This is a genomic window from Arcicella aquatica (assembly GCF_034928825.1).
Lineage (GTDB): Bacteria > Bacteroidota > Bacteroidia > Cytophagales > Spirosomataceae > Arcicella > Arcicella aquatica.
The window spans coordinates 115344-173014 of record NZ_JAYFUL010000008.1 but is presented as its reverse complement, the minus strand read 5'-3'; the positions used below and the strand labels follow the sequence as shown (position 1 = coordinate 173014).

Sequence of the window (57671 nt, the reverse complement as noted above, 5' to 3'; positions counted from 1 at the left end):
ATTCCACAACTATCAGCCCGCAATACTAGCATAGCGTTTATCGAAAAAGAAAACACTTCTGACCAACCCATGAGTGTGATGATGGCTGATGGCTCGGAGATAGTACTAGCAAAAAATGCGAAGATTCGTTACCCCAAAGTTTTTGAAGCAGATAAGCGAGAAGTGTTTTTGGTAGGAGAAGCCTTTTTTGAAGTAACAAAAAACCCAAAAAGACCATTTTTGATTTACACCAAAAAATTAATTACCAAAGTACTGGGTACAAGTTTTACCATTAAAGCAAATCCCGAAACAGAAGAGGAAAGAGTAGTCGTAAAAACAGGGAGAGTCTCGGTGGTTTCGCAGTTAGAATCTAATACAATTGAAAAAGGTGTTCATTTTTCAGAAGCAAACGGCATTGTGGTTACCCCCAATCAAGAAGCCATTTACTCATCATCCACCGCCAAATTGATGAAGAAAATAGTTACTACACCAACTATACTTACTACGACCTTACAAAAACAAGAATTTATCTACAAGAATGCCTCGTTGGCCAAAGTATTTACAGATTTAGAAAAGGCATATGGCATTAAAATAATTTATGATGAAAACCTTTTTGAAGAATGCACCATCAACGGAAATCTATCAGACGAAACCATGTTTGATAAACTCAACAGCATTGCCAAAATTACAGGAATAGATTACCAAGTAGTTGACGCACAAATAATTGTATCTGGAAAAGGTTGTGAATGATTGTTTAGTGACAAATAATTGATATTGAATTTGCTTAGAAATTTTAAAGGTTTTACAACTAAAAATTTTTCTATTATTCATGCGTCAGCATTTAATGAATTTATACTGTTTGAGCGATAGCGAGTTTATAAATTCTTGACTTTCTTTTGTTACTTTTCTTGTGTCAAGACAAGAAAAGTAAGGACTTTGAGAGAAGATAATTTATTTTTCCCTTGATGGTTGACCTTGCCAAAATTCAATATAAGTGACTTTGAAATAAAAAGATTTGTTTCCCTCATTAATATAAATTAAGAAATATTATCAATACTCTAACTCAAAAAATATCTCAATTATGAAAAAAAACAGTACCAATTCCTCCTGAGAAAAAGAAAAGCCGATAAATGTTCTCAGCATTTATCGACTTGATACCATTCCCTTTTAGACGCGAATCAAGCACTTCCTTAGGAAGAAGTGTTAGGGAATATTTTTGCCAATTTTTCCAAAACAACAAAAACAGTACAATTTATGAAAAAAAATCTATTAACGTTAGCAACGTTGCTATCCATTATGAAAATTTCAGCTGGACAGATATTAATTGCTATTGTCTTCACTACGTTATCGTATGCTAGTGAAGTAAGCGGACAAGATATACTGCAACAAAAGATAACAGTGCGTATCGAAGAAAAAGGATTGTCGGAAGCACTTTCAGCGTTAGAAAATGCTGCGAAAATCAACTTTTTCTATAGCCCAAAGAATATTAGTGCTAAACGAAAAATTAGTATTGTGGCTAAGAACCGTGAATTAAGAGATGTCTTAAAAGAACTATTTACGCCACTAAGCATCAGTTATGAGATTCAGGGCGAACGTATTCTGTTGAAGAAGAGTAATGTCAGCATCGAAAAAAACGACCAAAGTCTTGAACCTCAATTGGAGCTTCAAGAACAAAACATAACGGGAACCGTAACCGATGAAAAAGGAGAGCCTTTAGTGGGAGTAAGCATTACGATAAAAGGAACAACCAGAGGAGGAGTAACGGATGAAAAAGGTAAATTTAATATCAGCGTCCCCGACAATAATAGTATTCTGGTTTTCTCATTTATTGGGTATAAAAAAAGAGAAGTATTAGTAGGGAAGACTTCCGATATGAAAGTACAATTGGTTATTGATCAACTTAATTTGGATGAAGTTGTGGTAGTGGGATATGGTACTCAGAAAAAAGTAAATTTAACAGGCTCTGTCTCGACAGTTTCTGCAAAGGAAATTGCGGATAGACCCATCACGCAGTCATCACAAGCTTTAGCAGGTTTAGCCACAGGGGTTTCGGTGTCGCAGGGTTCTGGGCAGCCCGGTAATAATGGTGCTAGCATTACTATTAGAGGGATAGGGTCGTATGGTGCAGGTGGTGGTCCTTTAATTTTAGTAGATGGTTTAGCAACTTCTATTAATGATGTTGACCCCAACAATATTAAGAGTGTTTCGGTTTTGAAAGACGCCGCTTCGGCAGCAATGTATGGTAGTAGAGCCGCCAACGGAGTAATATTGATTGAAACAAAACGAGGAGAAAATGGAAAAATGCAGGTTAGTTACAATAGCTATGCTGGCTGGCAAAAACCTACTCAACTTCCTGACTTTGTTGAATCGTGGGAGTTTGCCAAACTTAGAAATGAAGCAAATGTGAATGCTGGTGCTGGTTTGTCTTACACAGATGCTGAAATAGAAAAATTTAGAAATGGGTCAGATCCAGACAATTATCCGAATGTGCCTCATCTTAAAAATCTACTAACTTCTGGTAATGGCTTTCAGACCAACCATAATATGAGTTTTATGGGTGGCAATGATAAAACACGTTATTTATTGTCGCTAGGGTATCTTCAACAAGATGGTATAGTAGCTAAAAATGGCTATTCAAAGTATAATTTCCTATTAAATACCGATAGTAAAATTAAAGATAACCTTACGTTAAAGGTAAGCCTATCAGGATATACTTCTGAAAATCATTCGCCTAGACACTATGAAGGAGGAATGAACCACATGATTAATTTTGCTGTGCGTGAAGCACCTATTTTTGCAGGAAAAAAATCTGATGGAACCTATGGGTATCAAGACAATTACAGTCCAGAGGCTTGGATGTCTAGTGAATCTTTTTACAAAGGTACCAACAAATATTTTTTAGGTAGCACCGAAATTGCGTGGGAGTTATTCAAAGGTTTTACGTTGAGTGGAAAGGTTGGGTATAACTATTGGAGTTACTATAATAAAGATTATGCCTCAGATTTTGTATTTAATGCTTTCAAGACGGTTGGTCCTAATAATTTAAGTATATCAACAGGCCAAGGGCAACAATTAACCCTTCAATCGCTTGCTACATATACCAAGCAAATCAACAAGCATTCCTTTACAATATTAGGTGGAGTATCTGAGGAACAATATGACGACCTAGGGATGTCGGCTTATCGGAAAGATTTTCCAACCAATACCTTGTATGAACTAAATGCAGGTTCGGCTACAGGGATGAGTAATTCAGGTTCAGCCTCAGCTTGGTCAATGCGTTCTTTTTTCAGTAGGGTTAATTATATCTATAACGACCGATATTTATTTGAAGCAAATATTCGCTCAGATGCTACCTCACGTTTTCCCGAAAAGGGTAGATGGGGATATTTTCCTTCATTTTCGGCAGGCTGGATAATTTCTGAAGAAGATTTTTTGAAAAATGTACTTTGGATAGACAACCTAAAGGTAAGAGCAAGTTGGGGTAAATTAGGTAATCAGAATGTAGGTACATACCCATATCAAAATATTGTTTCTTTAGGACAGAACTATTCTATTGGAGGCGTATTGGCTTCTGGTGCTGCCAGTAGCAGGCTTAGCAATGCAGATATTACTTGGGAAACCACCACTACCACTGATATTGGAATAGATGCAAGTTTATGGAAAGGCAAGCTAGATTTTACCTTTGGAGTCTTCAAAAAACAAACTTCGGGTGTGCTTTATAGCATAGCAAGTTCAGCTACTTTAGGGCTTGGTACATCTCCTGTAAACATTGGTGGGGTAGAGAATACAGGTTTTGAGGCAAGTCTAAATTACCGAACAACCATTGGTAAATTTAAACTAGGGGTATCGCCAAATTTTACGATTGTTAATAATAAAGTGACTGAATTAGCCAATGGTCTCCAGCAAAATATTAGTGCCAATCTATTTGTAGGACAGCCACTAGGAGTAACTTATGGTTATATAGCCGATGGGTTATTTAAAGATGCTAATGATGTGGCTACTTATCCAAAACAGCCCTATTCAGCAGAGCCTGGTTTTATAAGATTTAAAGATATTAGTGGCCCAGACGGTGTGCCTGATGGCAAGGTAGATGCTACTTACGATAGAACTTTTATAGGCAATACCGTTCCTAAATATAATTTTGGACTTACCCTTACTGCCAATTATAAAGGATTTGATTTGTCAGTATTAATTCAAGGACTTGCAGGATGGAAAAAGCAGATGAATAACTATCAGGCGTTTGCTTTCTTTAACGGTGGACAAATACAGAGATGGCAAGTAGAAAATCGTTGGACTACAGAAAACCCCGATCCAAATGCGCTGTATCCAAAGTTAACAAGCCTAAACGAGGGTAGTGGTATTATTCAATCATCTACTTACTGGAACAGAGATGCAAGTTTTGCAAGACTCAAAAACCTACAAGTAGGCTATAGTTTCAGTAATAAATTGATAGAACAAATGAAGATAAGTAGGCTCAGAATATATTTTAGTGGACAAAACCTCCTTTCAATTAATTCATATTACCAAGGTTGGGACCCTGAAATGGCACAAAACGGTGGATTTTATCCGCTCACAAGTGTTTATACCTTTGGTGTAAATGTATCATTCTAAATTATTCTGACATATTTTTTACTAAACAATTGAAAGACATGAAATTCAATCATATATATACAACATTGCCCCCTTTCAAAATAGGATTGCTCTTTTTACTTTTCTTTTCCATTTCGGCTTGTAAAAATGATTATTTTGATAAACAGCCACTTGATTCAATTTCAGATGGAACTTTCTGGAAAACAGAAAAAGATGCTAATTTGGCATTAGTCGGATGTTACAACATTGGGGCAGGGTGGTCTGGTGAGGATTTTTGGAATGCTCGTGCGGTGCTTTACCTTGATTTTATGGCTGGGTTAGGTTCTGAAAAAGAGCTAATTCCAGATCATGTTACCGATGGTACATTGAATGCTTCGTACTGGGTAACAAGCAGTATTTGGTCTAATACATATAGTAAAATTGCTAAATGTAATAATTTTTTAGACCACATAGACGCAATCCCTTTTGATCAAACCAAGAAAAATATAATAAAATCAGAAGTACGTACTTTAAGGGCATATTCTTTATTCAATCTGGCATTGTACTTTGGCGACATCCCTTTGCCTAAACATTTACTGACGGTAACCGAAGCTAATTCAATAACCAGAACTGCTAAAGCCGAAGTATGGACATTTGTTGAAAATGAATTAAAGGAAAGTGCTTCGATGTTGCCAGCTACTCGTCCTAGTAGCGAAATGGGGCGTATTACCGCGGGTGCTGCTTTGGCGATTCTGGGTAGAGTACAAATGGCTGAAAAGAAATGGAGTGATGCAGCGGCAACGTATAAAAAAATCTTGGATAGCGGCGTTTATTCGATAGAACAGGGTGGTTTTAAAAAGTTGTTTATTCAAACAGGAGAGAGTAGTAATGAGATAATTTTGGCATCACAGTATCATGAGGATACTTATTCACACGTAATGTTGCAATATCTTTATCCAGAAAGTTATGGAGGATGGCACCAGTTTTCTCCTTATAACGAATTAGTACAATCTTATGAATGCATTGATGGTAAAACCGTTGAGGAATCTCCCTTGTATAATCCGAATGCCCCATACGATAATCGTGACCCTAGGCTCGATCAAACAATAATGATATCCGACCGTACCGTATTTAAAGGGGTTAAGTATGTTTCAAGACCAGAATCTAATTCGCCTGATAGAATGAGTAGATACAACTGGAGTGGCTATTGTATTAATAAATACATGGATTCTACGTTTGCAGGAAACCTGATGAACTATGGCGGTAACTTTACTTTGATTCGCTACGCAGAGGTACTTTTAAGCTATCTTGAATCAAAGTTGGAAGCGGGAGAGGCTATTAATCAAACATTATTAGATGCCACAATCAATAAGGTTAGGGGTAGAGCTACTGTCAATATGCCTCCAGTAACTGTTACAGACGCTAATTTATTAAGAACAATCATAAGAAGAGAACGCAAAGTAGAATTGGCATTTGAGGGTATTCATTATTATGATATACTCAGATGGGGTACTGCTGCAACGGAGCTGAACCGACAGTTTACAGGGATGAAACTTACCAATTCACCAGCTACTTATAAGGATTACCCCGTAGATGCTCAGGGCTTTTTATTGTATCAAAAGAGGGCTTTTATCGCTGGGAAAAATGAATTATGGCCAATTCCTCAATCTGAAAGAGACATTAATAAAGCCTTAACTCAAAATCCGGGATATTGATATTGCTTGAGGTTATATCCTTAAAATGTCTTAGCAAATGAAAAATTAATTTTTCATTTGCTAAGACATTTTAAAAAATAAAAAATGCTCTATTGAGCTACAACAAACCATGAAAAATATATTTGTAATGCTTGTTTTCTTCATGATGCCTGCTTGTGTGTATGCACAAGAGAAGAATCCATTTCCAACAATTTCAAAGCCAAAGCCAGTTGATAGTGAGACTTTAGGAGATTGGAAAACATTTCCAGAAATGAAGTTAAATATTCCTATTACAAAAGGACCTTTTGAACCAACATGGGAATCGATTGAAAAAAACTACCCGGGTACTCCTCAGTGGCTTCGTGATGCCAAGTTTGGTATTTGGGTTCACTTTGGTCCACAATCAGCAGGAGAAAGTGGTGACTGGTATGCACGTAATTTGTATAAATCGGAAAAAAAGGCTTATACTAATCATATAAAAAAATATGGACACCCATCAGAGGTTGGATATAAAGAAGTATTGCGTGACTGGAATCCCACCAAACTTAACCCATCGCAACTCACTAAAATATACAGAGATGCTGGTGCAAAATATCTTATGATTCAGGGGGTGCATCATGACAATTATGATTTATGGAATTCAAAATATCAGCCTTGGAATTCAGTAAATATCGGCCCTAAGCGTGATTTAATAGCGGAATGGGCAAAGGCTTGTAAATCAGATGGAATGCGTTTTGGTGTAACCTTCCACCATGAATATACATGGTGGTGGTGGCAAACAGCCTTTGGTAGTGACAAAGAAGGGGAGAAAAAAGGTATTCCTTATGACGGACACCTTAGTCTTGCCGATGGAAAAGGGAAATGGTGGGAAGGTTATGACCCTAGAATGCTTTATGGTATCGACCTCCGAGAATATAAAGGGGTAGAACAAAATGCACATACAGAATGGTCGCCACCTCCAGCTGGTATTTTTTCAAACCATCTTGATTATGCTAAATGGTACACAACTAATTGGGCTCTGCGAATGATGGATGTTGTAGCGCATTATGACCCAGATTTTATCTATACTGATGGTACAGTGCAAGGCCCTTTTACTGGGAATGGAACAGGAACAGGGATAAAAGCTGATGCTATGCAACACGTAATTGCTGATTTCTACAACCGTACATTACAGAAAAGAGGAATAGTTAATACTTTCAGTATCGTAAAATTTCGCCATAATACCAATGGTACAGTGAACACAGAAGAATTTGGTGTTCCTGAAAAAATTAATACTGCTCAACCTTGGATTGCTGAAGCTCCAGTAGGTGACTGGTTTTACGCTCCTGGCTTTACTTACGATTCAGGAATGATGATTAGATACATAATCGAAGCCATAGCACGGGATGGTAATGCCGCCCTTTGTATATCTATATTGCCTGATGGTTCTTTAGACGAAGGTAGCTTGAAAATGTTAAAAGAAGTAGGTAATTGGATGCGTAGAAATGGTGCTGCTGTTTATGGTAGCAAGGCTTGGAGTATTCCTGGTGAAGGAGAAATCATCAATAATAAGTTGAAAATGTTGCCAGGTGGTGCATTAAATAAAAGACACGCTGAATTTAAGTTTAATGAAACGGATTTTAGGTTTACGGTTGGGAAAGACAAAGCACTTTATGCTTTTTGTATGACAGTACCAGCTCCTAATACTACCATAAAAATAAAATCTTTGGGTTCTAATTCTGGTAATTATTCTCAAGGTATAAAAAAAGTTTCCTTGCTTGGTTACAAAGGAAAACTGGACTGGAAACAAGAACCTGATGGATTAACGATTACCTGTCCTTCAAAGATGCCTTATGAAACATCTGTAGTTTTTAAAGTTGAATGACATTTAGTATATAAAACCCCAATAAACTAGGATAGTCATGCCATGAGTAAAGTTTATGGCGTGTTTTAAAAAAACAAAGAGGTCAAAAGTTAGCTTTTGACCTCTTTGTTTTTACAGCCATCGAACGTCAACTACTTGAAAGTTATGACTATACATTTTATATAATTAACTTGTGGTTTCAATCATTTTTTTCAAACAGTTTTCATGTGGTTTTCTGTATCATTGATAAGATTTTTTTTGGTAAAGTTTGATACAATACTCATCTTGTTAGATGAAATTAGCATAAGGTAAAATGTAATAGGGAAATGACGGAATTATTTGCTTTGTTTGAAATCTTGAATTTAAAATTTGAATAGCATTTGAGGTGTGATAATTAATTGTTAGTTTAGATAGTGGAAATACATACTCTAGCAATTTACATAGATAGGAATAGACTTTCGCATATTAGTGAGTTATGCCCAATACTAAAACCAACAATGGTAACAACAAAAAGATAAATAATAAATGCACGAATTAGAATCATTAAAGAACATATTCAAGGACAGAATTTTTAAAATTCCAGACTACCAACGTGGTTATGCTTGGACTGAAAGACAATTAAAAGATTTTTGGGAAGATGTTGTTAATCTTCCGCCAGACAGATTTCACTATACAGGACTTTTATCTCTAAAAAAAGTCGATAAAAGTGTTTGGAATAATTGGAATGATGAAAGGTGGCTACTCGAAGACAGAGGCTACAAACCATTCCACGTTGTTGACGGGCAACAAAGACTAACAACATTTGTAATTTTCATTCAAGCCATTTCAGAATTATTAAAAACGATACCCGAAAATAAAGACGAAGAAATATACCTTGGGTCTTTTAGCCTAAAAGCAATCAAAGAAGAATATTTAGTGGTTCAAAGACCCCCTCAATTTATTATTAGCACATATAAATTTAGTTACGAAGTTGATAATCCAAGTTTCCAATTTTTGAAATATAGAATTTTCAATGAACTAAATAGTGGAACGATTCAAGAGACTTTTTACACTTTGAACCTTGAAAATGCCAAACGCTTTTTTACTGAGAATCTCAAAAATTATTATGAGAAATATGGGATAATAGAAATTGAAACCCTATTTAAAAAAATCACCCAAAACTTAATGTTCAATGTTTATGAAATCAGTGATGATTTTGATGTTTTCGTGGCATTCGAGACAATGAACAATAGAGGGAAAAAGCTTTCCAATCTTGAACTTCTTAAAAACAGACTTATTTATCTAACTACGCTTTATGATGAGAAAGAATTAAAAAAAGATGAACGTTTTTGCCTACGTGAAAAGATAAATGATTCTTGGAAAGAGGTTTATTATCAGCTTGGAAGGAACAAACAAAATCCTTTAAATGATGATGATTTTCTTGTGGCACACTGGATTATGTATTTTCAATATACAAGGGAAAAAGGGGATGATTACATTCGTTTTCTTTTAGAACAAAAATTTACATCACAGAATATTTATGCGAAAACAGAAGTAATTGTAAGCACGTTGCAAGAATTTCAAGAAGTTAGAGAAGAAGAAAAAGAAAATGATCAAGAGGATATTGAAGAAAATGGTAATGAGGAAAAAGTTGTACTTCGTTCTAAACTTTCGCCAAAAGAAATCGAAGATTATGTAAATAGCTTGAAAGCTGCGGCTGTTCATTGGTACAACACGCATAATCCAGTGAATAATCCAGATTTGACAAGTGCTGAAAGTTTATGGATAGACCGATTGAACCGAATTGGTATTATTTATTTCCGACCACTTGTGACTGTTTCGTTTTTGTCTAAAGATGTTGACTCAAAACAAAGGATTAAACTATTTAAGGCAATAGAAAGATTTATTTTTATAACATTTCGATTAAGTAGAGCTTTCTCTTCCTATCGCAATAGTGAATTTTATAAAGCAGCAAGACAGTTTAGGAATAATGAATTAAGTGTTGATGACATTATAAATAAACTTCAAGCTAATATGGATAGATGGTTATTCTATACTCCTGAAAACTCTTCTGAAATATATTTTAACTATGGTCATTTTCAAAAGTATTTAGAAAAGCAATTCAAAAATGGAGGAGGCTACTATTATTGGAATGGTTTGAAGTATTTTCTATACGAGTATGAAATGGAAAAAGTCAGACAGAGAGGTAGTCAAAAGATTGACTGGAAATTATTTGTAAAAGGGGAAAAAGACAAAATTTCAATAGAACATATTTTTCCTCAAACGCCCGACAACCAATGCTGGAAAGATTCATTTAAAGGATATAAAAAATCAGAAATAAACATATTCCAAGGAACATTAGGGAATCTACTTCCTCTATCACAAAGTATTAATTCAAGTTTACAAAATGACTGTTTCTTAGATAAAAAAAATCCAAGGTACAACGAACGTAAAGAAAAAATTAGACAAGGTTATTCTGACGGGTCACATTCAGAAATCGAAGTTTCAACTTATGAAGATTGGCACCCTGATGCTATCTTAGAACGAGGAATAAATCTAATTGAATTTATGGAGAAGAGATGGAATATAAAATTCGAAAATGACCATGCGAAAACGGAAATACTATTTTTAGAGTTTATGGTGTCAGACGAAGGTGAAACTGAAACCGAAAATACAAATGAATGACCAGAAGTATTGGTCATAACAGGTGTTTGGCTCAATGGCGGGTGACGTGCTTCTATGACAGTTTAGAGGTAGATTCAAGTGCATTTTTTCGATTGAACATTAGTGCTATAAATTCGCCACTTTCTTTGCTGTTATAAGCCTTTTTCGACTTGAAACGCTCAATAAAATACAAACCCTGCCTTCAAATCCGCAATTTTTCCCTTAATGATTTTTCCAAACCATACAAATCTTTCCAGAAAGCAAGTTGCAAATCTGTAACTTGCTTTTTTAGTATTAACAATCCAAAAATATATGATAAAGTTTAGCCATATTCTTGCTGTACTCTTGTTGTCGAATCAATTATTATTGGCACAGTCGAATGATGATATTTCTTCTTTGAATCTCATTCAAAAAGGGGCTGTGTTAGTGCAAGTTTCCAAACAATTTACTTTTACCGAAGGCCCAGCAGTCGATAAAAAAGGTAATATCTATTTTACCGACCAGCCAAATGATAAAATTTGGAAGTATAGCACTGATGGTAAATTGACCCTTTTTATGGAAAAGTCGGGGCGTTCTAATGGCTTGTATTTCGATAAAAAAGGTAACATTATCTCCTGTGCCGACGAGCATAACGAGCTATGGGCTATTAATTTAAAAGGAGAGAAAACCGTATTGTTAGATAATATCAAAGGACATCAAGCTAATGGTCCGAATGATTTATGGATTGACGGCAAAGGCGGTATTTATTTTACTGACCCTTATTATCAACGTGACTACTGGGAAAGAAAAAAGCCAGATATAGAAGGGCAAAAAGTATATTATTTACCGAAAGGAGCTAGTCAACCTGTAGAAGTAGATGCTGATTTAAAAAGACCCAATGGTATTGTTGGCACGCCCGACGGAAAGTATTTATATGTAGCTGATATTGGTGATAGCAAAACCTACAGATACGAAATACAAGCGGATGGAACATTGGCAAATAGACAACTTTTTGCCCCGATGGGCTCAGATGGTATGACCTTAGATAACCAAGAGAATTTATATTTGACGGGCAAAGGCGTTACCATTTATAATCCTCAAGGCGTAAAATTGGTTAATATTCCAGTGCCGTCTAATTGGGTCGGCAATATTTGTTTTGGAGGCAAAGACCGCAAAATATTATTTATTACCGCCTCAGAATCGGTTTATACCTTACAAATGGAAGTGAAAGGAGTAGAATAGTATTTTTCATCAAATATTCCTTATGTCATTAAAATAATGTGTTGACTATCAAGGGCTAATTATCAAGATTGATGAAAACTATAAAAATTGTATTACTACTATTAAGTAGCCAAATAATCTATGCACAAGCTGATAAAACGCTTTTGTTTAGTGCTGGACAAAATATTTATGTTTCCCCAAAAGGCAATGATACAAACGCAGGAACAAAAGCGAAACCAGTTGCCAGTTTTGCCAAAGCTCAAACCTTAGCACGTAAAACACAAGCTGGTAAACCAGTCAATGTGATTTTTATGGATGGTATTTACTATTTGCCCGAAACAGTTCATTTTACTGCCGATGATAGCAAAAGCCTGACATCACCCATTAAATATACAGCCGAGCATGAAGGTAAAGCCATCATAAGTGGAGGTTTGTTACTAAAACTAAATTGGAAACCTTGGCAAAAGGGAATTTATAAAGCACAAGTGCCTAATAATGTAGCAATCGACCAGTTGTATATCAACGGAGTTCGTCAAAGAATGGCACGTTTTCCAAACGCTGTTGCGGGTAAAAATGTATTTGATACTTGGGAGTTAGACCATAACGCCAAAGCAGATGTAGCCACTAATCCTTTTATATTGAGCCGTACTCAAAACTGGGTAAATCCAGAAGGTGGTTATATTCATGCCATGCACAGTGCTTTATGGGGTGATATGCACTGGGTGATACAAGGGAAGAACCCCGATGGAACACTCAAATACGAAGGTGGTTGGCAGAATAATCGCCCTTCAGCAATGCACCCACTTTATCGAATGGTCGAGAATGTTTTTGAGGAATTGGATGTGGAGGGCGAATGGTTTTATAATAAAAATGAACATAGTCTTTATTATATGCCACCATCAACAACAGATTTAAAAACTGCAAAAGTAGAGGTGGTTCGGCTAAGGCATTTGATTGAATTTAATGGTTCTAAAGAAAAACCTGTAAGCGGAATAAGCCTTGAAGGATTTGTATTTCGCCATGCGGCTCGGACTTTTATGGATAACAAAGAACCACTCTTGCGTTCAGACTGGACGGTGTATCGCGGAGGAGCCGTAGTTTTCAATGGTGCAGAAGACTGTGCTATTAAAGATTGTGAGTTTGACCAAGTAGGAGGGAACACCATTTTTGTGAATAATTATAATCGTAGAATTACCATTAAAGGTTGTTATATTCATCATAGTGGTGCCAACGGAATTGCGTTTGTGGGTGACCCCGCTACCGTAAGAAGCCCTTTGTTTAGATATGGGAATCAAGATTTTAAGCATCTGGATAAAACACCAGGGCCAAAAGGCGATAATTTCCCAGAAGATTGTTTAGTAGAAGACTGTTTGATTACGATGACAGGGCGTGATGAAAAACAGACTGCACCAGTGCATATTGCTATTTCGCACAAAATCAGAGTAAATCATTGTTCCATTTATGATGTACCTCGTGCTGGAATCAATATCAACGAAGGTACTTTTGGTGGGAATATCATTGAGCATTGTGATATTTTTAATACCGTCTTAGAAACAGGCGACCACGGAAGTTTTAACTCGTGGGGACGTGACCGCTTTTGGACACCAGAAATCAACGAAACTGTAGCAGAAGTTGCCAAAGAACCAACTTTGCCTTTTTGGGATATACTAGAGCCCAATATTTTAAGAAATAGTCGTTGGCGATGTGACCACGGTTGGGATATTGACCTTGACGATGGTTCTACTAGCTACAGAATTTATAATAATTTGTTGTTGAGAGGCGGACTAAAAATGCGTGAAGGCTATGATAGAATTGCTACCAACAATATCATTATCAACAATAGTTTACATCCGCACGTTTGGTATCAAAACAGTGGGGATGTATTTAAAAACAATATTGTGTTTATGGCGTATAGGCCTGCCGTTATGAACAAATCTATTGCACAGAATGGCAAATGGGGGAAAGAACTAGACTATAACTTTTTTGTATCTAATCAAGAAAACATGAAGCGGTATGCTCAGAACGGTTGTGATGAACATTCTTTAAATGGGGATGCCATGTTTGTTAACCCTGAAAAAGGTGATTTTAGGGTGAAAGATACTTCACCAGCTTTGAAAATAGGATTTGTAAATTTTCCATTAGATAATTTTGGAGTAACCAAACCTTCTTTGAAAGCCATTGCCAAAACGCCTGTAATACCAACTATTAATATTAATACTGAGTTTATTCATGCACAGCCAAACAGTGCTTTTACTTGGATGGGTACAAGTTTAAAAGAACCCCAAGGTGACGAATTATCAGCTTATGGACTGGGTTTTGATGAAATAGGAGTAGCCTTACTTGATTTTACGGACGATGCCTTAGCAACAAAATTAGGATTCAACAAAGGAGACCTCATTCAAACAATCAATGGTGTTAAAATCAGTAATATTCAAAGCCTGAAAGAGTACGTAAGTAGTGATAAAGCTAAGCTGAATCTACAAGAATTTGTAATTATCCGTAACCAAGCCAAGCAGAAACTCAATATCAATCAAGCTATTTTTGGCGTATTGATTATGCAGAAATAGCGTAAATGTTCTTTGTTTTGCACCTCCCTTTTAGCTTTAATAATAAACGATTACTTTAGCCATGAAAAGGTAGATTTCAACAACACAAAAACACAGCAAAGCCTTGAAAATAAAAGCCGATATACCCGTTTTTAATCAAAGTAGCGAAGCTATTGGAGGTATTTATATTGCAAAATTGTCTGTAGAAGATGTTGATTATCATGAGGATAAAAGAGGAGTCCATCGAGACGATTTCTTTATTTTTTTTGTAATCACAAGTGGCTCTGTAATGATGCAATGCGATACCGTTAATATTGAAATAGAGTCTCCAAGTGTGCTTTTGATGAAGCCTTTTCAGATTCATGCTGTCCAGCAAGTATCAGCAGGTTCCTCAGGATATTTTATCAGTATTGCTCCCTTTTTAATTCCCAATCTTTGTTCAGAAATCTTTCAAAATTTGAAGATTTCTGAACAAGTAAAAAAAATAGAGGAAGTTCTACAAGAAGACCTGATGGCGAACATTGCTTTATTGAAAAGTGTTTTTACCAAAAATCAGTTATACAATACACAAATTATCAATGGACTTTTTAATGCGTTGGTGTATCAATTCTCAAATTTATTTCAATCATCAGAAATACCTACACCAGAACGTAAAAATCAATCGTCATTGATTACGACCAATTTCAAAAAGTTAATTGCTAAAAACAACTTTTTAGAAAGCCCTTCTTTTTTTGCCAAAGAGCTAAACATTAGCACTACACACCTGAACGACTGTGTGAGTTTAACCACAGGGAAATCTGTTACTTATTGGCTACAAAATGCAATGCTTTTAGAAGCACAAAGGCTTTTGTATTATACCGAAAACGAAGTGAAGGAAATTGCCTATCATTTAGGCTTTAAAGACCATTCCTATTTTTCAAGGCTATTCAAAAAAATAAGTAACGAAACTCCTTTGGGATTTCGGAATAAATTCCGTGAATAGTCCTATCATCTCCATGGCATATTCAACCATTTATGGCTGTTTTTGTATCAATTTTGTGAGAGAATTAATACAAGAAAAATATGCCGTCGATACCCAAAATAATAGGCGACTTTATGGAATTAACGTTTAGCAGTAAAATCTGCAAAGTAAACGTTGTTTCAACTGTCATGCCAAGTCCCAACGTAAAAATCATTACGTTTAAGGGAGACTTTCCCCAAGTGAAATTCAAAATTGGACAAGCCATCTTCATTAGAATAGATGAAACCAATTACCGCAATTACACCCCCAGCAAATGGGATAGTGACTTAGGAATATTTGAAGTGATTTTCCATCTTCACAGTAATGGTCCGGGAAGCCATTTTATTGAAAACATAAAAGTAGGCGACCACGTAACCGTTGGTTTGCCAAGAGGCTTCAATATTTATAAACAGGAAGCAAAATATCAATTCTTTTTTGGCGATGAATCTTGCATTAGCGTGTTTAAAAGTATCAAAGACGAAATTAATCATAGTGAAAACAATTATCTAGGTATTTTAGAACTAGACAATACATCATTAGAAGTGCCAAAATCATTAGGATTGATGGTGGATACCGTCCCCAAATCAGTCAACAGAGCTGAGTTTGCTATTGAGACTTTAAACAAATTGGACGACAAAATTTGGCAATTATGGCAGAACGGATTTTTTTATTTGATGGGCAATGCCAAGTCAATTCAAAATTTTAGGAAAGCACTAAAAGACAAAGGTGTATCTAGTAAAAACATTTATACACAACCATATTGGGCAGATGGGAAGGTGGGGCTTTGATAGTTGAATTGTGAGGGATGAGTTTTTTACCCTTGCTTGATGCAGTGAAAAAATAATTCAAGCAAGGGGTTAGTTGAATTATTTTTTTCTTTGTTTTTTGCAAATCCTCCTTTGATTTTCGCAAGTACTTTTTGTTAATAAAGTATAATCTTTGTGTTATAGTTACAATCAAACAAAAAGCAATAAATATGAAAATCATTAGCGGAATCTTGATAGCCATTACAGTGTTTTTAAATGCCAAACATGCATGGTCTGCTCTTACGATGAGCATGAAACCCGAAGAAACTAAAATGCTCTCTGACATCGGTTTAAGCCAAGGCTTTGTTTTTCCGATAGGAATAGTATCATTAGCAATATGTTTGTTGGTATTGTTTCCCCAAACCTATTTTGCAGGTAATTTACTGAATGCAGTAACCATTTTGCTAATTATGGCTATGGCATTAAATACCAATAATATAAAAACGGCTTTAATCGAAATTCCCTTTTATTAATGCCCTTGATAATGATTTGGCTGGGGCATCCTTTGAAAAAGTAAACACGAGTCATCCCGAATTTTCTTTTAAAATATTGAGTTTTTAAAGATTTCAAAATTCGGGATGACTCATGATTGCAAAACTTAATTTTATTAATAATCACTCCTTGGTCTCCTCGCTTCCCAACGCCCATCAGTTTTTCTTGTTTCAATCTGTTCTTCTAAATATTCTATAAGCTCTTCTTCTGTTTCCTTTTCTAGCAAAGCTTCTAACGCTTGTATATTATAAGGTTCTGGCTGTGCACCAATAGCATAAATGCACTTGCGAATAAAGGGGTGTTTTAAACAAGTATCATATCTATAAAATTCAGGTAAATCATTCATTATATGCAAAATTGTATCAATATTTTTAGGATTATCATAGAAATAAACTTGAAACATTCCAACCATATCATCATGACCATTATGCCATTTCTCTTTTAAAAAAATGGTGTTTAATTCTTCAAATTCATTTTTACTCATGGAATGAGGTAAAAGCCAATAAATAATAGAAAATAAATCAATATGCTCAACATCATCTTTTAGTGAAAATAAGATTTGTTTAAATTCCTCAAAAGAGACTTTAAAATGTATTTTGTTGTATATTTCTTCACGATTAGAAAGAGAATTGTTTACTAAAATTTCTAAATCTTTATCAGTAAGTATTATCATTATTTCTAATAGTTCAAATTTGAATAGTACGCCGAGTCCGCAACTTAACAAACTTATAAAATGCGTTGCATTTTTGCAATGTAACATTGCAGTTCACCTTGACGTAGTGAAATACTAAGCCAAGCAAAAGTCTGTTAATACCCCTTCCTTTCTATTAGCTGGTGACTTAAGTCACCAGCTAATAGAAAGGAAGGGGCTTATTAAAAAAAGAGTAGCAAAAATAAAAAGTAACAACCCCTAATACGCCAAGAGAGGTAGATGGATTTTGAGTCCCATCTTCCTACATCCCTTTTAATTATTAAAAATAAATTATTACTTTAGATATTAGAAGATTAGTTTCAGTAACACACTAAGTGTTAAGAGTAATCACAGAAATTACTTTTATGCTGACAAAATCAATTAAATCACTAATTAATAATAAAGTAATACAATGGGTTATCTCCTTTTAATATTCCCAATTGCTTATTTGATAATTACAATCTTAATGTGTAAACAAGAAAGTGAAAATAGGAAAATAAACTTTTTCGTTGCCTTACTAATATGTTTGGTCATAACGCCAATCATGGGATACTTTATCATTTCCAATTTTGCATTACTTAATCCAAGAGGCTGTAAATGGTGTAATAATAGCCAAAATGAAGCAGAATATTGTGGGGTTTGTAAAAAAAATAGTACTGGATTGATACTCGGAAGTTAGTTTTAACCTTCGATTGATGTTTACTAAATAGCATATTTCAATGGTTTTGCATTTTCTATATATTGAGAGTTTTCACAGTATGAAAAGCTCTTCAATACAATCAATTAACGATGAACATTTCTGACTTGTTAAACACAATAAATTCAACCGCTAAATTTAAAGTTGATAAAAAGAAAGGTATTAGCATTAAAGAATTACATGAAATTGAAAAAACGCTTGGTATAAAACTGCCAGATGATTTGGTTGAGTTTTATACTTTCTCAAACGGGTTGGAAGGTGACGATTTGATTTTCAATATAATACCAATCAATGAAGTTGAAAAAGATAACGACAACGTAGGTGAATATTTGTTTTTTGCAGAATATTTGATTTATTCAGAAACCTGTGGACTTGAAATAGACCTATACGACAAGAATAAGTATAAATTTTTTTATTTGACTTATGAACAGGAAGACTATAATAAGCCCCAAAGGAATTATATAGGTGACTCAATAATAGATTTTATTACATTATATAGCAATGAAGGTACATTCGGTATTTTTCGTGGCTAATATGATAACTGCGATATGAATAATGATTGCCAATTACCTGAGAACATAAAACCTTGGTGGAAATTCTGGTGACCATTAATTGTTATTAAACATGAGTCATCTCGAATTTTAAAATCATAAAAAAGCGGTCGAAAAACTAATTTCGACCGCTTTTTTATGATTGATGAACAACGAATTCCTACTGTTTGAGCGGTAGCGAGTCGGTTCGCCGATGCGATTAGGAATTCTTGATTTTCTTTTGCGGTCCGCCGCGCGGTTACTTTTCTTTCATCAAGGAAAGAAAAGTAAGGACTAGACAATAATAAATAGAAAACCTCTCAAATTGTCTCCAAAGTGCAAAAATTTAGGGAAAATTCGGGATGACTCATGATTTGCCTCTATTTCTTTGAAGAATAAAGTTTTTGTTGCTACCTACTAAAACTTCAACGTAACATTTCCTGTAAATTTAGCAGGAGCTTGTGGGGTTAGGCGTACTGACCAAGCTTGTTCGCTTGTTAAGTTATCAACCTTAAAGCCTATACGGAATTTGCTGTGGTCATAAAAAACAGTAGTATCAAACATGGTATAAGAAGGTATGATAACTTTTGCTTTTTGTGTATTGGTTTGGAAAGACGAACTACCAGCGTTACCACCAAAACCAAGACCCAAACCTTTTAAGTTTCCTTTAGAAAGACGGTAGCTAACCCAGAAGTTAAGTGTTCTTGGCGGGCCAGATAAAGCAGGACGTAATCCTTGAACAGTTTCATCTGCATTGGTATATTTACTATCGTTGTAAGCATAACCAGCTACGACGTTGAACCCTGTGAAAGGAGTAGCAGTAAGTTCAATTTCTACCCCTTTGCTCTGTTGTGTACCATTCTGAATTGAATAATTGGCATCTTTGGGATCTGTTCTCAACACATCTTTTACCTGAATATCATAGTAACTAATGGTACCTACTAATTTATGATTTAGTACATCTGCTTTAACACCATATTCAAGTTGATTAGCCTGTTCTGGTTTAAATGAATTTCCTTGTGCATCCGAGCCATTTCTGTTGAAAAAGCCATTCATGTAGTTACCAAATAAAGAAACTCTATCTTTTACCAATTGATACACTAAGCCTAATTTAGGTGAAAGCGTCGTTTGGTTATAAGTACCAGTCGTTATGGCCGTATTGATGTTATAAACACCTTGATTGAAATAACGATCTACTCTTAAACTAAGCATTGCCATTAATCTGTCGTTAACATTGAATACGTCAGATGCATATATCGCGTAAGTATTGTCACCATTGTTTTCTGCACGTAAAGTTCCTGTAGATGCCAAGCCGTCTATGGTTTGTTTGGTAATTTTATAAGTAGTTCCTGGATTAATAAAATTGATAGTGGGTCCGTTGATAGTAAGTCTATCGAACGAGTTTGAGTTATTGTAATAATCTAACCCTACAACTAATCTATTACGGAATTTACCAATTTGGAAATCGCCAATAAAGTTTTGCTGAATATCATTTGCAATAAAAGCAGTATAGCCTCTGATAACGGATGCTCTCAATGTTGTATCTGTACGACCATTCAATGCTGAGATATAGCCATTGATAGACGAGCGTGCACGAGAAATAATCGTTTGTGAAGTCCATTTGTCCGAAATCTTATAGTTGAATTGGGCAAATATATTCATCATTTCTGTTTGATAGGTAAGATCGTTTGCTCCAAATAAACGATTGTAAGGAAACTTCATATCAACAATCGATTGCGTTTTGTTACTTCCCGTAAAAGGGTTAAAACGTACAACAGATGTTGCTTCTGCTTTACCAAACTCTACATCAACTAACAAAGAAAGTCTATCAGTAATCTGATAGGAGAAACTAGGAGCTAGGCTCAAAGAATTGGTAAAGCCCATATCTTGAAAACTTTTATCAAAAGTTGTAGCACCGTTCAAACGGAATAGCACCGTTTTATCAGCATTAACAGGCGTGTTGATGTCAAATACTAAACGGTTATAATTCCAGCTTCCGCCAAAATACCCTACTTCACCCCCAAAACCATTGAAAGGTTTTTTGGTAACACGGTTGTATAGCCCACCATAACTACTAGATACACTAGTACCGAATAGCGTAGCAGATGGCCCTTTGATAGCCTCTACACGTTCGATATTGGCAGGGTCTATAGATGAAAATGCTTGTCCAGCTACACCATTTCGGGCATTGGGTTCTGTTTCAAAGCCTCTAGAGCGAAAGGTTACTCTACCTTGGTTAGCTAACATCGGAATACCCGCCCCAGGCACATTTTTGCCTATGCTTCCTAAGTCAACAGCCATTTGTTCTTGAATCAGTGCTTTAGGTACTGTATTATATACCTGTGGGTTCTCTAGGTTTTTAAGGGGTAACCTAGCTATATATACGCTTTCTTTGTGCGAAAACTTGTTGGCACTTCCCACTACGGTTACTTCCTGCAAAGCATGAATGTTCTCTTCAGTAAGTTGGTAGTTCAACGTAGCGGTTTCACCAGCTTTTACTTGTATAGCAATGTTTTTTTCTGCTAAGCCAAGCATCTGAATCGTTACAGTATAATTGCCTGATGCGACATTAGCAAACTGATACTGTCCGTCAACATTGGTGAGTGTCGCCTTGTTCAACTGTTTGATAGAGACAGAAACTAGCTCTAATGGAATACTATCTACAGATATAATGCGACCTGCTACACTCCCAGTATTCTGGGCAAAAGTACCTGTTAATGATGCCAAAAACAGGGCAAAAAGTAATAAATATTTCATGCTGATTAATTGTTAAGGATACGATTGTGATGCGTTTTTCATGGTTGAAAAACCTTAAAAAAATAAAAGAAACCTCATCTGTAGCAACGACTTTTCTAGCCTCTGAAAAAGTTGCTACCTTTTCAGAGGAAAGTTTTTATCACTCGATGAAATTTACTTCTCTGAACGAGAAGCTTGGGGGTGGTTGCCGTTTGGGTAAAACTAAAAACAACCTATATTCTATGAAGTAATAACTTCTTTCATAGTTTTCTTAGTAATTGATGTTTTCTTTTTTACTCCATAGCCATTTCTACCCCACCAAATCAAGAAACCCGTTACGGGTAAACTTGTAGCAATTAGGCAGGCTATGAAATAGAGTATTTTAGAAAAAGTACCAAACAATTCGCCTGTGTGGATAAGCTTGGCGGAGGATACAATTTTTTCACCAAGGCTTTTATCGGCATACCGACTCAGGACAATTACCTTACCCGAATATTGGTCTAAGGTCACACGGTCTATACCCGCAGAAGTCAAGAAACCCGATTTGTATTTCAAAACATTTACAGTCCCTACAGAATCTTTGGGCAATGTAATGCGGGTGGTGCCTTGATAGGGATAAATGGCGTTTATGTTATCAACGATTTTCTCAAACGCCAGAGGTTTAGTTTGGTCATTTATATAAACAGACTGTTCAGAAGTTTCTTTTGGACTAGGTTTTTTGCCAGTCAATGTTTGGGCAAAGGCATTTTTGTACCATGTAAAGGCAAAGTAAGGCCCCGTCAAAGCCATTATCGTAACAAAAATAAAGGCATAGAAGCCTAAGGCTTTGTGCATATCAAAATTTATGCGCTTGAATTTAGCATCTGTTTTAATCTTGAATCCCTGTTTCCAAGCACTAAATTTTCCCCAGTTTTTTATTTTAGTGGGTGCCCACAACATTAGTCCAGTAATTTGTAGAAAAATCATCATGATACATGCCACACCTGTTATTACTCCTCCAATATCATGGTTTTCTATCAATAACCATCTATGCAGTTTTAAAGCCGTAGCGAAAAATTCAGCAGTAGGCGTTTGGGCATCGCCTTGAATTACACCCGTATATGGATTTACCAGATAGCTCTTTGTTTTTTCCTGTTTAGGAGCTACTTTCTCATTTTCAGCTTTATCTTTAGAAGTCTTTGCTACTTTTTTATCGTCATTGGCTTTCTCTGCTTTTTTGTCTTTTTTGGGTAAGACAGTAAAAGTCCATGCTTCATCAGCATTTTGAGGAACCTGAATAAGGGTTACTTTCCCATTTTTCTCCTTGGCAACGGCTTTCGCTAATTGATTGGCAGGGAGCATTTTTGCCCCTGCTTGTAACTGAATCTTGAATTTGTCTTTATCTACCCATTGCGTAATATCTTTTTGGAAAACATATAGTGTACCCGTCAAACACATGATTAACAACACAATTGCGCTAGGTAGACCAAGCCACAAGTGAATATCATAAATGAATTTCCGAAAAGTATATTGTTGTTTCATGGTTAGTTTTTTATATAAATACGCGCTACAAACAGCGTTTTGTTTATGCTGATGGAATATTGATAACATTGCTATTTACACCAAGCATTCTTCATTTTCTTTAATCCAATCTTTTAAAATGAATATTTATTTAGATTTATTATAAATAATAAACAAAGCTAGTTTTAAAAATACTAAAAGTCAATAATTACTTTGTAATTAGTCTAAATAACTCCCTAAACCTGTAAAATTTAATATTGTGGAAAACACAGTTGAATAAAATTAAGAGCTTAGGCTATTTATTTAAAAACTGTCGTAAAAGTTTTATACCATTTAAGCGTCAGCATTTAGCGAAATTCCACTGTTTGAGCGGAGCGAGACGGGTCGCCGTTGCGATTGGAATTTCTTGACTTTCTTTTGCGGTTCGCCATACGGTTACTTTTCTTGTGTCTGACGGGCACGCCTAGTGAAGAAAAGTAAGGTTTTGCGAAAGGTAATATTGTTTTTTGGGTATAAACAAAATATAATTGCAACTTCTGTCCATTAAATATTACGAAAATATGCTACTTAAGAGGATACCCTACAGACCCTCCAATATTCTTTCATAAAATCCAGTATAAAAATTATGTTGTATTCTTTATAACAGTAAATCTAATTTTATAATAAAACAATGAGACAAAAGTTTTTAAGTATTTTATTTATTATCAGTATTTTATCTTTTTCGTCATTTGCTCAAAAAGAAAAATGGACTAATTTGTTTGATGGTAAAACCTTGAAAGGTTTCAAGCAATTAGGAGGAAAAGCTAAATACAGTGTAAGAAATGGAGAGATTGTAGGCACTACCGTAAAGGATACGCCTAATTCATTTCTATGTACCGAAAGCGATTACGGCGATTTTATTTTAGAACTAGAGCTTAAAGTAGCTGACGGTATGAATTCTGGTATTCAATTCAGAAGTTTGTCTAGCCCAGATTATCAAAATGGTAGAGTACACGGCTATCAAGCAGAGGTTGACCCTTCAGAGCGTGCGTGGTCTGGTGGAATTTATGATGAAGGTCGCCGTGACTGGTTGTATATTCCAAACATCAATCCAGAAGGTAAGAAAGCCTTTAAATTACATGGGCAGTGGAATAAATACCGCATCGAAGCCATCGGGAATGTAATTCGTACTTGGGTAAACGATGTACCAGTTTCAAACTTGGTAGATGACATGACCGCAAAAGGCTTTATCGCCTTGCAAGTGCATGCTATTTATGGAGACATGAAAGAAGGCATGGAAATAAGCTGGAAGAACATCAAAATCCAGACTGAAAATTTAAAGCCTCGCCCGACGGATAATACGCCAGTGATTAATTTAACGTTAAATACGTTATCTGAACAAGAAAAAGCACAAGGCGTAAAATTATTATTCAACGGTAAGGATTTCACAGGTTGGAGAGGTGTTCACCAAGAAAAAATGCCTGATATTCACTGGAAAGTAATTGATGGAACAATCAATGTGAGTCCGTCTGATGGCTCTGAAACAGGTAACGATATTGTAAGTACCGAACAGTACGGGGCATTTGAATTAACTTTTGAATTTAAATTGACAGAAGGTGCGAACTCTGGCGTGAAATACTTTGTAAACGAAGCGTTTGATTCTAATGGTAAATCTGGAATCGGGTTAGAATATCAAGTATTAGATGATGAAAAACATCCAGATGCAAAAATGGGATCGGTAGGTAACCGAACTATGAGTAGCTTGTATGATTTAATACCTTCGTATAAATTAGATAAGCGTTTCCAACGTAAAATTGGCGAATGGAACCAAGCTAGGGTAATCGTATATCCAAACAACATTGTACAACACTGGTTAAATGGTTTCAAAGTGGTAGAATATGAACGTAATAGTAATATTTTCAAGGCTTTGGTAGCAAGAAGTAAATACGAGAAATACAATGGCTTTGGTGCTGGAGAAAAAGGAAACATCCTTATTCAAGACCACGGCAATAATGTATCATTTAAGAATATTAAGATTAAAACATTGTGATTTTTTGTGATTAGTGATTGGTAATTGGTGATTAGTGTTTTTTTTTGACTAATGATTGGTAAATAGTGATTAGAATTTTAAGTCTTATAAAATCTAATCCCTATTAACTAATTACTAATCACTCATTGAACTTCAAATCACTATTTACCAATCACTAATCACCAATTACTTAATAAAACAAATAAACTATGGAAAGAAGAGAATTTATCCAAAAAACAACCTTTGCTTCCTTGGGAGCATTAACATTTAGTGCAAAATCATACGCTAAAATTATCGGTGCAAACGACCGTGTAAGAGTAGGTTGTGTAGGTTTTTCTGACCGTCACAGAGCTTCTCATGTAGGACCTTTCAAGGCTTTACAAAAAGAAATGAACTTTGAAATGACGGCTCTTTCTGATTTGTGGAACCGTCGTAGAGAAGAAGGTAAGGCTTTCTTAGATAAACAATTGGGTAGCGACGTAAAGGTATTCAGAAACAATGAAGAGCTTTATGATTCTAAAATGGTGGATGCAGTATTTATCTCAACTGCCGATTTTCAACATGCTTTGCACACGGTAGAAGCTGTAAAAGCTGGTTGTGATACTTATACCGAAAAACCATTGGCTGAAACCATGGAAGATGCACGTGCGGTATTAAAAGCAGTGAAATCGTCTAAGCAAATTGTTCAGATTGGTTCCCAACGTAGAAGTGGTGAAAACTACTTTGCCGCTGAAGATTTTATCAAATCAGGTAAATTTGGCCCGATTGTGATGGTAGAATTGATGTGGAATGTAAACCAACCAGAACGTTGGAGAAGACCAGAATTAGTTAAAAACTTAAAAGAAACAGATGTAGATTGGAAACGTTATTTAATGAACCGTCCTTTCGAAGCATTTGACCCACGTAAATATTTAGAGTACCGTTTATTCTGGCCATATTCTTCTGGAATTCCAGGACAATGGATGAGTCACCAAATTGATACAGTACACTGGTTTACAGGTTTACCACACCCAAGAAGTGTAGTAGCCAACGGTGGTATCTATCAGTGGAAAGATGGTCGTTCGAATGCAGATACGCTAACAGTAGTATTTGATTACGGCCCATTAGATGACCCTAAATCAGGCTTCCAAGTACAGTTTACTTCACGTTTCTCTAACTCAGCAGGTGAGACGAAAGAATTATATTACTCAAACGGTGGTATGATTAACTTGGATACTAACGAAATTTCATCAACAGGAGGCTTAACAGAAGGTCATGCCAAAACAATGGGCTTGAAAGCTAACCTATTGGCACCAATGAAGCTTGAAGGACAAAAAGTAGCTTCAGATGCAAACACTGGTGGCGACCCGTTGACGTTTGCCCACATTAAAAACTGGATGGAATGTGTACGTTCACGTAAGCAAAGCCATGCACCAATTGAAGCAGGGTATTCACACTCAATCGCAACAATCATGTCGAACGCTGCTTACAGAACAGGCTTGAAAGTTACTTTTGATGAGAAAACACAAGAAGTATTAGCAGGAGGAAAAGTATTCAAATACTAGTCGATAATACATCATTAATAAAACAAAAATTGCCCATCAAGCCTTTGGTTTTGGTGGGCAATTTTTGTTGATTAGTCGTTAGATTAAATTAATCAGCGATTAAGTAAAATTACCCAATTGTGTTATATTATATTATAAATTGTACGTTATTTTAACAATATATGCCCACTTCTAAATTACAGCGGGTATAATTAGATTTCAATTTTAAAGAAGGTGTCATTCAGACATTACCTTGTTATTAGTTATGACAATGAAAGAGCCTTGAATTATTTTGGTCGAATATTTGCTCATAATTTGTTATAAAACCACATAAAAACATCATTATGTTATGAATGAGTATGAATTAAATAGATTACAAGAAGTAAATGCGTACTTACAACTTGATTTTGACGCCATACCAGAACTTCAACAAATTACAGATTTAGCTTCGCGATTATGCGAAATACCTATTTCGCTTATCACCCTACTTGGGGAGAATGTTAACTGGATAAAAGTATCATCAGGGGTAAATGAAAGACAAGCACCTCGCGAAACGTCGTTTTGTCAGTATGCCATACAGCAAGATGAGATACTAATTATCAATGATGCCACCAAGGATAATCGATTTGATGGTAATCCATTAGTCCATACTGCACCCAATTTGTGCTTTTATGCAGGTGCTCCTTTGGTCATGAGTAGTGGTCACAAGCTAGGGACTTTATGTTTATTTGACGTAAGGCCTAACGATTTGACAGAATTGCAACGATTGACGCTAGAAGTGCTGTCGAAGCAGGTAGTTTGTTTATTGGAATTAAAGCTGAGTCAAAAGAGACTGCTACAAAAAAATCAGGAGATAGAAGAAAAGAATATCTCTATGAGACAAATTGCCCAATTACAATCTCATGAAGTTCGCCATCCGCTTACATCAATTATGGGGTTGGTTAATTTAATTAAAGACGGTTTGTATGAAGTAGATGAAGAATGGATAAAGATGATGCTGGATGCAACCAGTATTTTGGATAATAAAATCCATTCGATAGTGAATGAATCAATGGGCAATAAGGATTTCAAAATCATGCAATTAAACAAAGCCATTGAAGAGATTGAAGATTACGCCATTCTGCTATTAGATGTAAAAGGAAATATTGAAAACTGGAATATAGGAGCTCAAAAAATTAAAGGCTATACGTCCGCCGAGATTGTTGGCAAAAACTTTAGGAACTTTTACTCGGCGACTGATAGGGAAAATAAACTACCGGAAACATTATTAGCAGAGGCACGACTTAACAAAGTGGCTAGAAATGCAGGTTGGCGGATAAAAAAAGATGGTTCGCAATTTTGGGCAAGCGTCATTATCACCAGTATTCACAATGAGATTGGCGACGTGATAGGATATATTAAAATAACCCGCGACCTAACGGATATTAGAGAGGTACAAAACTCGCTCAATATATCAGAAGAACGAAATAGAAGAATGATTGATGAAATAGAAGACTATGCAATTATATTATTAGATGATAAAGGAATTATTGAAAGATGGAATAAAGGTGCACAGCGTATAAAAGGATATACTGCCCAAGAAATAATAGGTAAAAGTTTTAATGTTTTTTATAGTGAAGAAGATATTAAAAAGGGATTTCCTAATTCATTCCTTGAGCAATCTAGAAAACATGGTAGAGCTTATCATGAAGGGTGGAGGCTTAGAAAAGATAAGACAAACTTCTGGAGTTCTGTAGTACTGACGGCGATACACAATAATGAGAACGAAGTGATAGGGTATGTAAAAGTAACGAAGGATTTGAAAGATAAATAGAGGATAATGTTCTCTGAAGAACATCATATCATTGGTAGTCGCTTCAGTAGCAATTCAGTTAAGCTTCAATTTTTATCCTTAGTGAGCAAAGTCCCTCCCTAAGGATAAAAATTGAAATAGGGTTTTGTGATCATTTTACCCCAAATGTAGCTAAGGCAATAGCAGTCGCCGATATTTAGCCGCTATGAAACTATTTGAATTAAAATATTTCTTTAGAAACAATTTGTGAATCATTACCTAACTGTTTGTTATTAGCGATAAACAAATTGTAAAGGTTCATTGAAAAGCTTAGAATATGAGGAGCAAATATCAATAATTGTTCTTGTTCAGATTGTTCTTCATTTTCGCCCAAAGACACTCGCAATATCTCCCCAAGGCAAATCGGAATCATGATAAGAACCAACACATTAAAGACAATCAACAAAATGTTCACTGTAAATGTACTAACTCTAGGAGAAAGTATTTTATTTATTTTTTGCATGAAAAAATAAATAGACACTGCAAGTACACTATGGATTAATAATATTGTATTCATGTTCGCTGATTGTTTTGTTATATTAATTTAAAAGTTAAAAACTTCTTTTAATTTGAGATACGTAATTATTGGGGAAAAGGTTGTTTGTGAATTTAATTTTTTTTAATAAATCTTTTTTGAGATGGCAAGTGGAGTATCTTAATGCAGTGGTATTTGGAAGTGTTGTCGAATGACATTTCAAACATAATCTTAATTCAAAATATTTCCAAGTGATAGAGGGGTATATTTATTAAACGGTATTTTTACTAAAGGGAAAACCTTAAAATTACACTTATTGCATAACTGATATTATATTCTTTATTTTCAAGCTAACTTATTTGTAATACCATGAGAAAGCCTTCTTTAATGTCTAAAGAGTTTCAATGTTTTTTCCTAATAAAGTGTGTTTGAATTAAATTGCCCAAAAAGATTTGAGAAGATTGTACGTCAAAAGATAAGGGTTGAGGTAAGTCACCAAAAAGGGGGAAACCTCCACCAAGTAAGATAGGAAAAGTTGTAATAATCATTTCATCTATCAAATCTTCTTTTAGGAATTGCTGAATAGTTTTTCCGCCATCTATATATAATCGAGTATATCCTTTTTGGTGTATCTGCGAAAGAATATCTGTCAATGTTCCTTTTACGAGAAATGCTTTCTGATGATGGCTTTCAGGAATTTTAGCAATGGTATTACTCAATACAAAAACAGGTTTGTTATAAGGCCATTCACAATCAAAACCGCAAACAGTCTCAAAGGTTACTCTACCCATTACGAGGGCATCAATACGGTTGAAAAAAGCATAATAACCCATATCATCACCATCAGGATTGGCTATGGAATCTAGCCAAGCAATACCACCATTTTTGTCGGCAATGTATCCATCAAGACTTTGAGCAATATATACAGCGTTTTGTGTGTTCATGGAGTTGAAATATTAAAGTCGTTGTTTGAAAATTAGCTATTAAATAAATCTTTCCTATTAACATTTACACTAATTAAAGATAAAAGTTTGTCCAATCGTAAGGGGAGGGATTAGTTAATTTGTAAATAGTTTTATCTCTTTCGTTCAGCCCTAAATAATACTTACTAAATTGAAATAAGTATTCCTCTCCAAGCCCCATTCGCCAAAAACAATCTTTGTCATTAATATTAGGAAATTTTATCCAAGGTGCTTGCATAGCATTTTCAAGAGGTTTGAAATGCCCAAATTCTTTTAAAAAGTCTCTTGTCTCCATCAATACAAAACCAAGTAGATTTTGACCACGCCAAGTATAAATATTTTCAATGTCATTGTTATCTTGCGATAATCCAACTCCCCATATTGTATCGACTGGACTCGCTTCTACTAAAATTCTACTTCCTGTTTGCAACAAAAAATCAGTGATAAGAGGATGCTGATTAAACTTATGAATATTTCCAAGTTTTACAATATCGAATTTTTTATCATTCCAAATTTGTTCGTCATATCCCATTACTTGTCTCCCCAGCTCTTTAGCTTCTCCTGGTTTGTCGCAAAGAATTATTTTATCAAAATTGTTTTTATCACCAAACAGCAATGCTTTATGAGCCATCATCCAATGTTCTGATGTTTTATAAGTAACATCGTTAACGGTGAAAGGGCAGCGAAACCATTGACTAAAACAGAATTTTCCAACAGTCTCATTGTATTTATTAGTATGTCCCCAGAAGTATATAAATTTCAAAATGTCACCATTTTCAAATTTATCAGTTAACCAATTGATGTTGTAGCGAATCATTGTGTTGTGCTTAATGTAGATTCATTTAAAGATAGTATGACTGATAGATATCATTTATTTTCAAAGTTGCTTACGAATCATGCCAGTCGTGCAGACAATACCTACATTGCTTTGCTTTAGGTGTTCGTGCGAGTAAACCACAATTGGGACATCTATTAAAAAATATTTTACCTTCATGTGCTGATAATATCTTTTTTGCAGTATTTTCTTCAAAGTTATCATAGCCATCTTTTAATAAATCTAATACATCCTTGTATTCAGTAAGCCACCCATATTTTTGGTACATTTCAGCTATTGTTGAATTTTTGTTTTCTTCAAGTTTTATGTTAGAACTGTAATGTTGCCAAGCAAGTTTTTCTTTGTCTTTTAAAAGGTGGAAATAATGGTCTATAATATATTTAACTGTTTGTTTGTCCATGATGAGTGTTAATATAAATATGTTGTTTTGTGTTTTCTAGCATTAGAGGTAGGGCAGTAGTAATAAATTTGATTGTTTTATTCAAAGCTTAAAGGTTTAAAACCGCTTGTAGATTATAATGATCTAAAACAACTTTCTGGATTCTTTTATGAATCCACCATGCACCTATCGGTAGAATAAATACCATAAGAAAAGTCATAATTGATTTAATATTTACTTTCTTATTTTGTTCCAATCTTAATAAATAAATTGTTAATATAACAGCTAAATAAATGTAGCATATCAAATTAAAATAACCAAAAAGAACTAGGTTAAACCCAATTCCCCTACGTAAGCTTGAAGTAATCACTAACCATATTAATGCAAAATTATATGATAGCTTAATTTTAATATTTTTGTCTGAAATAGAAGATAAATGTTTAAATGCGAAATAGAACCAACTTAAAAGAAACATTGTCCAAATCCAAAATGCCAATCCACTATTTTTAAATTGTTTGGGTAAAATCATGTCAGTCCATACCGTGAAAAATAGAAGAAAAACTACTGTTTTATTGCTGATTTGTAAAAAGAATTTCATTTATCAAATTGTTTAGTTTTACACATAGAAGAGATATTGCATGTGCAAGTAAATAAAAAATACGAAGGATTAAAATGTTTATAGACAGACAAGAAGCTTCCTTAAAATTGTTTGATTCCCAAGGAGTCGTATTTTGAGTAGGAATTATTTGGCGTAATCGCTATTAAGTTTGTTTTGTAGTCTGAGACTACAATTTATTTATTGTTCAAAGCTCTAAGGCTTGGAACAGCGAGGGGCTAATGATGTCAAAAATCATTAGCCATTATGAAGATGCTTAAAAAATCACCTAAGTGTTTGGCTCTTTCTCGCATTAATTGTGGAGAACCTCTTCTCCACATAAATCACAAAAGCAATTCCAAGCGTATAGGCAATTAAGTCAATCCATTCAAACGAAGTTCCTATAACAGTTCTGGCAAATTTTGAATGTCCTAAACCCATTTTGGTGACAATATCAAAGTATTGCAAAATCTCTAGGGTAAAAGAAAAAACTAAAACTGCTATGGCTGTTTTAAAAACAGGAGTATCCAGAAAGGACTTTACAAAACAATAAATTAGTATGACAACTAAAAAGTCGCCAAAATAAGGGCGAATGAATTGATCATGAGCAAACATGGCAATAAGCACTTCTACTATAAATAACAAAGATGCTACGATAAAATAATTCCAATTGAATTTCAGGATACTGCTCATAGGTAAGGTTTTGACGGTTTATAACTTGGCGAAGTATAGCTAGAGTTTGCCAGTCAATACTTAAACATTATTTTTAGCGATAGTTTTTTATTTTTTCTCCTATATAATTTATTGCTTTATTATAGGTTTCTATTCCGTGTCCAACATTTTCAAATACGATATATTCTTTTAAGTTACGAATATGTTTTTGAGCATTTTCAATTGATTTTTCAAAAGGGAATAATAAATCCTTATTTCCTTCAAGTAAATATGTTTCAACACTAACTTCTGCTAATTGTTTATCCATATAATAAGGTTTCTGGGTATTATCCTTGTATCGACTTATTGCAAAAACCTCATAATCTACTAACATTTTTTCAGATTGTTGAGATAATTTATGATTTGGTTTAGCAAAAACGGCTTTGTCTAAAAACTTTAAAACATTTGCTGGTATAGGCCTTAAAATTGGTAAAATATTGAAATACAGATTTTTTAAAGTCAGTGAAAAAGGTTGAAGACAGCCCGGATTAAGTAAAAAAACAGCTTTAATCATTTCAGGTTTTACAATAGCAAGTTTCATACAAATTAACCCTCCAAATGAAGCACCTGCGATAAACGCTTTTTCTATTTTCAACTTTTCTAAAACTTCGGCAGCCCATATCCCATATCCTAATGATTTAATATCAGGAGTATCTCCATCACTTAAATTTGGTAACCCATTTGTTTCAACTAGATAGATTCTTATTTTAAGGTTTAAATTATCTAAACCTTTGTCAAAATCCCAAATTAATGAAGTAGTTCTGGCTCCGGGAAAGATAACAAGGGTTTCGATATGTTCTTCTTTAGTGTTTAAACCATAAACTTGAGTTTTACCAATACTAGTTTTAACTTCAAATTTTTCATAAACTCTTTGGTTATTTACTTCTAATTCTTTAACCCAATTTTCAAAGTAATCTTTATCTTTTTGTTCATCTTTGAAAGATGATTTTGCTTTTATTTTCATTAAATTTTTTAAGGCAAAATTACCGCTAACTCACTAATATGCCAAAGCCTTGTCGTACTTTATAATATTAATTATTTTAAACTTCTGAATACGAATCCAGCGTCAAGCGAAGCGTCACTTGTACCCATAACCGTTTCAGTTTTAAACTAAAACAACATGTTTTCGATGCCCAAAAATAGTTCTTTCCTTTTAGCCTCAGTTACAAATTGAGGTGATTTTTGGTACAAGTGATGGTTTGGTTGAGAATTGCACTAGTGGGGGATAAAATATGTTCCTCTTGGATTATTTATTTTATAGACATAACCTATATTATATTGCTTTACTTGCTTGTAGTCTGAGACTGCATTTTATTTTTTGTTCCAAGTTGTTAAACTTGGAACAGCGAGGGATTTATTTGTATTTTTTCAGTCTGAGACTGCATTTTATTTATTGTTCTAAGTTTAGGAATTTGGAACCAATAGGGAATTTTTCATCTTTCAATTAACGACAATATGTATTTTTTGTAATCATCTGTTCCCCATACTAAATTTGGTTTATCAACATCTAAAATACTACATAAGATTTTTTCGAGTTCCCATGTCTTATTACTCCAAAAATCCTTGTCAAATAACACATTAATGTCATTAGTTTTCATTGCATCTACAACTGTGCTGTTCCAAGTCTAGAGACTTGGAACGCTCAATAAAAAGCAGTCTCTGACTGCGAAACACGTGTTTCAAACAAAATCAATCTCTAATAATCCTTTTCTATTAGTCATATAGTCTTTTGCAGATGAAAGTAAATACTCCCACGGTTCTTCTACTAAGCCAGCTTTTACAGGATTGTTATGAATATACTCTAATTTGCTTTCCATAAATTTTGTTGAAAAAATCTCTTCAGGATGATTGTCTTGTCTCCAGAATTGGAAATATGTATTGTTTGGATTACGCTCCCCCGCACTTTTAAATAACCATAACATCCAGCCTTTTCTGCTTTCTATTTCTCGTTCATCTTGAATGGCTTCTAAGATTTTATTGGAAGTGAATTTTTTAAGGTCTCGTAAAATATCGGATAAAGTAGGTTGTGGACGTAGTGTTGAAGCAATCAAATGAACATGGTTAGACATGATACACCAAGCATGAACCCGTAAGCCTTTTTCTTTTTGGCAATACTTTATACTTTCTAAAACAATATCAACATAACGTTTTCTGGTAAAAGCATCAACCCATTGAACAGTGGCAAAGGTGATAAAATATGTTCCTCTAGGATTATTTATTTTATAGGCAAAACCCATTATTGTATTGTTTTGTAGAACTGTATTTTATTTTGCTTGCAGTCTGAGACTGCATTTTATCTTTTGTTCCAAGTTTTTAAACTTGGAACAGCGTGTAGTACAAATATCGAGCCTATATTCATCAGTAGCGTTAGCTGATATTTTTGTTTGTCTCTGCATGTTGCATTTCAAGTTTTAAAGCCTGTTTTTCTTTCCAACGATAATAAAGTCTCAGACCTAAATGATATAATTCCGTCCCACCCCAAATTAGTAGTCGGATTAAGTTGTAGAGAACAACAATTGAAATATAAACAAAAAAAAATGTCGCCATTACTGCCAAAACAACTAAAGCACCAGCACCTTTGTTTTTTCCACCGCCCCAACCACTTCTAAAAGTCAAGCCTGGAATTCCACTTTTTATTGAAAATCCCTTTGAGCCAATAGAGCCATATTTGGATCGATAACTACTTGAAAGTCCCGAACCGCTTATGTTCAGTCCCAAACCTTTGTTAGTTCCTATTCTTTTATGATAGCGAAAGCCCATTTTATTTAGGTTTTGTTGCTTAAATATAAATATAATCTGTAAAAAACTGATTTGGTTAATATTTTCAGTCTCTTGCCAACGAATTACGTTGTTCAAATTTTTGAAAGAAAGTTTACTTGCTGTCATACATTTACAGGTGTAAGTATTAAGCAAAGCTACTTTGCTGTTACAAGCTGCTAGTCTTAAAACGGTATATGAAAAGCAGTCTCAGACTACTCAATAACTTTCAAACCCCAATCTACCAATTCCCCAAGTTACATAAAAACATCCACCCCAATAATTACACTAAACTTATTATACGGTAAGTTTTCTTGGTAAAAGACAAATTTCGGTTTATTCAACCACCCCAATCTCCCTCACATCATAAAACACCATTTTCCCCTTAGCCAATCCAACATTCACCATTTCGTCTGCACCTGTGGATGTTCCTCCAATTCTTAATACTGCATCACAATGACTAATTAGCTTAATAGCAATAGGATGAAATATTTTATTAAATATGGCGTCGCCTACTTCTTTTGAACCTGCTGCTTCAATTAAGGGTAGGGCAAACCATTCGCCTAATACTGGAATATGTCCCATTCGGTACAATTCCAAGGCGATGTCGGTCATGGCTTTTACGTTGGCTTCTATCAAAGCTGGGTTGTCATTCGTACCTGAGCGATATGGCCCTGCTACTAGTATCATCATTGGTTGGTTATTTGGCATTACAGTATGTTTTTAAGTCTGATATATTGCAAAAGCATTATCGTCTTGGCATCTTTTATTTCACCAGTTGTTATCATGTTCAGAGCTTTTTCAAAAGATAACTCTAATACCTCAATGTTTTCGTGTTCGCCCTCTACACCGCCACCTTCGCTTACTTGCTGACTTTTGTCGTATTCGGCTACAAAGAAATAGAGTATCTCCGTCACCGAACCAGGCGACATATAGGCTTCATAAATCTTTTTTACCTCGGTAATTCTAAAGCCCGTTTCCTCTTCGGTTTCTCGTTTGATACAATCTTCTGCATTGTCTTCGTCCAACAAACCTGCACAAGCTTCAATCAACATCCCTGTCGGGTTTCCGTTATGATAGGTCGGCATTCTGAATTGTTCGGTCAATATCACCGTTTTGTTGGCTATGTTGTATAATAAAATCACTGCCCCATTACCACGGTCGTAGGCTTCTCTTGACTGTGTTATCCACGAACCGTCTTTTTGTTCAATATCAAAAGTTATTTTGCGTAATGTGTACCAATTGTCTGAAAGTACCTCGGTTTTCTTAATTTTGATGCTTGGAATCATTTTATGATTATATTTGATAATTATTGATTATTTTTGAACAAATTAATCATGTTTTTATGAGTTTTCAAAATAGAAAGCAGATAATTCTAAAAATTTTAGAAGAAAGGGGAGAGGCGGAGGTAAAAGATTTTGCCCAAGCTTTAGATATTTCAGAGATTACTATCCGTAGAGATTTGCAACAAATGGCTACCGATGGCTTGTTGTTTCGTACACATGGCGGAGCAATGAAGCTTGCTTTGGCACAAATGCCTTTTACTTTTGCCAACAAAACAGCGGTAAATGCCAAGGAGAAAGATAAGATTTGCCAGCTAGCCGCACAGCAGATTAAAGATGGTGATATTATTTTGATGGACTGTGGCAGTACTGTTTTTAGGATGTGCCAGTTTATTAAAAACAAGCGGATTAAAGTCATTACTAATTCGTTGCCTGTGGTCTATGAATTGATGGGTAGCCAAGTATCAATCAATCTGATTGGAGGAGAAATCGACCAAGAACGGCAAGCGGTGCACGGCAGAATTGCGGAAGAACATATTGCTCGCTATAAAGTTGATAAAGCCTTTTTAGGTGTTGATGGTATCTCACCAGAAAACGGACTAAGTGCCTTTGGAGAAGATGAGGCCAGCATTACTTTAGCGATGGCAAATGCTTCAGCCAAGAAATATTTTCTTTGTGATGCTTCAAAACTGGGAAAGGATAAGTACTTAACGTTCGCTCCGATTACTTTGGTGGATGTGTTGATTACGAATGCGAATATTGAAGATGTGGTAGTATACAGGGATAAGGGAATAGATGTTTTAATTTGAAAACTGGCTAATTTGAAAATTTGAAGATTTGGAAATTTGAAAATATTAGAATAGTCAATTTTGAATTTCAATCATCAAATCAAAAGCTTGAATCATTTTCAAATCTTCAAATTCTCAAATCAAGAAGTTTAATCATTTTCAAATCTTCAAATCACCAAATTTTCAAATTAATTGGAAGATACATACAAAACAATAAAAAGTCCCTCGGAAGGGCTTTTCAAGGATAAGGGCAGTAAGTTTTTGGCTTTTGCTTATCACATAGAACAAGAGGCTGAAGTAAAAGCCTTGATAGAACCACTCCGCAAAGAACATTTCAAGGCGGTGCATTTTTGCTATGCCTTTCGCTTGGGGTTAGATAAAACTAATTTCAGGGTAAACGATGATGGCGAGCCTTCGGGTTCGGCTGGTCGCCCGATATTGAATGTGCTTTTGTCTAAAGATATTACCAATATTCTGGTAGTAGTAGTCCGCTATTGGGGCGGTACATTATTGGGTGTTCCGGGGTTAATCAATGCTTATAAATCAGCTACAGAAGAAGCCCTTTTGGTAGCTGACGTAGTTGAGAAGACAGTTAATGAAGTCTACCAAGTGCAATTTGAATATATCCAAATGAACGATGTAATGAAGGTGGTGAAGGATTTTGATTTGAAAATCAAGAATCAAGTCTTTGATAACCAGTGTACAATAGAAATTGATTTCAGAAAATCGTTAGCCAACCAGATTCTAGGGAAATTAGAAAAGATAGATAACATTTCAGTAGAATATTTACGAACCGTGTGATTTTTAGTAGGATACAGCACTAAGCAATTGCGTTTTACAATTTTTCTATTAATTTTGATATTAAATCTATTTAAAAGATAGATTATATAGTGTTTATTGCTTAGAACCTTTATCAGTCAATCTAAATTCCATGAAAAAAAATAGTATAATCCTATCCGTGATATTGTTATCTGGACTCGTTTCTGCCTTTAGGCTTGATTCCCCTTATGAAAGTGAAATAAAAAGCTGGCAACAAAAACGCATTGAAGGCTTGAAAAGTGAGAATGGTTGGCTAAATCTGGCAGGCTTAATTTGGCTTGAGGAAGGTGAAAATACCATTGGTGGTGATGCTAAAAACAAAATAGTTTTTCCATCAGACCATAGCGATGCTAATTTGGGCAAAATTATTTTGAAAGACGGTAAAGTAACCTTTGAAGCTTATAATAATACTTCGGTTTATAATGGAGAACAACCTGTAAATCAAACAATTTTGTTTCCATACGAAGGCAGACCTGTAGTGCTTAAACACAAGTCTCTGCGTTGGTTTGTTATCAAAAGAGGTGAACAATATGCTATTCGTTTGCGCGACTTAGAAAGTCCGATTTTGAAAGAATTTAAAGGAATTAATACCTTTCCAATCAGTGAAAACTGGCGCATAAAAGCCAAATTTGTACCTACTCAAGGCAAAAAGTTGAAGATTACAGATATTACGGGACGTACCTATGAACAAGATTCACCAGGCAAATTAGTGTTTACTGTAGATGGTAAAGAGTATTCATTAGATGCAACTAGCTCGGGCAATGATTTGAGTTTGGTCTTTGGCGACTTAACCAACCAGCATGACAGCTATGGTGGAGGTAGATTTCTGGAAGTGCCTAAGCCAGATGCTGACGGATTCACCTATGTAGATTTCAATAAAGCTTATAACCCGCCATGTGCATTTACGCCTTACGCTACTTGTCCGTTGCCAACACCAGATAATAAATTGAAGGTGGCAATTTTAGCAGGCGAAAAACGATATGGTAATCACTAAGAGAATAAACATTTTTTGTTTACACAATGAAAAGCTAGCAAACGAATCTTCTAAATAGTATCCATAGTATGGTATATTGCTTACCTTTGTATTGAAATAAAATAATAAACAATGGATATTTATGTAGGAAGCATCCCTTTCAAGTGGAAGGATGCAAGACTGAAAGAGATTTTTGAAGTATATGGCGAAGTAACTTCTGCTAAAATTGTGATTGATAAAATTACGCGTCAGAACAAAGGTTTTGCTTTTGTGCAAATGCCAAACGATGCTGAAGCTCAATTAGCGATTGAATCATTGAATGGTGCTGAAATAGACGAAAGAAAAATTGTAGTGAACGAATCTATTCCAAACAATGCTGGAAGTTTAGATAAAGACAAAAAGAAAAAACCTTTTGTAAAACCTGAAAATAAGGAGTGGAAACCTTTTAGAGGGAATAATAAGGGGAGGAGAGATTAGGGTGATTTAGCTTTGAACTGTAAGCTGTAGGCAATATGCTTTAGGCTTATGATAATGGAAACATGAGTCATCCCGAATTTAAAAATCATAAAAAAGCGGTCGAAATTAGTTTTTCGACCGCTTTTTTATGATTGATGGGCAAGGAATTCCTACTGTTTGAGCGGAGCGAGTCGGTTCGCCGATGCGATTAGGAATTCTTGATTTTCTTTTGCGGTCCGCCGCGCGGTTACTTTTCTTTCATCAAGGAAAGAAAAGTAAGGACTAGACGATAATTAATTAGAAAACCTCACAAATTGTCTCCAAAACGCACAATTTTAGGAAAAATTCGGGATGACTCATGTTTTTAATAAATTAATCTAGCCTTGTCAGGTTTAATAACCTTTATATCGAAAGGAGTAAAATCACGAGTATTCAGAGTAAGTAAATGAGAGCAATTATGTGTACTTGCTAAAGTATATTGCATAGCATCTTCAATATCCTTTACTTCTTGGTTCTTTTTTATTTCGTTTACAGCTTTTGTAATTAATGTTCCATTCAATGGAACGATAGTATGATTTTTTTGAAGGTATTCTATTTCAGCAACCTGAATTGATTTTGGTACTTTCGTTTTATCCATCAAAGAGATAACTTTCATTAATGCAAAATCGGCTATAATTGTTTTGATGTATCTTCTGTTACGAATAATAGTTATGGCATTATTACAATCTCTTCTATTGTTTAATTCTTTCTTTGAAGTTGACAATCCGAATTGAGCGTATCGATGTAGAAAATCATTAAAAAGAATATTGGTGTCGATAATTACTTTAGTTTTGAAAACCTTCATTTGCTTAATAAGAAATTTCTAAATTTTTTCTTTTGGTCTTCTTTTAACAAATCTTTATTAGCCCTGATGAATTGAGTAACTGCGTTATCAATAACGTCGTCATACGTTAAGTTAGATTCTTTCAGTAAAATCTCAAATAGCTCTTTTTTAGTAGGCTCAAGTTTAGCCTTTATATTGATAGTTTTTTCAGCTGTCATTTTTATAAATATCTATTGTTCAATACCTAAACAAATATAATCAACTAAATATTATCTAGTTAGTGTTAATTGTACTAATTGTTTAAAACAATACTACTTACTATTCCCCTTCACCTCCGCAAAACTAATTTCTTTCAAAATCTCTCCATTTTCAAAAACAGTTTCTAAAATATCCTCACCGCTTTCTTCTTGTTTTTTGGTGTGGTAAGTACCGTTTTCAAATACTAATTTCAATCTGCCTTTTTTGCTTAATTTACCGTGGTCGGTGATAGGGTCTTTAAAAACCTCTTGTTCTGTGCCATTGATAGTAGCAGAACTACATTTAAAAGCAAATTTTTGAGTATCACGATTTACCTTTTGTAGCAAAGCTCCGCCCATCCCAAAAGCCACATTGTCGGCACTCCAACCATGATTTTTTAAATGTGCTAAAATCTCTCCAATACTTTCATAATTTACCCCATCGCCCTGTATTATTCTGATGTTTGGATGCAATACTTTATATCCCTTTGAATTAAGGCTAAAACCAATTTTCTCACCTAAAATCTCCGCTACTTTCAGTACTATCTCTTTCGGTTCACCACTATCAGGACGAACTACTAAAGTACCTTTTCTAGCTAGAATGTCATCTTTTAGTACTTCTCCCCATAATTTTTCACAGGCATGATATATATCATAACTATCACTTACTACCGCCACCAAGCCTTCTGGATATTGTTCTAACATGTTTCGATAGGCATCTACTTCTTGGTCTTTTCCCCAACTAGTTATTGTACTATGTTCTGCCGCTGGAATACTGAATCCAAACATATCGTCTTCGTTTCCATAATAAGCTTGGATAAAAGTCAATGCTGTAACAGTATCAGTTCCCATAAAATTTATCAAATGGGCTGCTCCGCCGATACTTGCACTATCTACACTGCTTACGCCCCTAAAGCCAAAATCATGTAATTTAAAATCAATCGTAGTAGGGTCGCCTGTTTCTTCAAGGTATGTCGTTATTACTTTTTTTACTTCTCTACTGATGGTAGCTACGGTGCTTGGATACCATAATTGAAGCAAAAGCGTTTCTAAGAAATTAGTCAACCAAAAGCAATTTGGGTCGGTGTTTTCTACCGTCATCATTACGTTGTGGGTCGGGATAACCTTTCCTTCGGGTACGGCTTTTATCCTGATGGGTAAGCGTCCACCATGATTGTGCAAAATATATTCCCAACCCGCTTTGTTGAATAAAGAAGCATTCCCAAAATGCGCTTCGTACAATTTGGCAGCACGGTCTATTTTATGTTGAGTAACAACTTGTCCTGCTAAATATTCTTTTAATAAATACTGTAAACCGAAAAAAGTAATTTCCTCAAATTTACCTCCACGGCTTTCAAAGTAGCTATAAATTTGAGTGGTGCCTTCGGGATATTGTTTGTAATGACTTACTTTGTAACTATCGGTTAATAAAATAATATTGTTTTCCATCATAAAATCGTGAATGCTTAAATATCATGCAATATGTTAAAATATTACGAAATCTATTCTTCTCAAATGAATATCTTGTAAATTGCAACATAAATATCCTTTATCAGTTGGTAAATATCTCAAATATTTAAAAAAGTAGATTTATTATCTAATCAAGAGTATGTTTAAATAATAAAAGTATCTGGAATTGAGTGGTTTATAATTTTAGTGTGTAAACCTTTTCGAAATTCCGCTGTTTGAGCGAAGCGAGTTTCGGAATTTCTTGAATTTCTTTTGTTACTTTTCTTGTTTCAAGACAAGAAAAGTAAGCTAATGAGAATAGGTTTTATTATTTATAATCAAGCCCAATAATTGTTTAAACATATTGTAAACTAAATAATGCTAACAGATAGACGTTAATATTTCCCTAAAAAACAATGATGAAAATTTCCACCAATTCAAAAAAAGACGTTTATATCCATGCTGCCATCATAACCTTGTTATTAATGGTTTTATTTTTTGGTTTTTTCTTCGTGTATTTGCCTTGGAGCACCAATCACGGCGATGCTATTACTGTTCCTAATTTAAAAGGGTTGACAATGGAGGAGGCAGAAAACCTTTTGGATGAAAGAAATCTTGATTTTGAAGTAACTGACAGTACTTTTACGGCGGGTGTAAAGCCTCTAACTGTACTTTCGCAATATCCTTTGGAAAACTCAAAAGTAAAACAAGGACGAAAAATTTATTTGACTATCAATACCGAAACAGCACCCATGATTAAGCTGCCCAAGCTTACAGAAATGTCTGTCAGGAGTGCCGAACAACAATTATTGGTATCGGGTTTGTTAAAGCCTGATTTAGAATATCAGAACGATAGTCGCCAAAATGAAGTATTAGAAGTGAAGTTCGGAGGTACGAAAATCGATGCTGGTTCGTTAATTGCAAAAGGCTCAAAAGTTACGTTGGTAGTAGGCAATGGAACTGATTCAGTAGAAATGGATGTGCCATGTGTAGTAGGACAATTGTATGACGAAGCTCAGATTGTTATCAAAGGCTCTGGCTTACAGATTGGTACTGTTATTTATGACCCTACCTCTACAGAACCAGCAGGAACGATTATCAAACAAAATCCTGAATGCGAAAATGGTAACAAAGTGCATTCTGGAGACATGGTAGACCTTTGGGTAGCTGGTAATCCACCGAATTGATATTTTACTTTTAAACGATTTCATGAAAAAAATATCTTCTGATTTACATCAATCAAAAAATATAGTGTTGTGTGGTTTCACGCAACACTTCTTTATTTTTCTACTCTTATTGCTTACTCATCAAATTTCAAATGCTCAGTTTTTTACGGTTCCAGCTAAACAAAACGTAGCAGAAGGTTTCCCTCAAAGTCGGGCTAGAATTACGGCTTTAACACTTCCGTTTTTTGATGATTTTTCGACGGCAAAAAATGGACAAGCTATACCCTCACTTTGGCAAACAGGCGGAGGCGTTTTTGTGAATAATACCTTAGCGGTCAATCAGCCAACGGTAAATGTTGCTACTTTTGATGGACTTCAAGCGAATGGTTTTCCTTATGATTTTACCAATCAACTTACACAGGGAGCTACCGATACGCTTACATCCTTACCCATCAATTTGTCAATCAATACTCCCTCAGATTCCCTGTATTTCAGTTTCTTTTGGCAAGGTAAAGGACTAGGCGAACAACCAGATTTGTCAGATTCTTTAACGTTACAATTCTTAACAAACGGCAACACATGGAATACCGTTTGGGTACAAAAAGGCGTAAACCTCCCTGCTAATTTTAGTCAGGTAATATTACCCATTCGTGCTAGCTTGTATTTTCATGGTAATTTTCAATTTCGCTTTCAAAGTTTTGGTCGAAAATCGGGACAGTTTGATGTGTGGCATTTAGACTATGTATGCTTGGCCAAGAAAAGCGATAACTCTATTAATGGCTATATATTAGGAAATATTCTGAATAATCAGACCAATAAATTTGAAAGGGTTTCTTACCTAAAAGACATTGCCTGTAGTGATAATATCGAGCCAGTTTTGAAACGATATAGAGCCATGCCAATGGTTCAGTTTTTGGCAGGAAATCCATCACCCGCCGCCGAAATTAATGACACTACAGGTGTAAAAGTGAACAATTTGTATAGCAATAACAACGACGTAAATATCTATTACTCAGTAAGAAATCTCAATTTAAGTGCAGGCAGTGATACCTTACAGAAAGACCAACGAGTAGGGCGAGATGCCTTAACTGCGGGAGCTTCAAAAGTATTCAAATTCAAAAATAACTTTGCCAGTAAAGTGTCTGGAGATAAGGCATATTTGAATATGAAATTCTTTTTGGGAACACAAGATGCTAGTAATATCTCTTTTAGAAATAGCATTCTTACCCAAAACGACACAATTTCAACTACTGTAGCACTAGATAATTATTATGCTTATGATGATGGTACAGCCGAAGCAGGAGCGTATTTGAAAAAAGGCTTTGGTAGAGTAGCGATACAGTTTGTAAACAATAAAGCAGATGTCGTGAAGGCTATTCGTATTAATCTTCAACCGTCGCTCACTAGTATTGCGGGGAATGCTATTACATTGCAAGTAATGGGCAATGACAAAGGTAAGCCAGGGCAAATCCTGAGAGGGCTTTATACAAAAGTACAGTACTCAGATATTCAGAATGGATTTATAGAATATGCGATTGACCCTGTGGCGGTTACGGATACTTTTTATGTTGGTTACCTTCAATTAACAGATGATGAACCGATTATTGTAGGCTTAGATAAAAACTCAACACAGTTTACCAACAAACACTTTTTTAGTATCAGTACCTCTTGGTCGAACGTGGCTAATGCCGATACAAGTATTTATAAAGCTATCAGAGGAAGCATGATGATTCGTCCTGTCATGGGAGGGAAGCCTTTGGATGTTGTGTTAGGAAATGAGCAAGAAATTCAAGATAAGAACTTGGTGGTTTCGCCCAACCCTAGTCCTGATGTAATTCATTGGAACGACTCTTCTTTAAAAAATGTTGAAATTTTAGATCTTTTTGGGAGAAGTATTTTACAAGAAAATGTTGATAGTCAATCGATTAATTTACAGCATCTAAATTCTGGAATGTATCTTTTGCGACTTTCAAATGAACGTAATACATTTGTTAGAAAAATATGGATAAGTCATTAAAATTAACAATAAATAAAATCTCACTATAATGGATATTACGGTAGAAGAACTTAAAGAAAAAATTGACAAAGGCGAAACATTCAATTTCCTTGATGTAAGAAATGAATATGAATATGAGGAACAGAATTTAGGTGCTAAATTGATTCCCTTAAACGAATTACCTGACCGTTTGGATGAGATTGAAGCTTGGAAAAACGAAGAAATAATTGTTCATTGTCGTTCAGGTGCTCGTTCTGGTCAAGCAAAAGCGTTTTTAACAGCAAATGGTTATACCAATGTTAGAAATGTATTAGGTGGTATTTTAGCTTGGAATCAGTTAGATTAATCTTTTGTTCCGATTAAAAGCATTTTTCGGGTGGTCTGTCGGAAGGCAGACCACTTTTATTTAACATGAATTCATCCAGTATTTCGGCTACCGAGTTTAAAGAGCGTTTGGCAAATCTTACTATTTTAGACATCCGAACACCCTATGAAATTGAAGATTTTGATGTTGGAGGTTTACAAATTCCTTTAGATGAATTATTGCTTTCTGTAGCGAGCATAGCACATTTAAAAGATAAAGAAATTATAATTGTTTGTTATTCAGGCTTACAAAGTGAAATAGCCAGAAAAATCTTAGCCAAAAAAGGCTTTCAGCACATGAGAAATCTTGAAGGAGGCTTAGAAGCCTATTTAAGTTTATAAAAAAGACTTTAACCAGATTGAAATTTTAATATTAAGCTGGCGTAAGCATTTTCCGAAATTCCGCTGTTTGAGCGGAGCGAGTTTCGGAATTTCTTGATTTTCTTTTGTTACTTTTCTTGTATCAAGACAAGAAAAGTAAGGTCTTGGAATTAGAGAATATTATTTTTGTAATTAAAACTAATTCAATTCCAATCATAATCTGCTTGATTTTCACGGCATTTTAATCAAACAGAAGGGAATCTTTCGATATAAAAGCAGTATTTTTGAAAATAATTTTATTTTAAAATCAACATATTCAAATGTTATTAACATACATTGACTGGCATACTTCACCAGAAATTTTTGAGATTTTCGGCTTTCCAATTCGTTGGTACGGACTAATGTTTGCAATGGCTTTTTTAGCAGGCTACCAAGTATTGAGTTATATCTTTAAAAAAGAAGGTAGACCAGTAGAAGAAGCCGATGAACTATTGCTTTATGCGATGATTGCTACTGTTGTTGGGGCTAGAATGGGGCATTATTTCTTTTATGAATATCCAGTTTTATTAAAAGACCCAGTTCATTTTTTTATTAGTATGATTACGCCACCTTATGCAGGATTGGCCTCGCATGGTGCGGTAATCGGTATGTTGATTGCCTTTTATTTGTACTCAAAAAAGAGAAATATTCCTTATTTATACGTTACAGACAGAGTAGTGCCAACGGCAGCTTTAGGGGGAGCTTTTATTCGCTTTGGTAATTTAATGAATTCGGAAATTGTAGGAAAACAAACGGATGTACCTTGGGCTTTTAATTTTTTTAATGACCCATCTCTTGGTCATGATTATTTCGACGTAGTGCCTCGTCATCCGTCACAATTGTATGAATGTCTATCTTGTTTGGTATTATTTGGAATATTAATGTGGTTTTGGTCAAGGGAAAAAGAGAAAACAACCAATGGTTTTATGACCGCTATTTTCTTGTTGTATGTATTTATTCTTAGATTCTTCTATGAGTTCTTAAAAGAAAATCAAGTAGCTTTTGAAAACCAAATGGAATTTAACATGGGTCAATGGTTAAGCGTTCCTGTAGTGCTTTTTGCGATAGGAATATTGGTTTATGCTTTTAAGAGTAATAAAAAAGGTGCAGCTTAAGGACTTCTTATGTGTCACACATAGCATGACTCTAAAGCCATAGCATAAATATTTTTTGAGCCCTAATCACTAGGGAGGGAATTAATTCCCTCCCTAGTGATTAGGGCTCTGAGCTTTTCCAAAGAGGAATTGTGTAATCTCTTATTTTTTAATTTATTCGCTGTTAAATATAATAACTTATTGTGTTGATTATTAGCGAGTTTGCTTAATTTTTTTCATATTTGTTATAAATAAACATCAAACATTAATTATGAAAAAAGAAGAAGAACAAGCTAAAGAAGAATTAGCAAAAGACAAAGCTGAAATTGTTGAGAAGGTAGAAAGCTTAGCTACAGAAGCTACAGAGACAATTGAAGAAAAAGCAGCCGAAATTCCAGAAAAAGTGGAAGAAATGAAAGCAGAAGTTATTGAAGAAACTACTGAAAAAATTGAAACTGTTAAAGAAGATTTATCTAGTAAAACTGCTGAATTGAAAGCCGAGGCTACAGAAACCCTTGAAGAAGTAAAAGAAACAATTGCTGAGAAAGTTGAGGAAGTGGGAAGCAGTGATTTTGCTGCCAAAGTGGAAGAATTGAAAGAAGAAGCCAAAGATAAAATAGAGGTCGTAAAAGAAGCGGTTGCTGAAAAAATTGAAGAGCTAAAAAATACCGATTTTTCAGCCAAAGCGGAAGAGCTGAAAACAGAAGCCACTGCCAAGTTTGATGAAGTAAAAGCTGAGGCAACTGAGAAATTTGAAGAAGCTAAAACTGCTGCTGCTGAGAAAATAGCTGAACTAAAAGAAGATACTTCAGAAAAACTAGCTTCGGTAAAAGAAACTGTAGCAGAAAAAATAGAAGAGCTAAAAAGCGTTGATGTTGCTGCTAAAGCAAAAGCCTTGAAAGAAGATGCTATTGAAGAGTTAACTGAGTTGAAAAAGGACGTAGCAGAAAGCCTTGAAGAAGCAAAAGTAGTGGCGGCTGAGAAAATAGCGGAATTAAAAGAAGATACTTCAGAAAAACTAGCTTCGGTAAAAGAAACTGTAGCAGAAAAAATAGAAGAGCTAAAAAGCGTAGATGTTGCTGCTAAAGCAAAAGCCTTGAAAGAAGACGCTATTGAGGAGTTAACCGATTTGAAAGAGGACGTAGCAGAAAGCCTTGAAGAAGCAAAAGTAGTGGCTGCTGAAAAAATAGAAGAAGCAAAAGAGGCATCTAAAGGACTATGGGGTAAGATTAAGGGTATTTTTGGCTCGTAATTTTACCCAACTCTTATCACTAGCGATGGACTTAAGTCACTCGCTAGTGATAAGAGCTGAAAGCAAGTATTTGCAAAGATGTAGGTAATTAATAGGTTTTAAATTTCTCCCCAAAATTAAAAATACATTCTGCTTTGTTTATTAATACACCTTATCGCTCTTTAAAGGACTGACACCAACCATCCCCGTTTTTAAAATTCGTTTAGCGCGGAGGTATCTTTTAAAGTTATAAGCATCAAAATTTGGTGCAGTAGCATTCATACTGCTGATAGTTACTTTACCAGAAGCATGAATAAATTCACCATTTCCTAGCCACATGGCTACGTGTACTACTCTTTCAGAACCGTCGTCACGCTTTTCGCCAAAGAATAATAAATCTCCCGTTTTCAAGTCTACCCAATTCCCTGATTTATCTACTGTTTCGCCAACCATTACTTGTTGCGAAGCATCACGAGGGAGCATAATGCCATTCAAAAAATAAACTGTTTTAGTAAAACCACTACAGTCAACACCTTTGAATGAAGTACCACCCCATAAATACGGTACACCCATTAATCGTTTGGATGTTTTATCAAGACTCTCTTCCGTAGCATTAAGTCCCGAAAGCCATTTATTATAAATACTTGCTTCGTTTTTAGCCACAAACCCTTTTCTATTATCCGCAAAGATTACTTGATAGAAACCATCTTTTTCAGCCTGTATTTCCAAGATACAGCCAGCCACTAAATCAGAAACAGTCTCTGAATTGGCATTGGGTTCAGAATAGGCAACACCATACGAACGAGTGTATATAATTTTATTACTTGTCTCCCAACGTGTTAATTGTGCTTTATTGATGGCAGTAATGGCTCCTCTATCTACCCAAGCAATGTATTTGTCAGGCGTTTGAATAAGTAGCCAACCGTTGTCTTCTCTTTCTAAAATTTTCACAGGTGTTCCCATCAAAGCTTGTGATGCCAACTCGCCACTATGGCGAGGCGAATAGCGAATATTACAAACAGAAACTTCTACCAAGCCATAAATTTTGTCCTCTAATTCGGCTTCGGGCAAGGTTTTTATTTCATCTACTATAGTATTATGAGCTTTCAGCTGATTAACCAAAGCATTTTTGGCTTCAATCAGGTTGGTTTTACCTGTTACAATTAATTGATTGTCTTTTCGGTATGCATCAATTTGAAAAATAGCTGTTCGTTTGTCAGGTGCAAACCGCTGAGTAAAACTATCGATGATTTGCGTGATAGAAGAATCAGCAATATGTTTTATAAAAGGTTTTTTATAGGATTTTGTCGGTTTGGCAATAGTTGCAAAACTGATGAGTAAGGATAAAAGGAAGTATTTTTTCATGGCGTTGATGATTAAAGCAGTATTATTGAATGAAATGCATAAGTATTTCTAATTAAGAAAGCCCTAAAAAAGAACTCCTTCCAAATTTAACACTTGAAAGGAGTTTAGTACTAATAAAATTAAAGTTTTTGGATTTTATAAACTACCCGTTTATTATCTCTGTTGAACTGTAAAAAATACAAGCCACTGCTAAAACCACTGATATCCAAAACAGTTTCAGATTTAACCAACTCTTGTTCTAAAATGTCTTTTCCCACGGCGTCAACAATCTTCAACTTTGTGTTTTTAAAATAGTCACTTCTAATTTTAACGAAGTCGGATGTCGGATTAGGAAACACTGTTATATTCAAATCTCTAGGGTCTTCATTAGCGGTGACAAGCTCAATCTTAGCAATTCCTGTTCCTATGACTTTGCCTAAGCAATAACCATCACTTACGGCAAATATTTTATAGGAGGTAGGCATCGTTGGAGTAATTGTTCTTATATAAGGAGATGAATAAATCGCCTGTGAATAAGCTGTTAATAATTCGTCAGAACCAAATTTTACATACCAAGGAGGGGTTCCTGTTAAATTAATTTTCATATTTAGAGGTTTACCTTCTCTAAAAAGGTAGGTTGTTGAATCCAACTCAGCCGTCGAAAGAGTATTTACTGTCAATGGGTAAATATTAGATGCACTACTGACATTAACATCTGAAGCTATTACTCGTACTCTATAATTATCACCAATTGGTAAATCTTCAGGAACTTTAAATTTCAGAGGAGAGCTATTCCCTTCAGAAACTACATTTTTATAGTTATCACCATTTTTGTCAGAAATTTGAACTGAGAATTTATTATTAGTCGAAAAGCTTCCTTGATAAGTAAACGACAATTCTTGTGTAGAGCCTAAGCATAAATAACGTGTATTATTTTGAAGGCTTGTATTAATGGTTTTATCAGAAGCTGGATTCACTATTACTGTTGCACTTCCTGATATTTTACCAATACCACATATATTTGATGCCGACTTTAATGTATAAGTAGTTGTTTGGTTGGGATTTACGAAGATAGACGACTTTTGGTCTCCATTATTAATGGTTCTTTCTATATTATCTGAAAGCGTAAATTTTAAGTTTGAGTTAGAACTGGCCATACCTACATTATTAATAAGACTTATATATGCTATTTGACCTTGATTGATAATAGTATTTCCCGAAATGGTAACGTCAGGCAGATTCAATACACCTAGATAAGAAACCAACTCTTTTGATATAATAGGGTTAGTAGAACTAACTTCTATTTTATAAGTTGAAGAGGATAAGGTTTTGGGCATTTTTATCTTCAATGTTCCTTGTAGCTTACTAACTTGACCAATTTCAGTTTTGTTGTTCTTATCATCTACCAAGGAAAATTTAAAAATATTATCATCAGCAAATTCACCTAAAGTAGAACAATTGAGGAGAATATCTTTTTCTGGACATATAGTATAAGCATCTAAACTATTTAGTTTCACAGAAGGTCTAACCGTTATTTTTACACTTCCAGAAACCTTTCCATAACCACAAATGAAATTAGTTGCCGACTTTAGAGTATAAGTAGTTGTTTTTGTTGGGTAGACTTTTTGATTTTTAATATTTTTATCAAAATCTTGATAAAAAGTATCAATATAGGTTTGATTATAATTATCAGTAGTAATAATGCTTCCAGCAATACCCTTTTTTAATTTATAAATTAAATCTATAGCACTTTCTCCATCACTTGTAGCGATGTTTGAACCGTCATTAGTAGATAACTCAATAACAGGAGGGGGGTATAAATTAAAAAATTGCCAAACGGAATAGTATTTAGGAGTAGTATTACTTACTAACCTCAGAAAATAAGAACCATCTTCTAAGATATAAGGAAGTTTAAATTGTATTGGGTTATCAGAAGTATTAACGACGATGTCTCTAAAAATAGAATCTTTTGATGAAGCTATTTGCAGTGTAAACGTTGTGCCAGTTTTCATATTTCCTTCAATATAGTATGGATAAGAAATAAGTTTGTCGGTACATCCGAATATTGTGATATTCTCAGTGGGTTTAGTGATGAAAGGAAAAACATTGATAGTCAGATTGTTCTTCGTATCAGTATTTATGCCACATTCATTTTTGATAGAAACTAAGGAGAACGTTGTACTTTCCGAAAAAGATTTACGAAATCCACTAGTTCCTGTGTAGACAGAACCATCAGAAAACGTTAAAATATTAGTACTACTTAAACCTTCATATTTGTTTACATCGAAAAATATTTCCTTATTACTTATTATACCATTACTAATATTAGCTGATGTAGTTATTGTAGCTGAAGGCATTTTATTAATATAAATTCTAGATTGTTCGCTACTTAACGAAGGGTTTGTTGCAACTACTCTTATGTAGTAAGAGGTAAAAATATCAATCAATATATTTTCTGGAATTTTAATTTCAATAGGAGATGATTTTGCCGTTCCTACAAATATACTCTTTCCATCATTAGAACGCAGTTCTACTTTGAAATCGTTATCAGCATTGAAAACACCAGTTAAATTGAAATAAACTTTAGCACTTGTCCCTACACAAATTCTTTCTGGAGCTCTCTTTAATAAAATTGCATTTGTAGGCGGAGCTATTACTTTAATAGTAATCAGCTTGTTATCTGTAGAAATAGTCTTTCCACATAAATTGTTGTAAGATGCTATTTTGAAAGTAGTAGTTTCTAATACTTTTACAGGGAAAGAAAATTTACTTCCGTATATACTATTAGGATAAAAAGTTTGTGAAGTAGAATCATCCAAAATAACTGTTGTTTTTCCCACTCCTCTAATAAATATTGGTAAGTTAGCTTCGCCACTACTTGGAATAGTAATAGTTTCGTTTTCATTATAAAATGTTACTTGAGGAATACTACTTATAGAAATAAGAAAAGGGCTATATGCTATTTTTTCATTTTTATAAATAATTCCTAAATAAAAGTTACTATATGAAGTCTTAGTGAAAAAATCATTAGGAATAGTAACTTTCATTTTCCCATCTTTAAATGTAGCAGGAATAGCAATTTTAGCATACAATTGATTCTGTCCATCCGATAAAAAAGCGGAAAGCCCTTGGTCACTACCCCAGTCTCCAAAGGTTGAATAAGTGGCTTCAAACGATTCTCCAGAACACAGGCTAGGGCTTTCTTTAAGATTGTTAATCTTAAGGCCTTGACTATTTAGAACCGTGATAGTAAATGTTTTTGGAATAATCGTAGCTACACCACAGCCACTTACAGCAGATACTATTTTGATATCTGTAGTTTTTTGAAGTTTAAAGTCAGGAGTATAAATGGGATAGTCATAAGCATATGTGTTTAAATCTTGGAAAAACGTCCCATTACTTAATGTAATATTCCATGGGCCAAATCCTTTTAATGCAATGCTTAATCTAGTATCTTCATCAAAGTTGACTGGAGAATAATAGGATGTTAATTCTGCAGAAGGAGTTGGGGCAATGAAAATTGTTGAAAATGTTGATGGGGAAGTGGCTTTTGGACTACTACTTGAAATCCTCAGTTCATAATTCATGCCAGTGGTAATATAGTCAGGAATAGTGGTTTCTAAAAATCCACCTTTATCTGTTGCATCAATCTCATATTCTTTTTTTTCTGATGAAACCTGTTTTAAAATAACTTTAAATTTATTGTCTTGATTGAAACTGTTATTTGTTGAATATGGTAATTTTAATATTCCACCCGTACATGTTTTTTTATCAACATTAGATAAAAGTAACAAACCAATTTCATTTACTGTTACTTTGGTACTACCACTTGCAGTACCTCTTCCACAAACATTTTCAGCATAGGCTATCTTGTATTCTTTGGAGGTAGTTGGATATATAGGAAACCCTTTCCCCGATTCAAAAAAACTTATATTAATACTTGAACTATCATCTAATACTACTTTAATTGGTAGTGTTCCAACACCGTTTATTAATAAATCTGCCTGACTATTGGGGTTAATAACAGGATCGATAATACCAGCTAAATTAACAATAGGAGTTGTTGATATTCTGTTAATTGCATATTCATTACTAATTATTTGTGGCTTAGATGAAATAATTCTAATGTAATAATTGCTGTATTCATTAACTGGAAATGAGGATTGAATTGTAAATTTTAAAGGACTACTATTACCTGTAGTAACAAGGTCGGTCCAAGTATTTGAATAGTATTCTTTAATTTGAACCTTAAATGTATTATCTGCCTGAAAACTACTAATGGAAGTAAAGGGTAGTTCGAGGGTTGCACCTCTACAAACATAATTAAAAGTAGGCATTAAAGTTATTTGGGCTCGAACAAGGGTAATAAATGATAGTAGAATAACTGTGGTAAGTATAAGTTTTTTCATAAAAAGTTTTGAGAAAATGTGAACGTGTATTGATAATAATTAGTGTAGGGCAAAGGTAGTATTTTTACTTATCATAACTCATCTTAAACTTACTTAAGTCAGGCTTAAATTTACGGGGACGGCTTAGTTCATAGTTGTAAATCAATTGTCCTAAATTTTTCATAAATGGGAATCCTATGGTTTCATAATCGTAGTGGTCATCGTTGAAAACCTCGTCTTTATTACAAAGCAATACTGTGGTCAACATAAATTCTACACCTGTTGAAAAATCTACAATGTAGGCATTGTCCAACAAAAAGCCATAAGCATCGCCTACTTTGTTGAAGATTCTAATGTTAGGATTCACCACAGCATCTTTGTTACCTCCATACATTAAAAATTTACAATAGGCTGGGTAAAAATCAGGAGCTTCGTATTTCGGATAAGTACTTTCATTAGGCATTTGCGACATATATTGATATAGGAATTGATAGTCAGCATCTGTCAATTGAAAACGTTGTTTGGCAGAAACTGCCTCAGGAAAAAGTACAGATTTTAGAATAGATTGTTGTGCTAATAATGGAAAGAAATTCCTGTCCGTAAAGGCGAAAGGTTCTTTAACCAACGAATCACCCCGCATATATCCTTTGCCTATCGTGATTGGCGTAGGCGAAGAATAGCTTTTTTCAGAAACGACCATTGGTTGTTCATACAGCACTTTACCGTCCTCCATAAATTTGATAGGATTCGTTCTACGATTTTGCTCAAGATTCATTCCTACCTGTAATCGATGATAAATACGGGTATCCTGATAACCTTTTTGACGAAGCGTTTCATTAAAAGCTTCTTGCCCCATGAATTCATATAGACGGTTGAAAGCATCATTGTCGGAAACCATCAATATCTTTTTAATATAATGTGCTACCGAGGGCAAACCATTTTCAGCAGTAGAATCTTTTGTAACAGGAGTGTGTCGTTCGTATTCAGCCCCTGTAAACATGGGTGTTTCTTTAGAGAGTCTTTTGATATTTAGTTGATTGATTTTCTCTAAAGCCATCACACTGGCAGGAAACTTTACGGTACTGGCTGGATAAAAGTATTCCGTGTTATTGATTCTGAAACCATAACTAGTGAAAGTCGGACGATTCTTTTTATCTCTATCAATCTGTGTATAAAGAATCTGAACGCGGTATTTATCCGCATTGTCAACAATCTCCTTAAATTGCTCGGGCTTGGTGGCTAATAATTTCGGAAGTAATTCAGTGTTGAGTTGCTGTGCTTGAATAGAAGATGAAATCACAAGTAAGAGAATAGTTAAAAGCTGTACGCTTAAAGATTTGTATCGTTTTTTCATTAGCTTATTAATTTAGTGAGTTGCCATTAATGTGATATGAGAATCAATAATTATTTCCAACTATTCAAGACCCTAGCCAATAATTCCAAATTCTCTTTGGTATGCAAGGCGCTTATTACTAATCTGGTAACGGGTAAATCATTAGCTGTTGGATATGGAAAACAAGCCGTCATAATACCATGTTGTTTGAGGTATTCATGCAACCCTGCCTGATGCGTGCAATAAGCTGGATAATTTTTGATAGAATCTATCCCAAGGTCTGGCTTAATTAAATGATTGAAGTATTCAATGTTTTCTAATAGCTTTTTACGTTGTTCATCAAAAATATCGATAGAGGTAACAAAGGCTTCTAACAGAGCGGGCATCATGGGCGACGCTCCAGAAAACATTGGGAAATACCTAATTTGTTCTATAAAATCATTATCAGAAAAAATCACTCCTCCCGTCATGCCCATCGCCTTGTTAAGCGAGGAGGTAATCACTAAACGAACATTGTCTGAATGAATCTCAGGTAAATCTATCCCAAAACTATGTGAAGCATCTATCACAACAGTAATGTTTTTATCAATCGGAAGCGATTTAATCCATCCAAAATCAAAATATTCAACATAAGGCGAACCTACAGAATCACTACAAATAACGATGTTTTCACCTTCTGAATCTTTTATGGTATCTGCAATAGTCTTAGCCCAAACTTGATAAGTATCCGTTGAAGATTGTGTAAAATCATTCCACAAGGCTGGATGAGTCTTGGGAGCAAAAAAGAAAGTATTGCCTTTACTTTTTAAGAAATTAACGACTAATTGCCCTGCCCACATGCCCGACGAAACGGTTAGTGCTGAAGGCATTTTTGCAAAATCTGCCAATACTTTTTCTGCCTTGTCATAAATACTTAATTGAACAGTATTATTCCTAGAACTACCCCAAGATGTACCATATTGGTCAACTGCTTTAATAAAATTCTCTTTAAAAACAGGATGGTGGGTAATACCCAAATACGAAGTGCCGCTAAACCAAAGGTAGCGTTGCTCGTCACTTATTAAAGTATTACTGGGAATTTTATTAGTAAGGTATTTCATGTTTCTGAGGCTGTAAGCATTAGGCTGTAAGCTATAAGCTTTTTTGCCTAATGCCTCAGGTTGTTAATTTTATCATACTTGTTCTCATTAGAGTAAACGTATTTTAATGAGGTACAAAACATCGCTTATAGCCTATCGCTTACAGCCTATAGCAACTTCCAGCCTAAACCAAATTCGCTCCAGTTCCGTTTTCTTGTGCGTAAATTACTTTTCCGTAGTCGATAGTGACACCTGTTGAGATTTGGTCATCTACCAACAAAATGCCGTCCATATCTACATAATCTAATAAAGGCAATAATTGGGCAATAGCCGAACAGCCTACATTTGATTCGGTCATACAACCGACCATTACTTTCAAGCCTAGCTGATGTGCCTGTGCAATCATTCTACGGGCAGGCGTCAAGCCTCCGCACTTCATCAATTTCACATTTACACCATGAAAGAACCCAAAGCAACGGGCAACGTCTTCTTCCACAATACAACTTTCGTCGGCAATGATGGGCAAAGCAGATTCAGCAAATACCTTCTTCATGCCTTCCCAGTTGTCGGCTTTCATGGGCTGTTCTATAAATTCTACGCCTAAATCTTTGAGGGCAAACGAGTTTTTAATGGTTTCTTCAACTGTCCACGCCGTGTTGGCATCTACCCTAAAAACAGCATCAGTATGTTTTCTTAGTTCTTGAATAATTTTGATGTCCTCTTTAGTTCCTAATTTTATTTTATACAACGGAAAAGGTACTTCTTGCATTTTGTCTACCATTTTCTCAATGGTATCAATTCCGATGGTATAATCTGTAATAGGATTTTTAGCCGTATCCAATCCCCACAGTTTATACAAAGGTTGCCCTTTTTTCTTGGCCCAAAGGTCGTTAGCAGCAATATCTAAGGCACATAATGCAAAAGGGTGTTCATCTTTTAGATGAGGATATAAATCATTCCAAAATTGCTCGGGACTTTGTAAATCGTAGTTTTCAATGATTGAACGAACGCCTTCTAATTGTGCCGACATTTTAGCCATCGTAACACCATAATAAGGCGTTTCGGTAGCCTCGCCAAAACCACTGAATTCGCCATCGCGAAGTTCTACGATGAGCGTTGGTTGTACATCCCGAGATTCGTGGGTGATGGTAAAAGTATGGCGGAGTTTTAGATTAAACGAGTGAAGGATTAGTTGCATTGATGATACATTGGTTTTTTGAAATATCAAGTTAGTAAAAAAGTGGCAGATTTTATAGTGATATTTTGAATAGCAAAGAAGAATGGTTCCTTCACAAAATACCTCAATGTATCAATTTGTCTTTTTTGATAAAAATGCCATTTTTATCAAAAAACTGTAAAAAAAATAAACTTTTTGAGCAATTTAATAATAAAATGACCTGTTTTTTGCTTAAAAAAGTGTAAATTTGAAGGAATTAGAAATTTGATATTTTTATAAATTTTTATTCACGACACACTTTTACAAGAAAT

47 protein-coding genes (1 of these 47 only partly in view) are annotated in these 57671 nt (G+C 34.8%); 25 read left to right on the top strand and 22 right to left on the bottom strand.

Annotation, left to right across the window (positions count from 1 at the left end):
- The 10 genes from VB264_RS07605 to VB264_RS07560 all read left to right on the top strand — a co-directional run.
- A protein-coding gene (locus tag VB264_RS07605) for a FecR family protein (RefSeq protein WP_323248151.1) crosses the window boundary here: on the top strand, positions 1–729 show its 3' portion. Its footprint begins 366 nt before the window's first position; the window shows 729 of its 1095 coding nt (coding positions 367–1095); its start codon lies off the left edge, out of view; its stop codon occupies positions 727–729.
- A 504-nt stretch (positions 730–1233) separates the two neighbouring features.
- Entirely contained in the window at positions 1234–4590 is a 3357-nt protein-coding gene (locus VB264_RS07600) for a TonB-dependent receptor (RefSeq protein ID WP_323248149.1), read from the top strand.
- Positions 4591–4628: 38 nt separating this feature from the next.
- Complete coding sequence (locus VB264_RS07595) at positions 4629–6263, top strand: RagB/SusD family nutrient uptake outer membrane protein (RefSeq protein WP_323248147.1); 1635 nt, start codon at positions 4629–4631, stop codon at positions 6261–6263.
- Positions 6264–6372: 109 nt separating this feature from the next.
- Positions 6373–8106, top strand: a complete 1734-nt coding sequence (locus tag VB264_RS07590; RefSeq protein WP_323248145.1) for an alpha-L-fucosidase — start codon at positions 6373–6375, stop codon at positions 8104–8106.
- 504 nt (positions 8107–8610) lie between these two features.
- Complete coding sequence (locus tag VB264_RS07585) at positions 8611–10749, top strand: DUF262 domain-containing protein (protein WP_323248143.1); 2139 nt, start codon at positions 8611–8613, stop codon at positions 10747–10749.
- A gap of 291 nt (positions 10750–11040) precedes the next feature.
- Positions 11041–11949: an SMP-30/gluconolactonase/LRE family protein gene (locus tag VB264_RS07580; RefSeq protein WP_323248141.1), complete on the top strand. Its 909-nt coding sequence runs from the start codon at positions 11041–11043 to the stop codon at positions 11947–11949.
- 71 nt (positions 11950–12020) lie between these two features.
- Positions 12021–14495, top strand: a complete 2475-nt coding sequence (locus VB264_RS07575; protein WP_323248139.1) for a right-handed parallel beta-helix repeat-containing protein — start codon at positions 12021–12023, stop codon at positions 14493–14495.
- 103 nt (positions 14496–14598) lie between these two features.
- On the top strand, positions 14599–15456 hold the full coding sequence (locus VB264_RS07570; RefSeq protein WP_323248137.1) for an AraC family transcriptional regulator: 858 nt from the start codon (positions 14599–14601) through the stop codon (positions 15454–15456).
- Positions 15457–15536: 80 nt separating this feature from the next.
- Positions 15537–16262: a siderophore-interacting protein gene (locus VB264_RS07565; protein WP_323248136.1), complete on the top strand. Its 726-nt coding sequence runs from the start codon at positions 15537–15539 to the stop codon at positions 16260–16262.
- Positions 16263–16450: 188 nt separating this feature from the next.
- On the top strand, positions 16451–16753 hold the full coding sequence (locus tag VB264_RS07560) for a hypothetical protein (protein WP_323248134.1): 303 nt from the start codon (positions 16451–16453) through the stop codon (positions 16751–16753).
- A gap of 134 nt (positions 16754–16887) precedes the next feature.
- Here the strand turns inward: VB264_RS07560 and VB264_RS07555 are convergent, their stop codons facing one another.
- Complete coding sequence (locus VB264_RS07555) at positions 16888–17445, bottom strand: hypothetical protein (protein ID WP_323248132.1); 558 nt, start codon at positions 17443–17445, stop codon at positions 16888–16890.
- A gap of 807 nt (positions 17446–18252) precedes the next feature.
- Between VB264_RS07555 and VB264_RS07550 the strand changes: the two genes are divergently transcribed.
- On the top strand, positions 18253–18693 hold the full coding sequence (locus VB264_RS07550; RefSeq protein WP_323248130.1) for an SMI1/KNR4 family protein: 441 nt from the start codon (positions 18253–18255) through the stop codon (positions 18691–18693).
- Between the two features lie 414 nt (positions 18694–19107).
- On the opposite strand, the gene VB264_RS07545 is transcribed toward VB264_RS07550, so the two are convergent.
- The gene (locus tag VB264_RS07545) at positions 19108–21447 is read right to left on the bottom strand and encodes a TonB-dependent receptor (RefSeq protein ID WP_323248129.1); all 2340 of its coding nucleotides are present in this window, start codon (positions 21445–21447) and stop codon (positions 19108–19110) included.
- Positions 21448–21476: 29 nt separating this feature from the next.
- Here VB264_RS07545 and VB264_RS07540 point away from each other — a divergent pair, with 29 nt between their 5' ends.
- Positions 21477–21677 (top strand): hypothetical protein, encoded by a 201-nt coding sequence (locus tag VB264_RS07540; RefSeq protein ID WP_323248128.1) that lies wholly within the window; start codon positions 21477–21479, stop codon positions 21675–21677.
- Here the strand turns inward: VB264_RS07540 and VB264_RS07535 are convergent.
- Positions 21667–22947 (bottom strand): PepSY-associated TM helix domain-containing protein, encoded by a 1281-nt coding sequence (locus tag VB264_RS07535; protein ID WP_323248127.1) that lies wholly within the window; start codon positions 22945–22947, stop codon positions 21667–21669. The two genes, VB264_RS07540 and VB264_RS07535, sit on opposite strands and share 11 nt — an antisense overlap.
- A gap of 649 nt (positions 22948–23596) precedes the next feature.
- Here VB264_RS07535 and VB264_RS07530 point away from each other — a divergent pair.
- From VB264_RS07530 to VB264_RS07520, 3 genes are all read left to right on the top strand, one after another.
- Positions 23597–24955, top strand: coding sequence for a 3-keto-disaccharide hydrolase (locus tag VB264_RS07530; protein ID WP_323248125.1), 1359 nt, complete (start codon positions 23597–23599; stop codon positions 24953–24955).
- Positions 24956–25143: 188 nt separating this feature from the next.
- Positions 25144–26478 carry a Gfo/Idh/MocA family protein gene (locus tag VB264_RS07525; protein ID WP_323248124.1) on the top strand — a complete coding sequence of 445 codons (1335 nt, stop codon included), beginning with the start codon at positions 25144–25146 and terminating at the stop codon, positions 26476–26478.
- 328 nt (positions 26479–26806) lie between these two features.
- Positions 26807–28270 carry a PAS domain S-box protein gene (locus tag VB264_RS07520; protein WP_323248123.1) on the top strand — a complete coding sequence of 488 codons (1464 nt, stop codon included), beginning with the start codon at positions 26807–26809 and terminating at the stop codon, positions 28268–28270.
- Positions 28271–28469: 199 nt separating this feature from the next.
- On the opposite strand, the gene VB264_RS07515 is transcribed toward VB264_RS07520, so the two are convergent.
- From VB264_RS07515 to nudK, 11 genes are all read right to left on the bottom strand, one after another.
- A complete protein-coding gene (locus VB264_RS07515) occupies positions 28470–28805 on the bottom strand; it encodes a hypothetical protein (RefSeq protein ID WP_323248122.1) in 336 nt (111 codons plus the stop codon).
- 359 nt (positions 28806–29164) lie between these two features.
- Positions 29165–29707, bottom strand: coding sequence for a dihydrofolate reductase family protein (locus VB264_RS07510; RefSeq protein WP_323248121.1), 543 nt, complete (start codon positions 29705–29707; stop codon positions 29165–29167).
- A 73-nt stretch (positions 29708–29780) separates the two neighbouring features.
- Positions 29781–30542 carry an NADAR family protein gene (locus VB264_RS07505; protein WP_323248120.1) on the bottom strand — a complete coding sequence of 254 codons (762 nt, stop codon included), beginning with the start codon at positions 30540–30542 and terminating at the stop codon, positions 29781–29783.
- A gap of 70 nt (positions 30543–30612) precedes the next feature.
- Complete coding sequence (locus tag VB264_RS07500; RefSeq protein WP_323248119.1) at positions 30613–30960, bottom strand: hypothetical protein; 348 nt, start codon at positions 30958–30960, stop codon at positions 30613–30615.
- Between the two features lie 88 nt (positions 30961–31048).
- Complete coding sequence (locus tag VB264_RS07495) at positions 31049–31537, bottom strand: hypothetical protein (protein ID WP_323248117.1); 489 nt, start codon at positions 31535–31537, stop codon at positions 31049–31051.
- 282 nt (positions 31538–31819) lie between these two features.
- Positions 31820–32227, bottom strand: a complete 408-nt coding sequence (locus VB264_RS07490) for a ribosomal maturation YjgA family protein (RefSeq protein ID WP_323248115.1) — start codon at positions 32225–32227, stop codon at positions 31820–31822.
- Between the two features lie 73 nt (positions 32228–32300).
- Positions 32301–33209 carry an alpha/beta fold hydrolase gene (locus tag VB264_RS07485; protein WP_323248113.1) on the bottom strand — a complete coding sequence of 303 codons (909 nt, stop codon included), beginning with the start codon at positions 33207–33209 and terminating at the stop codon, positions 32301–32303.
- 715 nt (positions 33210–33924) lie between these two features.
- Positions 33925–34482 carry an REP-associated tyrosine transposase gene (locus VB264_RS07480; RefSeq protein ID WP_323248111.1) on the bottom strand — a complete coding sequence of 186 codons (558 nt, stop codon included), beginning with the start codon at positions 34480–34482 and terminating at the stop codon, positions 33925–33927.
- Positions 34483–34612: 130 nt separating this feature from the next.
- Positions 34613–35131 (bottom strand): hypothetical protein, encoded by a 519-nt coding sequence (locus tag VB264_RS07475; RefSeq protein WP_323248110.1) that lies wholly within the window; start codon positions 35129–35131, stop codon positions 34613–34615.
- Positions 35132–35338: 207 nt separating this feature from the next.
- Positions 35339–35713 carry a DUF4406 domain-containing protein gene (locus VB264_RS07470; RefSeq protein ID WP_323248108.1) on the bottom strand — a complete coding sequence of 125 codons (375 nt, stop codon included), beginning with the start codon at positions 35711–35713 and terminating at the stop codon, positions 35339–35341.
- The gene (gene nudK, locus VB264_RS07465; protein WP_323248106.1) at positions 35713–36291 is read right to left on the bottom strand and encodes a GDP-mannose pyrophosphatase NudK; all 579 of its coding nucleotides are present in this window, start codon (positions 36289–36291) and stop codon (positions 35713–35715) included. Before nudK ends, VB264_RS07470 begins: the two co-directional genes overlap by 1 nt.
- Positions 36292–36347: 56 nt before the next feature.
- Between nudK and VB264_RS07460 the strand changes: the two genes are divergently transcribed.
- The 4 genes from VB264_RS07460 (at position 36348) to VB264_RS07445 (ending at position 39342) form a co-directional block, all read left to right on the top strand.
- Positions 36348–37094: a DeoR/GlpR family DNA-binding transcription regulator gene (locus VB264_RS07460; RefSeq protein WP_323248104.1), complete on the top strand. Its 747-nt coding sequence runs from the start codon at positions 36348–36350 to the stop codon at positions 37092–37094.
- Positions 37095–37265: 171 nt separating this feature from the next.
- On the top strand, positions 37266–37874 hold the full coding sequence (locus VB264_RS07455; RefSeq protein ID WP_323248102.1) for an IMPACT family protein: 609 nt from the start codon (positions 37266–37268) through the stop codon (positions 37872–37874).
- Positions 37875–38004: 130 nt separating this feature from the next.
- Positions 38005–38886: a DUF1684 domain-containing protein gene (locus tag VB264_RS07450; RefSeq protein WP_323248100.1), complete on the top strand. Its 882-nt coding sequence runs from the start codon at positions 38005–38007 to the stop codon at positions 38884–38886.
- A gap of 111 nt (positions 38887–38997) precedes the next feature.
- Positions 38998–39342 (top strand): RNA recognition motif domain-containing protein, encoded by a 345-nt coding sequence (locus VB264_RS07445; RefSeq protein ID WP_323248098.1) that lies wholly within the window; start codon positions 38998–39000, stop codon positions 39340–39342.
- 343 nt (positions 39343–39685) lie between these two features.
- Here VB264_RS07445 and VB264_RS07440 read toward each other — a convergent pair whose 3' ends face one another.
- From VB264_RS07440 to VB264_RS07430, 3 genes are all read right to left on the bottom strand, one after another.
- Complete coding sequence (locus tag VB264_RS07440; RefSeq protein WP_323248096.1) at positions 39686–40165, bottom strand: type II toxin-antitoxin system VapC family toxin; 480 nt, start codon at positions 40163–40165, stop codon at positions 39686–39688.
- Positions 40162–40362, bottom strand: coding sequence for a hypothetical protein (locus tag VB264_RS07435; protein WP_323248095.1), 201 nt, complete (start codon positions 40360–40362; stop codon positions 40162–40164). Before VB264_RS07435 ends, VB264_RS07440 begins: the two co-directional genes overlap by 4 nt.
- A 93-nt stretch (positions 40363–40455) precedes the next feature.
- Positions 40456–41829 carry a nicotinate phosphoribosyltransferase gene (locus VB264_RS07430; RefSeq protein ID WP_323248093.1) on the bottom strand — a complete coding sequence of 458 codons (1374 nt, stop codon included), beginning with the start codon at positions 41827–41829 and terminating at the stop codon, positions 40456–40458.
- Between the two features lie 416 nt (positions 41830–42245).
- On the opposite strand from VB264_RS07430, the gene VB264_RS07425 reads away from it, so the two are divergent.
- From VB264_RS07425 to VB264_RS07400, 6 genes are all read left to right on the top strand, one after another.
- Positions 42246–43016: a PASTA domain-containing protein gene (locus VB264_RS07425; RefSeq protein ID WP_323248092.1), complete on the top strand. Its 771-nt coding sequence runs from the start codon at positions 42246–42248 to the stop codon at positions 43014–43016.
- Positions 43017–43038: 22 nt separating this feature from the next.
- Positions 43039–45012, top strand: a complete 1974-nt coding sequence (locus tag VB264_RS07420) for a T9SS type A sorting domain-containing protein (protein WP_323248090.1) — start codon at positions 43039–43041, stop codon at positions 45010–45012.
- 28 nt (positions 45013–45040) lie between these two features.
- Entirely contained in the window at positions 45041–45337 is a 297-nt protein-coding gene (locus VB264_RS07415; RefSeq protein WP_323248088.1) for a rhodanese-like domain-containing protein, read from the top strand.
- 65 nt (positions 45338–45402) lie between these two features.
- A complete protein-coding gene (locus VB264_RS07410) occupies positions 45403–45696 on the top strand; it encodes a rhodanese-like domain-containing protein (protein WP_323248086.1) in 294 nt (97 codons plus the stop codon).
- Between the two features lie 299 nt (positions 45697–45995).
- Positions 45996–46829: a prolipoprotein diacylglyceryl transferase gene (lgt, locus tag VB264_RS07405; RefSeq protein WP_323248085.1), complete on the top strand. Its 834-nt coding sequence runs from the start codon at positions 45996–45998 to the stop codon at positions 46827–46829.
- Between the two features lie 250 nt (positions 46830–47079).
- Positions 47080–48060: a hypothetical protein gene (locus tag VB264_RS07400; RefSeq protein WP_323248083.1), complete on the top strand. Its 981-nt coding sequence runs from the start codon at positions 47080–47082 to the stop codon at positions 48058–48060.
- 141 nt (positions 48061–48201) lie between these two features.
- Here the strand turns inward: VB264_RS07400 and VB264_RS07395 are convergent, their stop codons facing one another.
- The 5 genes from VB264_RS07395 to VB264_RS07375 form a co-directional block, all read right to left on the bottom strand.
- Positions 48202–49404, bottom strand: a complete 1203-nt coding sequence (locus tag VB264_RS07395; protein ID WP_323248081.1) for a C40 family peptidase — start codon at positions 49402–49404, stop codon at positions 48202–48204.
- Between the two features lie 119 nt (positions 49405–49523).
- The gene (locus VB264_RS07390; protein ID WP_323248079.1) at positions 49524–53792 is read right to left on the bottom strand and encodes a T9SS type A sorting domain-containing protein; all 4269 of its coding nucleotides are present in this window, start codon (positions 53790–53792) and stop codon (positions 49524–49526) included.
- 64 nt (positions 53793–53856) lie between these two features.
- Positions 53857–55125 carry a serine hydrolase gene (locus VB264_RS07385; protein WP_323248078.1) on the bottom strand — a complete coding sequence of 423 codons (1269 nt, stop codon included), beginning with the start codon at positions 55123–55125 and terminating at the stop codon, positions 53857–53859.
- A gap of 50 nt (positions 55126–55175) precedes the next feature.
- Entirely contained in the window at positions 55176–56204 is a 1029-nt protein-coding gene (locus tag VB264_RS07380; RefSeq protein WP_323248076.1) for an aminotransferase class I/II-fold pyridoxal phosphate-dependent enzyme, read from the bottom strand.
- Between the two features lie 163 nt (positions 56205–56367).
- Positions 56368–57381, bottom strand: a complete 1014-nt coding sequence (locus VB264_RS07375; RefSeq protein WP_323248074.1) for a dipeptide epimerase — start codon at positions 57379–57381, stop codon at positions 56368–56370.
- Positions 57382–57671 lie beyond the last annotated feature (290 nt).

Coding starts and splice junctions, on each gene's coding strand:
- VB264_RS07600 (WP_323248149.1), top strand. CDS start 1,234: ATGAAAAAAAATCTATTAACGTTAGCAACGTTGCTATCCATTATGAAA.
- VB264_RS07595 (WP_323248147.1), top strand. CDS start 4,629: ATGAAATTCAATCATATATATACAACATTGCCCCCTTTCAAAATAGGA.
- VB264_RS07590 (WP_323248145.1), top strand. CDS start 6,373: ATGAAAAATATATTTGTAATGCTTGTTTTCTTCATGATGCCTGCTTGT.
- VB264_RS07585 (WP_323248143.1), top strand. CDS start 8,611: ATGCACGAATTAGAATCATTAAAGAACATATTCAAGGACAGAATTTTT.
- VB264_RS07580 (WP_323248141.1), top strand. CDS start 11,041: ATGATAAAGTTTAGCCATATTCTTGCTGTACTCTTGTTGTCGAATCAA.
- VB264_RS07575 (WP_323248139.1), top strand. CDS start 12,021: ATGAAAACTATAAAAATTGTATTACTACTATTAAGTAGCCAAATAATC.
- VB264_RS07565 (WP_323248136.1), top strand. CDS start 15,537: ATGCCGTCGATACCCAAAATAATAGGCGACTTTATGGAATTAACGTTT.
- VB264_RS07560 (WP_323248134.1), top strand. CDS start 16,451: ATGAAAATCATTAGCGGAATCTTGATAGCCATTACAGTGTTTTTAAAT.
- VB264_RS07555 (WP_323248132.1), bottom strand. CDS start 17,445: ATGATAATACTTACTGATAAAGATTTAGAAATTTTAGTAAACAATTCT.
- VB264_RS07550 (WP_323248130.1), top strand. CDS start 18,253: ATGAACATTTCTGACTTGTTAAACACAATAAATTCAACCGCTAAATTT.
- VB264_RS07545 (WP_323248129.1), bottom strand. CDS start 21,447: ATGAAATATTTATTACTTTTTGCCCTGTTTTTGGCATCATTAACAGGT.
- VB264_RS07540 (WP_323248128.1), top strand. CDS start 21,477: ATGCGTTTTTCATGGTTGAAAAACCTTAAAAAAATAAAAGAAACCTCA.
- VB264_RS07535 (WP_323248127.1), bottom strand. CDS start 22,947: ATGAAACAACAATATACTTTTCGGAAATTCATTTATGATATTCACTTG.
- VB264_RS07530 (WP_323248125.1), top strand. CDS start 23,597: ATGAGACAAAAGTTTTTAAGTATTTTATTTATTATCAGTATTTTATCT.
- VB264_RS07525 (WP_323248124.1), top strand. CDS start 25,144: ATGGAAAGAAGAGAATTTATCCAAAAAACAACCTTTGCTTCCTTGGGA.
- VB264_RS07520 (WP_323248123.1), top strand. CDS start 26,807: ATGAATGAGTATGAATTAAATAGATTACAAGAAGTAAATGCGTACTTA.
- VB264_RS07515 (WP_323248122.1), bottom strand. CDS start 28,805: ATGAATACAATATTATTAATCCATAGTGTACTTGCAGTGTCTATTTAT.
- VB264_RS07510 (WP_323248121.1), bottom strand. CDS start 29,707: ATGAACACACAAAACGCTGTATATATTGCTCAAAGTCTTGATGGATAC.
- VB264_RS07505 (WP_323248120.1), bottom strand. CDS start 30,542: ATGATTCGCTACAACATCAATTGGTTAACTGATAAATTTGAAAATGGT.
- VB264_RS07500 (WP_323248119.1), bottom strand. CDS start 30,960: ATGGACAAACAAACAGTTAAATATATTATAGACCATTATTTCCACCTT.
- VB264_RS07495 (WP_323248117.1), bottom strand. CDS start 31,537: ATGAAATTCTTTTTACAAATCAGCAATAAAACAGTAGTTTTTCTTCTA.
- VB264_RS07490 (WP_323248115.1), bottom strand. CDS start 32,227: ATGAGCAGTATCCTGAAATTCAATTGGAATTATTTTATCGTAGCATCT.
- VB264_RS07485 (WP_323248113.1), bottom strand. CDS start 33,209: ATGAAAATAAAAGCAAAATCATCTTTCAAAGATGAACAAAAAGATAAA.
- VB264_RS07480 (WP_323248111.1), bottom strand. CDS start 34,482: ATGGGTTTTGCCTATAAAATAAATAATCCTAGAGGAACATATTTTATC.
- VB264_RS07475 (WP_323248110.1), bottom strand. CDS start 35,131: ATGACAGCAAGTAAACTTTCTTTCAAAAATTTGAACAACGTAATTCGT.
- VB264_RS07470 (WP_323248108.1), bottom strand. CDS start 35,713: ATGCCAAATAACCAACCAATGATGATACTAGTAGCAGGGCCATATCGC.
- nudK (WP_323248106.1), bottom strand. CDS start 36,291: ATGATTCCAAGCATCAAAATTAAGAAAACCGAGGTACTTTCAGACAAT.
- VB264_RS07460 (WP_323248104.1), top strand. CDS start 36,348: ATGAGTTTTCAAAATAGAAAGCAGATAATTCTAAAAATTTTAGAAGAA.
- VB264_RS07450 (WP_323248100.1), top strand. CDS start 38,005: ATGAAAAAAAATAGTATAATCCTATCCGTGATATTGTTATCTGGACTC.
- VB264_RS07445 (WP_323248098.1), top strand. CDS start 38,998: ATGGATATTTATGTAGGAAGCATCCCTTTCAAGTGGAAGGATGCAAGA.
- VB264_RS07440 (WP_323248096.1), bottom strand. CDS start 40,165: ATGAAGGTTTTCAAAACTAAAGTAATTATCGACACCAATATTCTTTTT.
- VB264_RS07435 (WP_323248095.1), bottom strand. CDS start 40,362: ATGACAGCTGAAAAAACTATCAATATAAAGGCTAAACTTGAGCCTACT.
- VB264_RS07430 (WP_323248093.1), bottom strand. CDS start 41,829: ATGGAAAACAATATTATTTTATTAACCGATAGTTACAAAGTAAGTCAT.
- VB264_RS07425 (WP_323248092.1), top strand. CDS start 42,246: ATGATGAAAATTTCCACCAATTCAAAAAAAGACGTTTATATCCATGCT.
- VB264_RS07420 (WP_323248090.1), top strand. CDS start 43,039: ATGAAAAAAATATCTTCTGATTTACATCAATCAAAAAATATAGTGTTG.
- VB264_RS07415 (WP_323248088.1), top strand. CDS start 45,041: ATGGATATTACGGTAGAAGAACTTAAAGAAAAAATTGACAAAGGCGAA.
- VB264_RS07410 (WP_323248086.1), top strand. CDS start 45,403: ATGAATTCATCCAGTATTTCGGCTACCGAGTTTAAAGAGCGTTTGGCA.
- lgt (WP_323248085.1), top strand. CDS start 45,996: ATGTTATTAACATACATTGACTGGCATACTTCACCAGAAATTTTTGAG.
- VB264_RS07400 (WP_323248083.1), top strand. CDS start 47,080: ATGAAAAAAGAAGAAGAACAAGCTAAAGAAGAATTAGCAAAAGACAAA.
- VB264_RS07395 (WP_323248081.1), bottom strand. CDS start 49,404: ATGAAAAAATACTTCCTTTTATCCTTACTCATCAGTTTTGCAACTATT.
- VB264_RS07390 (WP_323248079.1), bottom strand. CDS start 53,792: ATGAAAAAACTTATACTTACCACAGTTATTCTACTATCATTTATTACC.
- VB264_RS07385 (WP_323248078.1), bottom strand. CDS start 55,125: ATGAAAAAACGATACAAATCTTTAAGCGTACAGCTTTTAACTATTCTC.
- VB264_RS07380 (WP_323248076.1), bottom strand. CDS start 56,204: ATGAAATACCTTACTAATAAAATTCCCAGTAATACTTTAATAAGTGAC.
- VB264_RS07375 (WP_323248074.1), bottom strand. CDS start 57,381: ATGCAACTAATCCTTCACTCGTTTAATCTAAAACTCCGCCATACTTTT.